The organism is Streptomyces sp. enrichment culture, from assembly GCF_964273255.1.
Classification (GTDB): Bacteria; Actinomycetota; Actinomycetes; order Streptomycetales; family Streptomycetaceae; genus Streptomyces.
In genome coordinates this window covers 1,313,571-1,370,837 of record NZ_OZ186835.1, presented here as the reverse complement: position 1 = coordinate 1,370,837, position 57,267 = coordinate 1,313,571, and the positions used below count along the sequence as shown (strand labels likewise).

General features: G+C 74.6%; 48 protein-coding genes and 2 pseudogenes (1 of these 50 cut by a window edge). 20 read left to right on the top strand and 30 right to left on the bottom strand.

Annotation, left to right across the window (positions count from 1 at the left end; all coding sequences use genetic code 11):
- The first annotated feature begins 23 nt into the window (after positions 1-23).
- Complete coding sequence (locus ACSU53_RS05950) at positions 24-980, top strand: ABC transporter substrate-binding protein (protein WP_437025286.1); 957 nt, start codon at positions 24-26, stop codon at positions 978-980.
- Between the two features lie 35 nt (positions 981-1,015).
- Here ACSU53_RS05950 and ACSU53_RS05945 read toward each other — a convergent pair whose 3' ends face one another.
- The 5 genes from ACSU53_RS05945 to ACSU53_RS05925 form a co-directional block, all read right to left on the bottom strand.
- The gene (locus ACSU53_RS05945; RefSeq protein ID WP_437025284.1) at positions 1,016-1,612 is read right to left on the bottom strand and encodes a GTP-binding protein; all 597 of its coding nucleotides are present in this window, start codon (positions 1,610-1,612) and stop codon (positions 1,016-1,018) included.
- Positions 1,599-1,958 (bottom strand): DUF742 domain-containing protein, encoded by a 360-nt coding sequence (locus tag ACSU53_RS05940; RefSeq protein WP_164338728.1) that lies wholly within the window; start codon positions 1,956-1,958, stop codon positions 1,599-1,601. The genes ACSU53_RS05945 and ACSU53_RS05940 overlap by 14 nt, the downstream gene beginning before the upstream one ends.
- 1 nt (position 1,959) lies before the next feature.
- On the bottom strand, positions 1,960-2,391 hold the full coding sequence (locus tag ACSU53_RS05935) for a roadblock/LC7 domain-containing protein (RefSeq protein WP_403640653.1): 432 nt from the start codon (positions 2,389-2,391) through the stop codon (positions 1,960-1,962).
- Positions 2,392-2,430: 39 nt separating this feature from the next.
- Entirely contained in the window at positions 2,431-5,172 is a 2,742-nt protein-coding gene (locus ACSU53_RS05930) for a nitrate- and nitrite sensing domain-containing protein (RefSeq protein WP_437025281.1), read from the bottom strand.
- Between the two features lie 121 nt (positions 5,173-5,293).
- Positions 5,294-6,304, bottom strand: coding sequence for a substrate-binding domain-containing protein (locus ACSU53_RS05925; RefSeq protein ID WP_437025279.1), 1,011 nt, complete (start codon positions 6,302-6,304; stop codon positions 5,294-5,296).
- Between the two features lie 780 nt (positions 6,305-7,084).
- Here ACSU53_RS05925 and ACSU53_RS05920 point away from each other — a divergent pair.
- The 6 genes from ACSU53_RS05920 (at position 7,085) to ACSU53_RS05895 (ending at position 14,333) form a co-directional block, all read left to right on the top strand.
- A complete protein-coding gene (locus ACSU53_RS05920) occupies positions 7,085-7,732 on the top strand; it encodes a ScbR family autoregulator-binding transcription factor (RefSeq protein WP_362097533.1) in 648 nt (215 codons plus the stop codon).
- Between the two features lie 47 nt (positions 7,733-7,779).
- Complete coding sequence (locus tag ACSU53_RS05915; RefSeq protein WP_437025277.1) at positions 7,780-8,961, top strand: damage-control phosphatase ARMT1 family protein; 1,182 nt, start codon at positions 7,780-7,782, stop codon at positions 8,959-8,961.
- Between the two features lie 105 nt (positions 8,962-9,066).
- Positions 9,067-11,346, top strand: coding sequence for a germacradienol/geosmin synthase Cyc2 (gene cyc2 / locus ACSU53_RS05910; protein ID WP_437025275.1), 2,280 nt, complete (start codon positions 9,067-9,069; stop codon positions 11,344-11,346).
- A gap of 75 nt (positions 11,347-11,421) precedes the next feature.
- Positions 11,422-12,093 (top strand): PDZ domain-containing protein, encoded by a 672-nt coding sequence (locus ACSU53_RS05905; RefSeq protein ID WP_437025273.1) that lies wholly within the window; start codon positions 11,422-11,424, stop codon positions 12,091-12,093.
- 112 nt (positions 12,094-12,205) lie between these two features.
- Positions 12,206-13,333: an aminopeptidase P family protein gene (locus tag ACSU53_RS05900; RefSeq protein ID WP_437025271.1), complete on the top strand. Its 1,128-nt coding sequence runs from the start codon at positions 12,206-12,208 to the stop codon at positions 13,331-13,333.
- A 49-nt stretch (positions 13,334-13,382) separates the two neighbouring features.
- Positions 13,383-14,333 (top strand): aminoglycoside phosphotransferase family protein, encoded by a 951-nt coding sequence (locus ACSU53_RS05895; protein ID WP_437025269.1) that lies wholly within the window; start codon positions 13,383-13,385, stop codon positions 14,331-14,333.
- 53 nt (positions 14,334-14,386) lie between these two features.
- On the opposite strand, the gene treZ is transcribed toward ACSU53_RS05895, so the two are convergent.
- Positions 14,387-16,132: a malto-oligosyltrehalose trehalohydrolase gene (gene treZ, locus ACSU53_RS05890; RefSeq protein WP_437025267.1), complete on the bottom strand. Its 1,746-nt coding sequence runs from the start codon at positions 16,130-16,132 to the stop codon at positions 14,387-14,389.
- 178 nt (positions 16,133-16,310) lie between these two features.
- On the opposite strand from treZ, the gene ACSU53_RS05885 reads away from it, so the two are divergent.
- Together ACSU53_RS05885 and ACSU53_RS05880 are read left to right on the top strand one after the other, a co-directional pair.
- On the top strand, positions 16,311-16,862 hold the full coding sequence (locus ACSU53_RS05885; RefSeq protein WP_437025266.1) for an FHA domain-containing protein: 552 nt from the start codon (positions 16,311-16,313) through the stop codon (positions 16,860-16,862).
- Positions 16,863-16,982: 120 nt separating this feature from the next.
- Complete coding sequence (locus tag ACSU53_RS05880) at positions 16,983-17,510, top strand: SSI family serine proteinase inhibitor (RefSeq protein WP_437025264.1); 528 nt, start codon at positions 16,983-16,985, stop codon at positions 17,508-17,510.
- A 49-nt stretch (positions 17,511-17,559) separates the two neighbouring features.
- Here ACSU53_RS05880 and ACSU53_RS05875 read toward each other — a convergent pair whose 3' ends face one another.
- The 3 genes from ACSU53_RS05875 to glgX all read right to left on the bottom strand — a co-directional run bounded on the left by ACSU53_RS05875 (position 17,560) and on the right by glgX (position 23,741).
- The gene (locus tag ACSU53_RS05875) at positions 17,560-18,810 is read right to left on the bottom strand and encodes a M14 family zinc carboxypeptidase (protein WP_437033043.1); all 1,251 of its coding nucleotides are present in this window, start codon (positions 18,808-18,810) and stop codon (positions 17,560-17,562) included.
- 134 nt (positions 18,811-18,944) lie between these two features.
- Positions 18,945-21,335 (bottom strand): malto-oligosyltrehalose synthase, encoded by a 2,391-nt coding sequence (treY, locus tag ACSU53_RS05870; RefSeq protein WP_437025262.1) that lies wholly within the window; start codon positions 21,333-21,335, stop codon positions 18,945-18,947.
- 90 nt (positions 21,336-21,425) lie between these two features.
- The gene (gene glgX, locus ACSU53_RS05865) at positions 21,426-23,741 is read right to left on the bottom strand and encodes a glycogen debranching protein GlgX (RefSeq protein ID WP_437025260.1); all 2,316 of its coding nucleotides are present in this window, start codon (positions 23,739-23,741) and stop codon (positions 21,426-21,428) included.
- 402 nt (positions 23,742-24,143) lie between these two features.
- On the opposite strand from glgX, the gene ACSU53_RS05860 reads away from it, so the two are divergent.
- Both ACSU53_RS05860 and ACSU53_RS05855 read left to right on the top strand, forming a co-directional pair.
- Entirely contained in the window at positions 24,144-25,382 is a 1,239-nt protein-coding gene (locus ACSU53_RS05860) for an SAV2148 family HEPN domain-containing protein (protein WP_437025258.1), read from the top strand.
- A gap of 233 nt (positions 25,383-25,615) precedes the next feature.
- Positions 25,616-26,347, top strand: coding sequence for a 3'-5' exonuclease (locus tag ACSU53_RS05855; RefSeq protein ID WP_437025256.1), 732 nt, complete (start codon positions 25,616-25,618; stop codon positions 26,345-26,347).
- Between the two features lie 52 nt (positions 26,348-26,399).
- Here ACSU53_RS05855 and ACSU53_RS05850 read toward each other — a convergent pair whose 3' ends face one another.
- Positions 26,400-27,263: a phosphotransferase enzyme family protein gene (locus tag ACSU53_RS05850; RefSeq protein ID WP_437033041.1), complete on the bottom strand. Its 864-nt coding sequence runs from the start codon at positions 27,261-27,263 to the stop codon at positions 26,400-26,402.
- Positions 27,264-27,400: 137 nt separating this feature from the next.
- Here ACSU53_RS05850 and mgt point away from each other — a divergent pair, with 137 nt between their 5' ends.
- The 3 genes from mgt to ACSU53_RS05835 all read left to right on the top strand — a co-directional run bounded on the left by mgt (position 27,401) and on the right by ACSU53_RS05835 (position 30,107).
- Positions 27,401-28,600, top strand: a complete 1,200-nt coding sequence (mgt, locus tag ACSU53_RS05845) for a macrolide-inactivating glycosyltransferase (RefSeq protein ID WP_437025254.1) — start codon at positions 27,401-27,403, stop codon at positions 28,598-28,600.
- A gap of 591 nt (positions 28,601-29,191) precedes the next feature.
- A complete protein-coding gene (locus ACSU53_RS05840; protein WP_437025252.1) occupies positions 29,192-29,740 on the top strand; it encodes a DUF1697 domain-containing protein in 549 nt (182 codons plus the stop codon).
- A complete protein-coding gene (locus ACSU53_RS05835) occupies positions 29,733-30,107 on the top strand; it encodes a DUF4440 domain-containing protein (protein ID WP_437025250.1) in 375 nt (124 codons plus the stop codon). Before ACSU53_RS05840 ends, ACSU53_RS05835 begins: the two co-directional genes overlap by 8 nt.
- A gap of 352 nt (positions 30,108-30,459) precedes the next feature.
- On the opposite strand, the gene ACSU53_RS05830 is transcribed toward ACSU53_RS05835, so the two are convergent.
- From ACSU53_RS05830 to ACSU53_RS05755, 16 genes are all read right to left on the bottom strand, one after another.
- The gene (locus ACSU53_RS05830) at positions 30,460-31,203 is read right to left on the bottom strand and encodes a sirohydrochlorin chelatase (RefSeq protein ID WP_437025248.1); all 744 of its coding nucleotides are present in this window, start codon (positions 31,201-31,203) and stop codon (positions 30,460-30,462) included.
- 8 nt (positions 31,204-31,211) lie between these two features.
- Positions 31,212-32,102 carry an ABC transporter permease gene (locus ACSU53_RS05825; protein WP_437025246.1) on the bottom strand — a complete coding sequence of 297 codons (891 nt, stop codon included), beginning with the start codon at positions 32,100-32,102 and terminating at the stop codon, positions 31,212-31,214.
- Positions 32,089-32,901, bottom strand: a complete 813-nt coding sequence (locus tag ACSU53_RS05820; RefSeq protein WP_437025244.1) for an ABC transporter ATP-binding protein — start codon at positions 32,899-32,901, stop codon at positions 32,089-32,091. The genes ACSU53_RS05825 and ACSU53_RS05820 overlap by 14 nt, the downstream gene beginning before the upstream one ends.
- Positions 32,902-32,935: 34 nt before the next feature.
- Positions 32,936-34,039, bottom strand: coding sequence for an aliphatic sulfonate ABC transporter substrate-binding protein (locus ACSU53_RS05815; protein WP_437025242.1), 1,104 nt, complete (start codon positions 34,037-34,039; stop codon positions 32,936-32,938).
- Positions 34,040-34,291: 252 nt separating this feature from the next.
- Positions 34,292-35,626: a sulfate adenylyltransferase subunit 1 gene (locus tag ACSU53_RS05810; RefSeq protein WP_437025240.1), complete on the bottom strand. Its 1,335-nt coding sequence runs from the start codon at positions 35,624-35,626 to the stop codon at positions 34,292-34,294.
- Positions 35,627-35,628: 2 nt separating this feature from the next.
- Positions 35,629-36,591, bottom strand: a complete 963-nt coding sequence (gene cysD, locus ACSU53_RS05805; protein WP_437025238.1) for a sulfate adenylyltransferase subunit CysD — start codon at positions 36,589-36,591, stop codon at positions 35,629-35,631.
- A complete protein-coding gene (gene cysC / locus ACSU53_RS05800) occupies positions 36,588-37,124 on the bottom strand; it encodes an adenylyl-sulfate kinase (protein ID WP_437033039.1) in 537 nt (178 codons plus the stop codon). Before cysC ends, cysD begins: the two co-directional genes overlap by 4 nt.
- A gap of 26 nt (positions 37,125-37,150) precedes the next feature.
- The gene (locus tag ACSU53_RS05795; protein WP_437025236.1) at positions 37,151-37,861 is read right to left on the bottom strand and encodes a phosphoadenylyl-sulfate reductase; all 711 of its coding nucleotides are present in this window, start codon (positions 37,859-37,861) and stop codon (positions 37,151-37,153) included.
- Complete coding sequence (locus ACSU53_RS05790; protein WP_437025234.1) at positions 37,858-38,037, bottom strand: hypothetical protein; 180 nt, start codon at positions 38,035-38,037, stop codon at positions 37,858-37,860. Before ACSU53_RS05790 ends, ACSU53_RS05795 begins: the two co-directional genes overlap by 4 nt.
- Positions 38,034-39,731, bottom strand: coding sequence for a nitrite/sulfite reductase (locus tag ACSU53_RS05785; RefSeq protein ID WP_437025231.1), 1,698 nt, complete (start codon positions 39,729-39,731; stop codon positions 38,034-38,036). Before ACSU53_RS05785 ends, ACSU53_RS05790 begins: the two co-directional genes overlap by 4 nt.
- A 212-nt stretch (positions 39,732-39,943) precedes the next feature.
- On the bottom strand, positions 39,944-40,027 hold the full coding sequence (locus ACSU53_RS05780; RefSeq protein ID WP_360594463.1) for a putative leader peptide: 84 nt from the start codon (positions 40,025-40,027) through the stop codon (positions 39,944-39,946).
- Between the two features lie 127 nt (positions 40,028-40,154).
- On the bottom strand, positions 40,155-40,727 hold the full coding sequence (locus tag ACSU53_RS05775) for a GNAT family N-acetyltransferase (RefSeq protein ID WP_437025230.1): 573 nt from the start codon (positions 40,725-40,727) through the stop codon (positions 40,155-40,157).
- 108 nt (positions 40,728-40,835) lie between these two features.
- Entirely contained in the window at positions 40,836-42,182 is a 1,347-nt protein-coding gene (locus ACSU53_RS05770) for a hypothetical protein (RefSeq protein ID WP_437025228.1), read from the bottom strand.
- A 202-nt stretch (positions 42,183-42,384) separates the two neighbouring features.
- Positions 42,385-43,647, bottom strand: coding sequence for a calcium:proton antiporter (locus tag ACSU53_RS05765; protein ID WP_437025226.1), 1,263 nt, complete (start codon positions 43,645-43,647; stop codon positions 42,385-42,387).
- A 391-nt stretch (positions 43,648-44,038) separates the two neighbouring features.
- Positions 44,039-45,460: a GAF domain-containing protein gene (locus ACSU53_RS05760; protein ID WP_437025224.1), complete on the bottom strand. Its 1,422-nt coding sequence runs from the start codon at positions 45,458-45,460 to the stop codon at positions 44,039-44,041.
- Positions 45,461-45,959: 499 nt separating this feature from the next.
- Entirely contained in the window at positions 45,960-47,594 is a 1,635-nt protein-coding gene (locus ACSU53_RS05755) for an acyl-CoA dehydrogenase family protein (RefSeq protein ID WP_437025222.1), read from the bottom strand.
- Between the two features lie 147 nt (positions 47,595-47,741).
- On the opposite strand from ACSU53_RS05755, the gene ACSU53_RS05750 reads away from it, so the two are divergent.
- From ACSU53_RS05750 to ACSU53_RS05740, 3 genes are all read left to right on the top strand, one after another.
- Positions 47,742-48,905: a YihY/virulence factor BrkB family protein gene (locus ACSU53_RS05750; protein ID WP_437025220.1), complete on the top strand. Its 1,164-nt coding sequence runs from the start codon at positions 47,742-47,744 to the stop codon at positions 48,903-48,905.
- Positions 48,906-49,040: 135 nt separating this feature from the next.
- On the top strand, positions 49,041-50,018 hold the full coding sequence (locus tag ACSU53_RS05745; protein ID WP_437025218.1) for an AraC family transcriptional regulator: 978 nt from the start codon (positions 49,041-49,043) through the stop codon (positions 50,016-50,018).
- Between the two features lie 339 nt (positions 50,019-50,357).
- A complete protein-coding gene (locus tag ACSU53_RS05740) occupies positions 50,358-51,086 on the top strand; it encodes a helix-turn-helix domain-containing protein (protein ID WP_437025216.1) in 729 nt (242 codons plus the stop codon).
- 143 nt (positions 51,087-51,229) lie between these two features.
- Here ACSU53_RS05740 and ACSU53_RS05735 read toward each other — a convergent pair whose 3' ends face one another.
- The gene (locus ACSU53_RS05735) at positions 51,230-52,216 is read right to left on the bottom strand and encodes an oxidoreductase (RefSeq protein ID WP_437025214.1); all 987 of its coding nucleotides are present in this window, start codon (positions 52,214-52,216) and stop codon (positions 51,230-51,232) included.
- Positions 52,217-52,350: 134 nt separating this feature from the next.
- Complete coding sequence (locus ACSU53_RS05730) at positions 52,351-52,761, bottom strand: VOC family protein (RefSeq protein ID WP_437025212.1); 411 nt, start codon at positions 52,759-52,761, stop codon at positions 52,351-52,353.
- 89 nt (positions 52,762-52,850) lie between these two features.
- On the opposite strand from ACSU53_RS05730, the pseudogene ACSU53_RS05725 reads away from it, so the two are divergent.
- A pseudogene (locus ACSU53_RS05725) lies at positions 52,851-53,207 on the top strand (alpha/beta fold hydrolase); the annotation flags it as partial.
- Positions 53,208-53,413: 206 nt separating this feature from the next.
- A complete protein-coding gene (locus tag ACSU53_RS05720) occupies positions 53,414-54,964 on the top strand; it encodes a carboxylesterase/lipase family protein (RefSeq protein ID WP_437025210.1) in 1,551 nt (516 codons plus the stop codon).
- 49 nt (positions 54,965-55,013) lie between these two features.
- Here the strand turns inward: ACSU53_RS05720 and ACSU53_RS05715 are convergent.
- Positions 55,014-55,585, bottom strand: a pseudogene (locus ACSU53_RS05715) (dihydrofolate reductase family protein).
- 358 nt (positions 55,586-55,943) lie between these two features.
- Here ACSU53_RS05715 and ACSU53_RS05710 point away from each other — a divergent pair.
- Positions 55,944-56,762 carry a hypothetical protein gene (locus tag ACSU53_RS05710; protein ID WP_437025208.1) on the top strand — a complete coding sequence of 273 codons (819 nt, stop codon included), beginning with the start codon at positions 55,944-55,946 and terminating at the stop codon, positions 56,760-56,762.
- Between the two features lie 31 nt (positions 56,763-56,793).
- Here ACSU53_RS05710 and mmuM read toward each other — a convergent pair whose 3' ends face one another.
- A protein-coding gene (gene mmuM, locus ACSU53_RS05705; protein WP_437025206.1) for a homocysteine S-methyltransferase crosses the window boundary here: on the bottom strand, positions 56,794-57,267 show its 3' portion. The gene runs 444 nt beyond the window's last position; 474 of the gene's 918 nt are visible here — the last part of the coding sequence; the start codon falls outside the window, past its right edge — the gene reads right to left on this strand; the stop codon is at positions 56,794-56,796.

Here is a 57,267-nt window from a genome sequence, read left to right as displayed (position 1 = left end):
AAGCGGCTGGATTGGATCGGTGAATGACTTCTACCGCGCGAGGCAGTTGGACGAGGACGAGCCACACCGGCGTGACGGCCGTCGCGCTCGCCGCCGCGGCGGCGCTGCTCGCGGGCTGCTCCTCCGGCGACACCGGCGACAACCCCCTGGCGGGGGAGAAGGCGGAGGCCGGGACCGTCGTCGTCGGCTCGAACAACTTCGCCGAGAGCACCCTGCTCGCCGACATCTACGGCGAGGCCCTGCGGGCCGAGGGCATCAAGGTCACCTACAAGCACAACATCGGCAGCCGTGAGACCACCTACGGCCTGATGAAGAACGGTTCCATCACCGTCCTGCCGGAGTACAACGGCTCGCTGCTGGCCTACCTCGACCCCGAGGAGGAGCAGAAGTCCGCGCAGGACGTCAACACCGCCGTCAAGGCGAAGCTGGACAAGAGCCTGACGCTGCTGGAGTCCTCGCCCGCCGAGGACAAGGACTCGGTCGCCCTCAACGCGCGGACGGCGAAGAAGTACGGCCTCACCGAGTCGTCGACCCTCGCCGACCTCAAGGAGGCGGCACCGGAGCTGGTGATCGGCGGTTCGCCCGAGTTCCAGACCCGCAAACAGGGGCTGAAGGGCCTCAAGGAGGTCTACGGACTGGAGTTCAAGTCCTTCAAGGCGCTCGACGCGGGCGGTCCGCTGACCCAGGAGGCGCTGACCCGCGACACCGTGCAGGCGGCGGACATCTTCACCACCGACCCGACCATCGTCAAGGAGAAGTTCGTCGTCCTGAAGGACCCGGAGAACCTCTTCGGATTCGCCAACGTGACCCCGCTGGTCAACAAGCAGGGCCTGTCCCAGAAGGGCGTCGACGCCCTCAACGCGGTCTCGGCCGCGCTGGACACCGAGACGCTGCTCGACCTGGACGCCCAGGTGCAGCTGGAGAAGAAGGACCCGCTGGACGTGGCCAGGGCCTGGCTGAAGTCGGCCGGCCTGGACTGACCGGAGCACGCCCGCGCGGGTCCGTGACGCGGGCTTCAGGGTGCCGGGGCGGCCGCCGCGATCAGCCGGTCGATCAGGGCGATCAGCACGTCCCGGCACGACTGGCGCTCCCGCGCGTCGCACAGCAGCACCGGCACGTCCGACGGCAGGGCCAGCGCCTCCCGGATGTCCTCCACGGGGTAGGGGTGCTCACCGTGGAAGCCGTTCACGGCGACGACGAAGGGGATGCCCCGGCGCTCGAAGAAGTCGATCGCCGCGAAACTCGACCGCGGCCGGCGCACGTCCACCACGACCACCGCCCCCAGCGCGCCGATGGCCAGGTCGTTCCACATGAACCAGAACCGCTGCTGGCCCGGCGTGCCGAAGAGGTACAGCACGAGGTCGTCCGAGACGGTGATCCGGCCGAAGTCCAGGGCGACCGTGGTGGCACGTTTCTCCTCGATGCCGTCCAGGTCGTCGACGTCCAGCCCGGCCAGGGTCAGCGGCTCCTCGGTGCGCAGCGGCACGATCTCGCTGACCGAGCCGACCAGGGTGGTCTTGCCCACGCCGAAGCCCCCGGCGATCAGGATCTTGACCGTGTCGGGTGCCGGGCGCCCGCCGGGCGCCTGAGCGGTGGCGTCAGAGGCGGCCAAGTCCGTCCCTCACTTTCTGCAGCAGGTCCAGGTCCGGGGTGGTGCGGGTGACCGGGTGCGGCGGCCGGGCGGTGATCCGGCCCGCCTCCAGCAGGTCGCACAGCAGGATCACCACCACGCTCACCGGCAGGTCCAGCCGGGCGGCGAGCTCCGCCACCGCCACCGGCTCGGCGCACATCCGCAGGATCCGCGTGTGCTCCGGCTGCGGCCGGGTGCCCGTCACGGGCTGCGGATCGACCGCCGTGACCGTGGTGATCAGCGTGAAGTCGGCCCGGCTGGGCCGGGTCCGGCCGCCCGTCAGCGTGAACGGACGTACCAGCCGGCCCGCCGGATCGCCTCCCCCCACCTCACACGCCGGGGTCGACGACGGGCCCGGCGGTGCCCCGGGGCGCCGCGCTGAGGTGCTCACCGATCTTCTTCACGAGCATGTTCATCTGGTACGCCACCACCCCGACGTCCGCGCCCGGACCGGTCAGCACCACCAGGTGCGCACCGGGGCCGGCCGCGGTGAGGATCAGGTAGCTGTTGGCCATCTCGATCAGCGCCTGGCGCACCGGCCCGCCCCGGAAGTCCATGCTGACGCCCTTGCTCAGGCTCATCAGGCCGGAGGCGGTCGCCGCGAGGCGTTCGGCGTCGTCCCGGAGGAAGCCGGTGGACTTGCTCACCACCAGCCCGTCCTCGGAGAGCACCACGGCCTGGTTGACGTCGGCGACCCGCTCCACGAGTCCGGTCAGCAGCTGGTCGAGCTGGGTGTGCGTGGCGGGGATGGGGCGTGTCATGGCGGTGTTCCTTCGTGAGCGGTGGTCGGCGATCGTCGGTCAGCGATCGGCGGGAGGGGTCGAGAACTCGGGGGTGGCGGCGGGCGGATGCTCCGCCGCCGGGCCGGCGTCGCCGGGCAGCGTGCCGTCGGCGCCGTCGTCTGTGCCGTCGACGGTGCCGCTGCGCAAGGACCGGGCGTCGCGGCCGTTCGGGCGGGCCCGGTCGGCCCCGGCCCGGCGGGTCCCGGCCTGGTCGGTCCCGGCCTGGTCGGTCCCGGCCCGGTCGGTCCGGCGGGTCCGGTGGGCCTGGCTGTTCCGGTCGTTCGTGGTGGCCCGGTCGTTCGTGGCGTCCCGGTCGCCGTGGTCGGTCAGGTCGTTGGTCCCGTCGGTCAGGTCGGTCCCGTCGTCCGTCTCGTCGGTCCGGTCGTCCGTCTCGTCGGTGCGGTCGTTCGTGTCGGCCCCGTCGTCCCGCGCGCGGGACGTGCCGCGCTGGAACCCGCCCAGGGAGGACGCGGCGCGCTCCGCCGTGAAGTCCTGGTGGGAGGACTCCCCGCCGGGCTCGGGGACGCTCTCCTCGCGCAGTTCGGCCGCCAGGCTGGTCTGCGGCACGCGGCGGGGGAGCGGGACGAGCCCGCCCCGGCGGCCGGCGGCCCCGGCCGTGGTGGCGCCGCGCGCGGGAGCCGGGGCGGCGGCACGGCGGGACGGGCCGCCGCCGTGCGCGGGGCCGGGCTCCCCGGGGGCGGCGGGGCCGTCCGGGGCCGTTCCGTCCGGCGCGTCCGGTCCGTCCGCTCCGTCCGGGGCCCCGGACGCCCCGGGGGCCGGTACGGTCGTCCCCGGACCCGGGGCGGCGGGGGAGCCGGGGTCGTCCTCCGGGGCTTCCCGGACCACGATGTCGTGCGGGACCAGCACGATCGCCGTGGTCCCGCCGTAGGGCGAGGAGCGCAGGGTGACGGCGATGCCGTGCCGGTGCGCGAGCTGGGAGACCACGAACATGCCGAGCCGCAGGTCGTCCGCGAGCGCCACCACGTCGAACTGCGGCGGGGTCGCCAACTGGGCGTTGAAGGAGGCGTAGTCCTCCTCCGACAGCCCGAGCCCCCGGTCCTCGACCTCGACCGCGAGGCCCCTGGCCACCATGGCCGCCCGCACCACGACCGGGCTCGGCGCCGGGGAGTAGGCCGTCGCGTTGTCGATCAGCTCGGCCAGCAGGTGGATGACGTCGGCCACCGCGGGCGGGGCGATGGCGATCTCCTCCTCCTCGGTCTGCACCTCCACCCGCTGGTACTCGGCGACCTCGCCGACGGCGCTGCGCAGGATGTCGATCAGGGCGACCGGCCGGCTCCAGGTGCGGCCCGGCCGTTCCCCGCTGACGATGACCAGGTTCTCCTCGTAGCGGCGCAACTGGCTGGCCGTGGAGTCCAGTTCGTACAGGCCCTTGAGGACCTCCGGGTCGGTGTGCCGGCGTTCCAGCGCGTCCAGCTTGCTCAGCTGGAGGTTCACCAGGTTCTGGCTCTGCCGGGCGATGCCCAGGATGATCTTCTGGAAGCCCCGCCGGGCGTCGGCGAGTTCGACCGCCGTGTGCACGGCCGTGCGCTGCGCGGTGTTGAACGCCTGCGCCACCTGGCCCAGTTCGTCATCGCCGTAGTCCAACGGCGTCGTCGCGGACTCCGGGTCGACCTTCTCGCCGCGCTCCAGCCGGGCCACCACGTCCGGCAGCCGCTCCTCGGCCAGGCTCAGCGTGGCCAGCCGCAGACCGCGCAGCCGCCGGGACAGCGACCGGGTGATCCGCCAGGACATGCCCACGCAGACCAGCAGGGCCGCCAGTCCGCCCGCGCTCAGCGCGGCGGCCGTCAGCAGCAGACCGCGGGCCTCGTCGGCGCTGCGGGTGAGCAGTCCGTCGGTCTCCGTCCGGATCACCGCCGTGTACTGCGCCGACACCTCGCCCCAGGCCGCGTCCCACCGGCGCTGCGCGTCCGGCAGGGCGACGCGGCCGTCCTCGCCGGAGGGACGCGCCGCGAGCACCTGGTCCTCGATCTTCTCCAGGGTCCGCCACTCGGGGCTCGCCAGGATCTTCTCCGTCCGGGTCCGGGCGTGGTCCCGCAGCGACGGCAGGATCTGGTCCCGCACCAGCCAGCGGCGCGTGCTCACCAGCGTCGCGAAGTCCGCCCGTTCCCCGCTGTCCAGGTGCCCGGACGGCCAGGCCAGGGTGAGCAGCGTGTCGCCGCGGGACATCAGTTCCGCCGCCTGCTCCATCGACACCAGCGGTCCGGCCTGCGAGGTGAGGTCGCCGTCGTCGACCTGGGACAGCTCCCGGAAGGCGTGGATCTGCTCGTCGATGATCGACGTGTAGTGGTCGAGCGCCTGCTCGGGCGTGATGTCACCGGGATCGTCGATCTGGTCCCGGTAGTACTCCAGGCTGCCCGCCGAACCGAGGACCGAGTACATCCGGTCCGACACCCGCGCCGGTGCCGCGGCGATCGCCTCCGCCTGGCCGACGAGCCGGGCCACCGCCCGGTCGGTCCGTTCCCGCTGGGCGTCCAGTGCGCCGCGGGAGGTCCGGGGCGAGGAGAGCCAGGCGGCGGTCAGGCCGCGTTCGCGCTGCAGGGCGAGCGCCGCCTCGGTGCCCATCGCGCCCGTCGACCGGCTCAGCTCCGTCTGCGCCCGCAGCCGCAGGCCCTCCGAGAACATCTGCGTCGTCGTCACGCCCCACATCGCGGCGAGGGTGACGCCCGGCACCAGTGCCAGGAGCACCAGCGAGATACGTATGGAGCCGAGTCGGCGCCGGGCACCTGTCCGTGGAGACATCGTCGTCCTAGAGCGGTCGGGTCGAAGGGGGCGGAGGCGGTGCGCAGGATGCTATCCGCACGGGTGAGCGCGCGTCCCGGGCGGGACCGAAATCTTTCGACACGTCCCGGGCGGGCCGGTGTCAACGGGTGCCGTCGGCCGCGAACTTCGCGACCGAGGCGACGTTGTCCCTGGTGACGAACGCCGGGCCGGTGAGCACGGGGGCCACCCCGCCCCCGCTGACGTTGCCGTTCGTCCGGTACAGCCACAGCGCGTCGACGGCGAGGTAGCCCTGCAGGTAGGGCTGCTGGTCCACGGCGAACCGGACGTCGCCGCGGCGCACCGCGGCCACCAGGTCCTCGTTGATGTCGAACGTGGCGACGCCGGCCCTGCTGCCCGCCTCCTCGACCGCGTCGACCGCGGTGAGGGCGTACTGGGCCCCCAGGGTGACGACCTCGTCGATGGACGGGTCCTGGCGCAGCCGGGCGGCGACGATGCCGGAGACGGCACGCATGTCGGTGCCGTCCACGTAGAGGTTGTCCGTCCTCCCGGCGAACGCCTTCCGCACGCCGGCGCAGCGCGCCTCCAGGGCGACGTTGCCGCGTTCGTGGACGACGCACAGGGTGTGCCGCGCCTTCAGGCCGTTGAGCCTCTCGCCCACCGCCCGGCCGGCCACGCTCTCGTCCTGCCCGAAGTACCCGAGCAGTCCGGCCGGCTTCCAGGCGTCGATACCGGAGTTGAGCCCCACGACGGGGATGCCGGCGGCCCGCGCCTCGCCGACGGGGCCCTGCATCGCCTGCGGTTTGGCCAGGGTGACGGCGATGCCGTCGACCCCGTCCTCGACGGCGTCGCGCATCAGTTCCGCCTGACCGGCCGGGTCGTCGTCGCTCACGTACGTCAGCTCGATGCCGTCCTTGGCCGCCGCGGCCTCGGCGCCCTTGCGCACCAGGTCCCAGAAGGCGTCGCCCTCGCCGCCGTGCGCGATCAGGGCGACCTTCATCCTCCCGGCACCGCCCGATCCCCCGGCGCCCTCGGAGTCCTCCCCGCCGAACGCCGAGCAGCCCGCCGCCAGCAGGACGACGGCGACGGCGAGAACGGCGAGGCGGGCGGGGCGTCTTCCCGGGGTGCGGTGGAACCGGGAGGGAGTGTTCATGGGAACGCGGACCTCGCTGTACGGCAGAGCAAGAGCAGGGGGAGAGTGCGGTCGGAGCAGCACGGACGCACCGCCGGGTGACTCTCGCTGGCCCGGAGCCAACCCTGTCCCTCCACCGGTCGTCAAGTGGCCGGCCACGGGAAGTGAGCTGCCGCTGCCGCATTGTGATGAACCGTGACACCCGAGGTGGGAGGGGGTACGGCGTCCCGAGGGAAGGAACCGCGCGGACGGTACGGTCCGGGCCGCGGCGCCCCCGGGCGGGGTCCGGCGGTACGGCTCCGGTCGCCGCGGTGACGTGCCGGGGCTGCCCGTCCGGGGTGACGGGCCCGGTGGCGCCCGTTCCGCCGCGGCGGGCCCGCGCGGCACCGAGGGTGCCCGGGAGGCGGAACGAGGGTTTCCCCCGTATCCCCCCGGCCGCCGGGCTGCCTATCGTTCGAGCGCGGCCGAACCGGCGGGTAACCCCCGCGCGGTTCCCGGCACCCCGTGAGCGGGGTCCCGGTCGGCGTGGCCGCCACCGGTCCGGCGGGCCGGCCGGGTGCGGATGGGGCCCCGGCCGGCCCGCCGTTCACCTGCGGCTGGACGCGTGAACGGGCCCGTTGAAGACCGGACGTGCTGTTTCCTCTCAGCCTCCTCCCGTCGTTTCCCTCCCGGTTCGCCGGATGTGTGCCAGGTCGGGGCCGACCGGGGTGACTCCCGCCGCCGGACGGTGAGTTATCGTGTACACCGGGTGAGAAACAAACGGCATGACCCGTTCCTTTTTCCGGCTCAGGAGTTCAGTCGATGGCCAGGCAGGTACGCGCCGAACAGACCCGTTCGACGATCATCACGGCGGCCGCCGAACTGTTCGACCGGCAGGGCTACGAATCGACGAGTCTCAGCGACATCGTCGAGCACGCCCATGTCACCAAGGGGGCCCTGTACTTCCACTTCGCGGCCAAGGAGGACCTGGCGCACGCGATCCTGGAACTGCAGTCCCGCACCTGCCGCACCCTGGCCCGGGAGACCGAGGCGCGAGGGCACACCTCGCTGGAGGCGCTGATGCGTCTCACCTTCTGCATAGCCAGGCTGTCCGCCGACGACCCCGTCCTGCGCGCCGGACTCCGGCTCGCCACCGGCGGCACCCGGCCCCGCCCTCCGCTCACCCACCCCTTCACCGAGTGGCTGGACATCGTCACGGCCCGCCTGCTCGGCGCGGTCAAGGAGGCCGACGTCCACCCCGACGTCGACATCGACGTCGTCGCCCACTCCCTGGTCTGCTTCTTCATCGGCACCCGCGTGGTGGGCCGCTCCCGCGAACCCGTCGCCCGGCAGCCCCGCCGCACCGCCGAGATGTGGCAGATCCTCATCCGCGGTCTGGTGCCGGTGACCCGGCGCGCGCGGTACCTCAGCCTGGCCGCCCGGCTGGAGCGGGAGATCGCCCCGGTCTGACACCGGCCACCGGGCCCCGTGCCCCCTCGCGCGCTACGGTGAGGCCCATGTCCCACACCCCCGCCGCCGACGTGCTCCTCGGCAACGAACCCGGCTCGTTCCCCCGCAGCGTGCTGGCCGACCGGCACCCGGCGATCATCCGGCAGGTGCGTGACTCCTTCCCGTACGAGCCCGCGCAGCACCGCGCCCTCGACGCCCTGCTGGCCCAGTGCACCGAGGGCGTGATCGAGCCCCTCCCCGCCGACGCGCACGACCGCCACCACTGGCTCGCCTGGGGGATGGAGACGTACGCCGGGCAGTCCTGGTTCGACGTGCCCTGGCTGTGGTCGGAGAGCTGGTTCTACCGGCAACTGCTGGACGCCGTCGGCTACTTCGGTCCCGGGCCCTGGCAGGGCATCGACCCCTTCCGGCCGTCGAAGCTGGCCGAGCTCGACTCACCCGCGACGGCCGAGGAACTGGCCGCCCTCGACGACCTCGCCGGCCTGGCCCCGGACGAACGCGACCGGGCCCTGCTGCACGGCTCGTTGTGGGGCAACCGCGCCGACCTCGGCTTCCGGATGTCGGCCGGGGGCGCCGAACCGGCCGACGCCGCGCCGGGCCTGGTCGCCGACGACAGCGAACGCCTGTGGGCGCTGGTCGACACCGCCTCCGGCCCCGTCACCCTCGCCCTGATCGCCGACAACGCGGGCCGCGAACTCGTGCCCGACCTGCTGCTGTTGGCCCACCTCCTCGCCCACGGCCGCATCGGACGGGCGGTGCTGCACGTCAAGCCGTACCCGTACTACGTCTCCGACGCCACCACCGCCGACGTCGTCGACGCCGTCCGCCGGCTGCGCGACGCCCAGGGAGCGGCGGCGGAGTACGGCCACCTGCTGTGGGACGCCCTCGCCGACGGCCGCCTCCGGATCGGCGCGCACGCCTTCTTCTGCTCGCCCCTGCCGTACGAGGACATGCCCGGCGACCTCCGTGCCGACCTCGCCGCCGCCGGCCTCACCGTGGTCAAGGGTGACCTCAACTACCGCCGCCTGGTGGGAGACCGGCGGTGGCCGCCCACCACGCCGTTCGCCGACGTCACCGCTCACTTCCCCGGGCCGGTGGCCGCCCTGCGCACGCTGAAGTCCGACGTGATCACCGGACTGGACCCGGACACCGAGGCCGCCCTGGTCGCGGCGGAGGAGCAGCGGTGGCGGACCAGCGGCACCCACGCCCTCATCCAGGTACGGGAGTAGGGCACGAAGGCGCCCCGGACCTCCCCATCACCCCCGGTTCACGCGATGGTGTGATCATGTCCGGGCCGGCGGATGCCGCCGGGGAGCCACGGGTAGGGCCCGGCCATGACGCAGCCGTTCGAACTCCCGCACTTCTACCTGCCGCACCCCGCGCGGCTCAACCCGCACGTCGACGAGGCCCGGGCCCACTCGACGGCGTGGGCGCGCGAGATGGGCATGCTGGAAGGATCCGGAGTCTGGGAGCAGGCCGACCTCGACGCACACGACTACGGCCTGCTCTGCGCCTACACCCATCCCGACTGCGACGGACCCGCGCTGTCCCTCATCACCGACTGGTACGTGTGGGTCTTCTTCTTCGACGACCACTTCCTGGAGAAGTACAAGCGCACCCAGGACCGCCCCGCCGGCAAGGCCCACCTCGACCGGCTCCCGCTGTTCATGCCCGCCGACCCCACGGCCCCGGTCCCGGAGCCGGAGAACCCGGTAGAGGCCGGCCTCGCCGACCTGTGGGCGCGCACCGTGCCCGCCATGTCCGCCGACTGGCGCCGCAGGTTCGCCGTCGCCACCGAGCACCTGCTCAACGAGTCGCTGTGGGAACTGTCCAACATCAACGAGGGCCGGATCGCCAACCCCGTCGAGTACATCGAGATGCGCCGCAAGGTGGGCGGCGCCCCGTGGTCCGCGGGACTCGTCGAGTACGCCACCGCCGAAGTGCCCGCCGCCGTCGCCGGCACCCGGCCGCTGCGCGTGCTCATGGAGACCTTCTCCGACGCCGTCCACCTGCGCAACGACCTGTTCTCCTACCAGCGGGAGGTCGAGGACGAGGGGGAGAACAGCAACGGCGTCCTCGTCGTCGAGACCTTCTTCGACTGCACCACCCAGGAGGCCGCCGACATCGTCAACGACGTCCTCACCTCCCGGCTCCACCAGTTCGAGCACACCGCGTTCACCGAGGTGCCCGCGATCGCGCTGGAGAAGGGGCTCGCGCCGCACGAGGTGGCGGCCGTCGCGGCGTACGCCAAAGGGCTCCAGGACTGGCAGTCCGGCGGCCACGAATGGCACCTGCGCTCCAGCCGCTACATGAACGAGGGCGCGCGGACCACCGCCCCGTGGGGCGTCCCCGCCGGGCCCGGCACCTCCGCCGCCGACGTGCGCGCGCTGCTCACCGCCGCGGGCGCCGAGCGGCTGCGCCCCCACACCCACGTGCCGTACCAAAAGGTCGGCCCCTCCGTCATCCCCGACATCCGCATGCCGTTCCCGCTGGCGCTCAGCCCCCACCTCGACGCCTCCCGCGCCCACCTCGCCGACTGGTGCCGGCGCATGGGCATCCTCGCCGAGGGCGTCTGGGACGAGGACAAGCTGGACGCCTACGACCTCGCGCTGTGCTCCGCCGGCATCGACCCGGACGCCACCCCCGAGGCGCTCGACCTCAGCGCCCAGTGGCTCGCCTTCGGCACCTACGGCGACGACTACTACCCGCTGGTCTACGGCCACCGCCGCGACCTGGCCACGGCCCGGGTGACCACCGCCCGCCTGTCGGACTGCATGCCCCTCGACGGCGAACCGGTGCCGCCCCCCGCCAACGCGATGGAGCGCTCCCTGGCCGACCTGTGGGCACGCACCACGGCCGCCATGACCCCCGAACAGCGGGTCCCGCTGAGGAACGCCGTGAACGTCATGACCGAGAGCTGGCTGTGGGAGCTGGCCAACCAGATCCACCACCGCGTGCCCGACCCGGTGGACTACCTGGAGATGCGCCGCCAGACCTTCGGCTCGGACCTGACGCTGAGCCTGTGCCGGACCGGCCACGGCCCGGCCGTCCCGCCCGAGGTCTACCACAGCGGTCCGGTGCGCTCCCTGGAGAACGCGGCGGTCGACTTCGCCTGCCTGCTCAACGACGTCTTCTCCTACCAGAAGGAGATCGAGTACGAGGGCGAGATCCACAACGCGATCCTCGTCGTGCAGAACTTCTTCGGCTGCGACTACCCGTCCGGCCTACGGGTCGTCCATGACCTGATGAGCCGCCGCCTGACCCAGTTCGAGCACGTCGCGGAACACGAACTGCCGGTGGTGTACGACGACTTCGAGCTGTCCGGAGAAGCCCGGGACATCATGCGGGACTACGTGGAGGACCTGCGCAACTGGATGGCGGGCATCCTGCACTGGCACCGCAGCGTCGACCGCTACAAGCACGAGTGGCTCGCCGGGCGGGCCCACGGCTTCCTGCCCGACCGCCCACCCGTCCTGACCGTCCCGTCGGTCCCGGGGGTCCCGGTGGCCCCTTCGGCCCCGGTGGCCCTCTCGGTCCCGTCCGTCCCGTCGGTCCCGTGGACGGGGGCACCGCCGCGGAGCGCGGCGGCCGGCCGGATCGCCTCCCACACCTGACCGCCGTCCAGTCTCACTCGTTCGTGGCTCGTCGGCCGGCCGCCCGCCGGGTAGCTCTCCGGACGGAGGCGATCGATGGAACAGACAGCGTTGCGGCCCCGGCCGATGCCCGGCCGGGAGCCGGACGGCGAACGGGCGGGCGGGACCGGCGGCCGGCCGGATCCCGGCCGCGGACGGCGGACCACGGAAGGGGGACGGGAGGACGGGCCCGGTCCCGTCCCCGGGCGGACCCGGCCGCACGCCGCCCGCCGGCGCGGCCGCCGGCCGGCGGCCGCCCTGTTCACCGCGCTCGTCGGCACGGTGCTGGTCCTCGCCGGGGTCGGGCTCGGGGCGACGGGCGCCGCCGTCATCGGGGCGGACGGCATCGCCGAGCTGCGGCGGCAGGCGGGCCTGCCGGTCACCGGGCCGTCCGCGGCCTCCGGCCCCGCACCGCAGGCCGCCCCGGCTCCCGCCCCGCCCGCCGCGCGGGCCCCCGCCCCCGCCGTCGCCGGGCTCGGCCTGGAGGTGGCGGACGACCGGAGGCCGGGCGCCCTGGTCGTCGGCGTGCACGTCCCCGGCCCGGGGTACGCGGCCGGGCTCGTCCGGGGCGACGTCCTGCTCGCCCTCGACGCCACCCGCATCGACACCGCCGCGGACCTCGCCCGCGCCGTCGCCCGGGCCCGTCCGGGACGGGAGGTCACCCTGACCGTGCGCCACCGCAGCGGCGCCCACCAGCAGCTGACGGCCGTGCCGGGCATCGTCACATGACGGGCGCCCGGCCCGGCCGCCCGCCCCGCGAACCCCGCGAACCGGCTCGCGCCGCCGCTCCCGGACGGGCAGGATGCTGCCGTAGCCCTCACGCCCACCCCGGGAGGCCCGGATGAACGGCACCGCGCCCGCGCCCTTCACCGCCGACGACCACCGGGCCCGCATGGAGCGTGCGGTGCGCCAGGCCGCCGACGCGGGGCTGGCCGGCCTGCTGGTCGCCCCCGGCCCGGACCTGGCGTGGCTCACCGGCTACACCCCGCCCGCCGACACCGAACGGCTCACCCTGCTGGTCCTGACACCGGACCGCGACCCCGTCCTGGTGGTCCCCGCCCTGGAGGCCCCCGACGCCGAGCGGGCCCCCGGCGCCCCGGCCCTGACCCTGCGCGACTGGACCGACGGCACGGACCCCCACGCCGCGACCGCCGCCCTGCTGGACCCCGCCGGCCGCTACGGCATCAGCGACAACGCCTGGGCGCTGCACCTGCTGGCCCTCCAGCGGGCGCTGCCCGGCACCGCCTACGTCTCCCTCACCGACGCCCTGCCGATGCTCCGTGCCGTCAAGGACCCGGCCGAACTGGAGCTGCTGGCGGCCGCCGGAGCCGCCGCGGACGCCGCGTTCGAGGAGATCCGGACCGTGACGTTCGCCGGGCGCCGGGAGCGGGACGTGGCCGCCGACCTCGCCGCCCTCCTGCTGCGCTTCGGACACCAGCGGGTCGACTTCACCATCGTCGCCTCCGGCCCCAACGGCGCCCACCCGCACCATGAGGCCGGCGACCGCGTCATCGGGCACGGCGACATGGTCGTCCTCGACTTCGGCGGGCTGAAGGACGGCTACGGCTCCGACACCTCCCGCACCGTCCACGTCGGCGAGCCCACCGACGAGGAACGCCGGGTGCACGACCTCGTGCGCGCGGCCCAGGAGGCCGGGTTCCGCGCCGTGCGCCCCGGCGCCGCCTGCCAGGACGTCGACCGGGCCGCCCGCGCCGTCATCGCCGACGCCGGACACGGGGAGCACTTCGTCCACCGCACCGGGCACGGCATCGGCGTCACCACCCACGAGCCGCCCTACATGGTCGAGGGCGAGGAGCAGCCGCTCGTGCCCGGGATGTGCTTCTCCGTCGAACCCGGCGTCTACCTGCCCGGCCGGTTCGGCGTCCGCATCGAGGACATCGTCGCCGTCACCGCCGACGGCGGACGGCGGCTGAACGACACCGTCCGGGAGCTGGTGACAGTGGACTGAGGTCTCACCGATGCCCCCGCCCCGCCCTCCGAACGACAACGGCGCGACCATGACCCAGGCACCGACACCCACCGCGGACAGCGTCCGCGCACTGCTGCGCACCCTGCTGAAGGACGACGGCGGCGGACGCGACCACCCCCTGGCACCCGACCGGGTCCGGTCCGTCGCCGAGGGCGGCCGGCCCGGCACCTGGTGGGTCGGCGACCGCCACGTGCTGCGGCTCGCCCCCGACCGCGAGGCGAGCATCCGTCAGCGCCGCGAGCTCAGGGTGCGCGACCTGGTCCGCCCGCACGTCCCGGTCGCCGTCCCGGTCAGCGTGGCGCAGGGCGAGTGGGCGCCCGGCCTGAGCTGCACCCTCGACACCCGCGTGCCCGGCGGGTCCGCCGAGGAGCACCGGGTGTCCGCCGTCGGCGAGACGGACCTCGCCGGACTGCTGACCGGGCTGCGCGACGTGCCCGCCCGGCAGGCGGAGACGTTCGGCGTGCCGCGCGTCGCCCCGCGTTCCCTGGAGTCGCTGCGCGGGGCCGCCCGCACCGCCGCCGAACAGCTCGCGCCGGCCGACGAGTTCGACCCGGTCCGGCTGGGGCAGCTCACCCAGCCCGCCGCGGTCCAGCTCGCCGCCCAGCCCGGCTCGGCCGTCCTCACCCACCACGCCCTCACCGGCGACCGCCTCGTGGTCGGCGCGGACGGCCGGGTGCGCGGCGTCCTCGGCTGGGGCGGCACGGTGGTCGGCGACCCGGCCGAGGACATCGCGGGCCTCGCCGTCGCCGTGGGCGCCCCGGCCGCCGTCCGGGCCGCCACCCTCGCCGGGTACGGCGCCCGACCCTGCCTGCGCGGCCTGTGGCTGGCCCGCTGCGACGCCGTCCTGCACCTCGCCGGGGCGCTCGCCGGCCGCCCTGCCGCGCCGCTGCCGCTGCTGCGCGTCCGGCTGCGCCGCGCGTGGGAGGCGATCCTCCTGGAGCGCGTCACCGACCTGCGGGGCCCGGACGACGCCGTCTGACCCGGCCCCGGCCCACCCGGCCCCCCGGCACGCCACGAACCCCGCCGCCGTCCTCAGTCCTGGAGCAGCACGACCGCCGACTCGGCGGGCACGTGCAGCACACCGTCCGGTCCCGGGGCGTCGACCGGCTCCCACGCGGCCAGCACCCGCGCGTGCGGCGCGCCCAGGGCGATCGCGGCGGGCCCGTCGGCGAGGTTCACGGCGACCAGGACGTCACCGCGCCGGAACGCCAGCCAGCGGCGCTCCTCGTCGAAGGCCACCTTGGTGTCGGCGAGGTCGGGGTCGGTGAGGTCCGGCTGCTCCCCGCGCACGGCGATCAGCCGCCGGTACCAGTCCAGCACCCGCGCGTGCGGCTCGCGCTCCGGCTCCGACCAGTTCAGGCACGAGCGGTCCCGGGTCGCCGGGTCCTGCGGGTCCGGCACCTCCCGCGCCGTCCAGCCGTGCGCCGCGAACTCCCGCCGCCTGCCCTCGCTCACCGCCTTGGCGAGCGCGGCGTCGGTGTGGTCGGTGAAGAACTGCCAGGGCGTGCCCGCCGCCCACTCCTCGCCCATGAACAGCATGGGCGTGAAGGGCGCCGTCAGCGTGAGCGCCGCCGCGACGGCCAGCCGCCCCGGGGACACCAGCGCGGCCAGCCGGTCCCCCTGGGCGCGGTTGCCGACCTGGTCGTGGGTCTGGCTGTAGCCGAGCAGGCGGTGCCCGGCGACCCGGGTGCGGTCCAGCGGCCGGCCGTGGTGGCGGCCCCGGAAGCTGGAGTAGGTGCCGTCGTGGAAGAAGCCCCCGGTCAGGGTCTTGGCGAGGGCCGCGAACGGGGCCCGCGCGAAGTCGGCGTAGTAGCCCTGCGACTCGCCGGTCAGCGCGGCGTGCAGCGCGTGGTGGAAGTCGTCGTTCCACTGTGCGTGCACCCCGAGGCCGCCGTCCCGGCGGGGCGTGATCACCCGCGGGTCGTTCAGGTCCGACTCGGCGACCAGGAACAGCGGACGGCCCGTCTCCGCGGCCAGGGTGTCCATGGCGTCGGACAGCTCCTCCAGGAAGTGGTACGCCCGGGTGTCCACCAGGGCGTGCACCGCGTCCAGGCGCAGTCCGTCGATCCGGTAGTCCCGCAGCCACGCCAGCGCGCTGTCGGTCAGATACGTGCGCACCTCGTCCGAGCCGGGGGCGTCCAGGTTCACCGCCGAGCCCCACGGGGTGTGGTGCGTGTCCGTGAAGTACGGTCCGAACTCGGGCAGGTAGTTGCCCGACGGCCCGAGGTGGTTGTGCACCACGTCCAGGACCACCCCCAGGCCCAGCGCGTGCGCCCGGTCGACGAAGCGTTTCAGTCCCTCCGGCCCGCCGTACGGCTCGTGCACGGCCCACAGCGACACGCCCTCGTACCCCCAGCCGTGCCGTCCGGGGAAGGGGCACACGGGCATCAGCTCGACGTGCGTGACCCCCAGCTCCGCGAGGTGGCCGAGCCGGTCCGCGGCCGCGTCGAACGTGCCCTCGCGGGTGTACGTGCCCACGTGCAGCTCGTAGAGCACGGCCCCCGGCAGCGGGCGTCCGTCCCACCGCGTGCGCCAGTCGTACCGGTCGTGGTCGACGACCGCGCTGAGCCCGTCCGGGCCGTCCGGCTGCCGGCGCGAGCGCGGATCGGGCCGGACCGGCCCGCCGTCCAGCGAGAAGCCGTACCGCGAGCCGTCCCGCGCGTCGGCCTCCCCCCGCCACCACCCCTCCCGCCGCGCGTCACGCTCCAGCGCGTGGGTGACGCCGTCGCACTCGAGCGTCACACGGCCGGCCTGTGGTGCCCACACCTCGAACTGCACGGACGGTTCCCCTTCGTCTGCTCACCGTGACGTAGCCCGTCCATCGTGCGGTATCCGCGATCGATCCGCCGGTGAATCCGCCCTTTCGCGGCGGGTGTCGCCGTACGCCGGGGCCCGGCCGGGCGGCGGTCGCCCGCTTTCTGGACAGGCGGGCCCGCACTGACCGACAATCACGTGCGTGACGTCGTCCTTCGAGTTCAACACGTACCCCGCGCGGTTGTCCGACGCGGAGCGCGACAAGGCGCTGAAGGTGCTCCGGGACGGCGCCGCCACCGGCCGGCTGTCCCACGACACCTTCGTCCGGCGCATGGAACTCGCCCTCGCCGCCCGCCGTCCCGAGGAACTCGCCGCGCTCACCGCCGACCTGCGGGCCGAGGGCCGCCTCTCCCGGCTGGTCTTCGGCTCCGTGGAGGCGGTCTCCGGGTTCGGCGTGCGGCTGCGCCGGGCCTGGCAGGCGGAGCGGCTGCCCAAGCTGCTGCTGCCGCACCCGCAGACGGGCCACCCGCTGCGGATCGGCCGCGACCCCGCCAACGGGCTGCGGCTCAACCACGAGACGGTCTCCCGCGTCCACGCCGAACTGCACCACCAGGGCGGCCTGTGGGTGCTGCGGGACCTGGGGTCGACCAACGGCACCACGGTCAACGGCCGGCGGGTCGTCGGCGCGGCCGTCGTGCGGGAGGGCGACCAGGTCGGCTTCGGACGGATGACGTACCGGCTCTCCGCGGACTGACCCGGCGCCCTCCGCCCTCCACCCTCTCACCGGACGCCGGCCGGCGCCGCGGCACCCGGCACCCTCCCGTTCGGGTGAGCCGGGGTGCGGTGGGCGGCCCGCCGTGCCGATGCATCGGGCATGACGCACACCACGACCCACGCGCGACGCGCCACGGGAGCCGGAGACGACACGGGACCGGTACGGGACACCGGGGCGGTCCGCGGTCCGCGGACCGTCAGGGGCGCGCGAGCGCTGCGGGGCACCCTGCTCGCGGCGGCCGTCCTCCTCGCCTGCGCCGCCCCCGTCCAGGCGGACCCCGACCCCACCGCCCCGGAGCCCGCCCCCACCGCCCCGGACCGCTGGCTCCACCTCACCGTCGGACCGGGCGAGGCCCCCTCGGCCGCGGACCCGGGCACCCTGCTGCTCTGCGACCCGCCCCGGGGCCACCGGCGGGCCGCCGACGCCTGCGCCGAACTGGAGGCCGCGGACGGCCGCATCGCCGGCATCCCGCCCAAGGAGGTGATGTGCACGATGGTCCACGCGCCGGTGACCGTCCAGGCGCGCGGCATGTGGCGGGGCCGCCCGGTCGCGTACACCGAGACCTTCCCCAACGCCTGTGTGATGGCCGCCCGGACGGGTTCGGTCTTCACCGCGGACGGGCCGTAGGGGAGACGCGGGTGCGGGGAGGGGCGGGTGCGAAGAGGGGCGGGCGTTCTCAGAGCGCCCGCTCGCGCGCCTGGAGCGCCGCCGCCACCACGGCGCGCGACTGGTGCTCCACCTGGTGCTCCACGGGGACCCAGCGGGCCCGGAACCGCACCGCGAAGGCATCGCTCCACAACGCCACCAGGTGCTCCAGCCGGGCCGCCGCCCGTTCGTCGCTGTCGCGCAGCTCCCGCAGCAGCATGGCCGCCGCCCGCAGCGGAACCCGCCGTGCGAACGCGTCCACGCTGCCGACGTACGCCCGCGTGCCGTCGACGGGCGGGGTGCGCGCCAGGTCGGCGGCCAGCCCCGGTACCAGTTCCAGACCCCACGTGGCCGCCCGCAGCAGCGGGCCGCCGCCGGACTCCGGGCGCGGCCGCGCCTGCTCCAGGACCCGCCGCACCGCGTCCGCGTCCCGCAGCAGCCGGTGCGACAGGTGCCGCATCGCCGCCGCCGGGGCGGGGTGCGGCGCCGGGTCGTCCACCAGGTCGCTCGCCCACATCGGCACCTCCACCACGGCCGTCAGGCCGCCGTACCGGTGGGCGTGGTACCAGGTGCTGTGCCGGGCGTCGTCCGGCAGGCTCGGGTAGGCCGGACCGGCCTCCGCCGCCGGCATCACATGCACCCCCGGCCCGGACGCGGGCCACCCCGCGGCGTCCGAGGCGCCGGTCTCCACCGGAATGTGCAGCTGGGCCGCGGACTTGGCGAACGGCTCCGACAACCCCGGCAGGTCCCGGGTCAACTGCACCCAGCTGCCGCCGAGTTCGGTGCCGTGCAGGGAAACCTGGAGGTAGGGCCGCAGCTCGTCGATGACGCCGGTCAGCGCGCGGGTCTCGGGCGGCAGCCGGTCCGGCGGCAGCAGCGAGGGCGCCCACTCCGGCTGTTCGGGCCCCGCCGGGCGGAAGAAGCCGAGATGGTAGTCGTACAGGCTGCGCGGCGGCGCGGTCACATGGAGGCTCGCCCCGTCCGGGTCGGCGCACAGCAGGAAGTGCCAGGACGTGCCGTCCCGCAGCTCCGCCTCGGCCAGGACCCGCCGGGCCAGGGCGAGCAGGGTGCCGCCCCCGGCCGGTTCGTTGGCGTGGGCGCCGGCCACCACCAGGACGGCGGGCTCGGCACGGCCCACGGACAGCAGGTACAGCGGGCGACCCCCGCGGGAGACCCCCACCTGCCGCAGGGCGCACAGACCGGGCCGTCGGCCGGCCAGCACGCGGGCGGCCGACTCCAGTTCGGCCACCGTCGGGTAGCGCAGCTCCGGCAGCAGACCCACCCCCCGTCGCATCCGCCCGACCTCGCAGTCCGCAGTACCCCACGGTCACGGACCGCTGTCAAGGGTGTGCCGGGGGAGTGCTCCGGGGGCGCCCGGAGCACTCCGCGGACCCGTCGCGCGGCCACGCGCCGACGTCACGCCCCGCCGCCGTCCCGTCCGTCCGCCGTGTCGTCGACCCGCTCCAGCAGCGCGACCGGCCACGGCCCGAACAGGTCGGCCGCGCGCACCTCACCCGTGAGTTCCCGCCCCGGCGCGAGCACGTCCGCCCACCGGCCCGGCGGCAGCGGCAGCCGCGTCTGCCGCCAGCCGCCCGCCTCCGCCAGCCGCAGCGACAGCCGGGTCACGGCGGTGAGCGCCCGCCCGGAGCGCACGAACGCCACGCAGTGCGCGGCGGCCGGCCCGTCCGCGGCCAGCGGCTCGTACGACGCCCGGTCGCCGAACACCTCCGGCCGCCGCGCCCGCAGCCCCAGCGCCGCCCGCGTCACCGTCTCCTTCGCCCCGTCCGGGGGCACCGGACCGGCGGGGAAGTCCACGGTGCGGCGGTTGTCGGGGTCGACCAGCGCCCGGTACTCGGCCTCCGTCCCCTGATAGACGTCCGGCACGCCCGGCATCGTCAGGTGCACCAGGACGGTGCCCAGCACATTGGCCCGGATGTGCGGTTCCAGCGCCTCGCGGAAGGCCGCCACGCGCTCGCCGGGCACCCCGCAGGGCCCCTCCGTGACGAACCGTCGCACCGCCTCCTCGTAGGGCGGCTCCTGCTCGGTCCAGCTGGTGTACATCCCGGCCTCGCGGACGTGCTTCAGCAGGGCCCCCCGCACCCGGTCCGGGTCCGCCGGGCCCAGCCCGAAGACCGTCTGCCAGGCGGCCCAGGCCAGTTGCGCGTCCGGTACGCCGGATCCCGTGCGGGTCACCTCCGCCAGGACGTCGGCCCAGCGCTCGGGGCACTCGGTCAGCACGTGCAGCGCGGCCCGCACGTCGGCGCTGCGCTTGGTGTCGTGCGTGGAGACGACGGTGCCGGTGGCGGGCCAGTCGCGCTGCATCCGCGCGCAGTACGCGTGGAACTCCTCCGGGGACACCGCCGGACGCCCCGGTTCGCCGCCCACCTCGGTCGCCGACAGCAGCGGTACGTAGCGGTAGAACGCCGTGTCCTCCACGGACTTGGCCCGCAGCGCCGACGCGGTCTGCGCGAACCGCGTACGGAACTCCACGTGCGCGGGCCCGTCCCCGTACCGTCCGAGCACCAGGTCCCGTACGACGTCCACCGCCCCGGCCTCCTCCGGGACCGCGAAGGCGAGCCGGGCCTCGGCCGCCGCCTCCTCGGTGACCACCCGGGCCGCGTCCACGGAGCCGTAGGGCCGGTACACCTCCAGCCGGACCAGCAGCTCCCGCAGCGCGGTGCGCAGCGCCCAGGGGGCGCGGTCGCGCAGGGCGGGCTCCGGGGACGTCCCGCACAGCCGGACGGCCACCCGGGTGAGCCGGTCGACCTCGGCGGCCAGCTCGTGGGTGAGCACCTTGTACGCGGCGCGGCGCACCGTCGCGGCCCAGTCGCCGCCCCGGTCGGTCTGGGGGGCCGCGAACCGCCGGTAGCGGCCGAGCAGTTCGCCGGCTCCGGCCGGGTCGGTGAACAGCCCGTCGACCTGGCGCAGGGCGTCGTAGCCGGTGGTGCCGGCGACCGGCCAGGAGGCGGGCAGCGGTTCGCCGTCGGCGAGGATCTTCTCCACCACCGTCCACCGCCCGCCGGACGCCTCGTGCAGCCGCCGCAGGTACCCGTCCGGGTCGGCGAGCCCGTCGGGGTGGTCCACCCGGAGCCCGTCGACCACCCCTTCGTGCAGCAGTGCGAGGATCTTCGCGTGGGTGGCCTCGAACACCTCCGGGTCCTCCACCCGCACCCCGATCAGCTCGGAGATGCTGAAGAACCGCCGGTAGTTCAGCTCCGTGCGGGCCAGCCGCCACCAGGCGAGCCGGTACCACTGGGCGTCGAGCAGCTCCGGCAGCGGCAGGTCCCCGGTGCCCTCGCGCAGCGGGAAGGCGTGGTCGTGGTAGCGCAGCACGTCGCCGTCGGCCGTGAGGCTGCCGAGCTCCTCGCCGAGCGGGCCGCCCAGCACCGGCAGCAGCACCCGGCCGTCCTGGGCCTGCCAGTCGATGTCGAACCACCGGGCGTACCGGGAGGTGGGGCCCTCGCGCAGCACCTCCCACAGGGCCTGGTTGTGGCGCGGCGCCATCGCCATGTGGTTCGGGACGATGTCCACCACCAGGCCGAGGCCGTGCTCCCGCGCGGTGCGGGACAGGGCCCGCAGCCCCTCCTCGCCGCCCAGTTCCCCGCGCACCCGCGCGTGGTCCACGACGTCGTAGCCGTGCGCCGAGCCCGGCACGGCCTCCAGGACGGGGGACAGGTGCAGGTGGGACACGCCGAGCGAGGCCACGTACGGCACGGCGGCCGCCGCGGCCCGGAAGGGGAAGTCCGGCTGCAGCTGCAGCCGGTAGGTCGCCGTGGGCAGCACCGGATCAGGTCGCTCAGGGGTCATGCAGAGCTACGTACCCGGCCCGGCGGCTTTCCTGTCATCCCCGCCGCCGCTCGGGCCACCCGTCGCCCCGTACGGGTGGCCCGGGGGCGGCTACGCGGGCCGTTGCAGCACGGTCAGGCTCCGCTCGGGCAGGGTCAGCCGGTCGCCCGCGTCGGCCTTCGCCCCGGTGCCCGGGGGGACGCCGTCCGCGCGGGCGGTGTCGACCACGACCTGCCACTGCCGTCCGTGGTCGACCGGCACCACGAAGTCCAGCGGCTTGGGGGAGGCGTTGAACATCAGCAGGAACGAGTCGTCCGTGATGCGCTCCCCCCGCTGGCCGGGCTCGGAGATCGCGTTGCCGTTGAGGAACACCGTCAGGGCCGACGCCCGCGCCGAGTCCCAGTCCCGCTGGGTCATCTCCGCGCCCTCCGGGGTGAACCAGGCGATGTCGGACAGGTCGTCGTGGGTGCCCTCCACGGGGCGTCCGTGGAAGAAGCGGCGCCGCCGGAAGACCGGGTGGTCCTTGCGCAGCCACACCATGGCCCGGGTGAACTCCAGCATCTGCCGCCGCAGGTCGTCCGTGGCGTCCGTGGCCTCCGCGGTGCCGGTGGTGTCCCCGGCCTCCCCGCTCCCCTCGCCGTCCCGGGCGCCACGGGTGCCCCCCGGGTCCCGCCGGTCTCCTGCCGCCCCGCGGCCGCCCCGGTCCCGGTCGGCCCCGGCGTCCGGGGCGGCCCCGGCGTCCGGGGCGGCCCCTGTGTCCCCGGAGCCGCCGGTGTCCGGTCCCGGCCAGTCCAGCCAGGCGATCTCGTTGTCCTGGCAGTAGGCGTTGTTGTTGCCGCGCTGGGTGCGCGCCATCTCGTCGCCGTGACTGAGCATCGGCACGCCCTGGGACAGCATCAGCGTGGCGATGAAGTTGCGCATCTGCCGGGCCCGCAGCGTCAGCACGTCCGGGTCGTCGGTCTCACCCTCGGCACCGCAGTTCCAGGACCGGTTGTGGCTCTCGCCGTCCCGGTTGTCCTCGCCGTTGGCCTCGTTGTGCTTGTCGTTGTACGACACCAGGTCGTGCAGCGTGAAGCCGTCGTGGCAGGTCACGAAGTTGATCGAGGCCAGCGGCCGGCGCCCGTCGTCCTGGTAGAGGTCCGAGGAGCCGGTGAGCCGGGAGGCGAACTCCGCGAGCGCCCGCGGCTCGCCCCGCCACAGGTCCCGGACCGTGTCGCGGTACTTGCCGTTCCACTCGGTCCACAGCGGCGGGAAGTTGCCCACCTGGTAGCCGCCCTCGCCCAGGTCCCACGGCTCGGCGATCAGCTTCACCTGGGAGACCACCGGGTCCTGCTGCACCAGGTCGAAGAACGACGACAGCCGGTCCACCTCGTGGAACTGGCGGGCCAGTGTCGCCGCCAGGTCGAACCGGAAGCCGTCGACGTGCATCTCGGTGACCCAGTACCGCAGCGAGTCCATGATCAGCTGGAGCACGTGCGGGGACCGCATGAGCAGCGAGTTCCCGGTCCCCGTGGTGTCCATGTAGTAGCGGGGGTCGTCGGTCAGCCGGTAGTAGCGGGGGTTGTCGATGCCCTTGAAGGACAGGGTCGGGCCCAGGTGGTTGCCCTCCGCCGTGTGGTTGTAGACCACGTCGAGGATGACCTCGATCCCGGCCTCGTGCAGCGCCTTGACCGCCGACTTGAACTCCAGCACCTGCTGGCCCCGGTCGCCCCAGGACGCGTAGGCGTTGTGCGGGGCGAAGAAGCCGATGGTGTTGTAGCCCCAGTAATTGTTCAGACCCATGTCGACCAGCCGGTGGTCGTTGACGAACTGGTGCACCGGCATCAGCTCCAGCGCCGTCACCCCCAGCTCGGTCAGGTGCTCGATCACCGCCGGGTGCGCCAGCGCCGCGTAGGTGCCGCGCAGCTCCTCCGGCAGCCCCGGGTGGCGCATGGTGAGGCCCTTGACGTGGGCCTCGTAGATCACCGTGTGGTGGTACTCCGTCCGGGGGCGCCGGTCGTCGCCCCAGTCGAAGTACGGGTTGACGACGACCGACGTCATCGTGTGCGGCGCGGAGTCGAGATCGTTGCGCCGGCCGGGGTCGTCGAAGTGGTAGCCGTAGACCTCCTCACCCCACTGGACCGAACCGCTGATCGCACGCGCGTACGGGTCGAGCAGCAGCTTCGCCGAGTTGCAGCGCAGCCCGCGCTCGGGTGCGTACGGCCCGTGCACCCGGAAGCCGTAGCGCTGCCCGGGCATGATCCCGGGCAGGTACGCGTGCCGCACGAACGCGTCGCTCTCCCGCAGCTCGATCGCCGTCTCGGAGCCGTCGTCGTGCAGCAGACACAGCTCTACTCGGTCCGCGGCCTCCGTGAAGACCGCGAAATTGGTGCCGGCGCCGTCGTAGGTGGCACCGAGTGGATACGCTTCGCCAGGCCAGACCTGCATGGATACGACTCTTTCAGGTGTACGGCGCCGAGGGCGGCGCCTGGCTCCGAGTCTCCCCGAGTCTCCTTCGAAAACGAGGGAACCTCCGGACCTGTCGGACAGGCCCCCAGACATATGCCCACTCCGGGCCCGCCCGTGCACCCTCCGATCGGCGCGTCCGGGACGGGCCCCGCACACGCGTACGCCCGGGGCCGGAGTGACGCCGGGGACCACCGGGGTACGGGCCCGCGTGCCACTATGAGCCGGATCACTCGCCGTCGGTCCGCCGGTCCGGAACGATCGTGCGGAGTGCGGAAGTTGGGAAACGACCCGGCCCATCGGGCTGCACCGCGCGCCGCTTGCGGAGTAGTCTCCTTGATCGTCGGGACGGGGAGTCCCGGGGGAGCGGAAGGCGGTGCACGGGTGGGCTCGGGAGGGCTGGAGCTGCCCCCTGGTGACGAGGGTCACGAGGGGACCTCCACGGACGCCCCGCCGGGCGCGGTGTCCCTGGCACGGCCGATGGACGCGGGGTCGATCGGGCCGGAGCTGGACTGGGACGGGGACGCCTGGCGCGAGGTGCGCACCCGCGCCCAGCGGGCGGGCCGCGCCTACATCTGGCTGAACCTCGTCGAGCAGCGGCTCCGCGCGGTGGTGGCCGCCGTCCTGCGGCCCGTCTACGAACCGGTGCACGGCGACGAGTGGGTGGTCGCCGCCGCCGGACCGGCCGGCCAGGAGTGGGTGCAGCGCGCGGTGGCGGTGCGCGAGGTCAGCCGCCGCAAGGGCTACCTGCTCGACCCGGCGGACGACAACGTGCTCTCCTTCCTCACGCTGCCGCAGCTGCGCGAGCTGATGGTGCAGCACTGGCCGTGCTTCGAGCCGTACGTCGACGACCGGCGCGACGTCGAGCTGGCCCTCGACGAGCTGGAGGTCACCCGCAACGTCGTCTCCCGCAACCGCGCCCTGTCCGAGGCCGTGCTGAACCAGGCCGAACGCGCCTCCGCCCGGCTGCTGGAGATGCTCGGCACCGGCGGCGACGTGCCCTCGGCGCGCCGGCTGCCCGTCGACGCCGTCGAGGACCTGGTCGGCGACCGGTACGCCGACGTGGTCGCCGTGCACCCCGACCGGGTGCGGCTGCTGCGGCAGTTCCCCGCCGAGGACATCTTCGGCGGCGCCCGCCGCCTGGACGCCCTCGGCATCGGGCTCAACCTGCTGGTGCAGAACTTCTCCGGCCGCCGCCTGGTGCGGCTGGCCGAGTCCGGCTGCCGGGTGCGCCTGCTGTTCCTCAACCCCGCCTCCAGCGCGGTCAAGCGCCGGGAACGCGAACTCGGCCTCAAACGCGGGGAACTGGGCCGCTCGGTCGAGATGAACATCCTGCACATGCGCCGGGTGCGCTCCCGGCTGCGGGACCCGGGCGCCTTCGAGATCCAGGTCTACGACGAGACCCCGCGCTGCACCGCGTACCTGGTGGACGCCGACGGCGCCGACGGCATCGCCGTGGTGCAGAACTACCTGCGCCGGGCCCGCGGGATGGAGGCGCCGGTGGTCGTCCTGCGCAACGGCACCCGGGTGGTCAAGCCGGGCGAGGTGGACGAGGGCGGCCTCTTCCCCACCTACCGCGAGGAGTTCGAGCAGATGTGGGCGGATTCGCGGCCCGTGTCCTGAGCCCCGTGCGCCCTGTGCCGACCGGGGACGCCCTGGGCCGTCCGGGGCCGCCGGCCGGAAGGTCCGTGGCAGGGACCTCCGTGCGGGGCGTCGCCCGGGGCAGGTCCCGCCCGGCCGCCCGGCCGCCGGCGGTGGGAGGCGGGCCGGGGCGGAGGGCGGACCTCCGGTTGTCAGTGGCGCGTGCGAAGGTGATGACCACTGGGGGAACGCACCACACGGAAGGGGGGCAGCCCATGGGCTGGCACCGGGAGCTGCTGATCGGCTTCGACCTGGAGACGACGGGGACCGACCCGCGCGAGGCACGCATCGTCACGGCCGCCGTCATCGAGGTCAGGAACGGGGAGCCGATGGGCCGCCGCGAGTGGCTGGCGGACCCGGGCGTCCCCATCCCGCCGGACGCGGTCGCGGTGCACGGCATCAGCGGCGCCCGCGCGGCCGCCGAGGGCCGCCCCGCCGACCGGGTCGCCGACGCCGTCGCGGACGTCCTCACGGGCTACTGGGAGACGGGCGTGCCGGTGGTGGCGTACAACGCGGCCTTCGACCTCAGCCTGCTCTCCGCCGAACTGCGCCGGTACGGCCTGCCGTCGCTGCGCGACCGGCTCGGCGGCAGGGACCCGGCGCCGGTCATCGACCCGTACACCATCGACCGCACCGTCGACCGCTACCGCCGGGGCAAGCGCAACCTCGAGGCCGTCTGCGCGGAGTACGGCATAGCCCTCGACGCGGCCCACGACGCCACCGCCGACGCCCTCGCCGCGGCCCGGCTGGCCGGCGCGATAGCCGCCCGCCACCCCAAGGTGGCGGCGCTCGGTCCGGCGGAACTGCACCGCCGTCAGATCCGGTGGTACGCCGAGTGGGCCGCGGACTTCCAGGACTTCCTGCGCCGCAAGGGCGACGCGACCGCGACCGTGGACGGGACCTGGCCGCTGCGCGAACCGGCCGGGGAGCCGGTGCCGGGCGTCTGAGGCGCCGTGCGGCCGTCGGCCGTGCCGGGGAGCGCGGTCGGGCCGGGGCGGGTCAGAAGGGGTACCAGCGGACCGTCGGATCCCCGTCGCGCAGGGAGGCCACCCGGCGCCGGAACTCGGCCAGGGCCTTCGGGTTCTGCGGCGCGTGCTGGGCGACCCAGGCGCAGCTCGCCGTCTCCCGCGCGCCCCGCAGCACCGTGCACCCCTCCCACTCCCGCACGTCCCAGCCGTAGGTGCCGGTGAAGGACCGGTACGCCTCCTCCGGCAGCGCGTACCGGTCGTGGGAGAGGGCCATGACGACCAGGTCGTGCTCGCGCAGGTCGTACGAGAAGGTCTCCAGGTCGACCAGCACCGGGCCGTCGGCCGAGACGTGCACGTTGCGCGGCAGCGCGTCCCCGTGGATCGGGCCGCGCGGCAGACGGGGCGTCAGGCTCGCGGCGGCCGAGGCGAAGCCGTCCCGCCGCTCGCGCAGATAGGCTGCGTCCGCCGGGTCGATCGCGTCGCCCGCCAGCCGGAGCCAGCGCTCCACGCCGCCCAGCAGGTCCCGCGGCGGCAGCGCGAAGGGCGGTGCGGGCAGGGCGTGCACGAGCCGCAGCAGTTCCGCCACGTCGCGCGGTGCGGCCGGCCGCACCGGCTCGGGCAGCCGGTGCCATACCGTCACGGGGTGGCCCGCCACCAGCCGGGCCCGGGGCTCGGCCGGACGCACCGCCGGAACGCCCTGCTCGGCCAGCCACAGCGCGATGTCCAGTCCGCGGCGCGCCCGCTCCAGGAGTTCCGCGTCGCGGCCCACCTTGACGACCAGGTCACCGGCGCCGAAGACCGCGTTCTCGCCGAGGGCCAGCAGTGCCGCGTCCCGTTCCCCGGCGGGGAGCGCCCCCGATGCGGCCAGCACCTCCCGCGCCCGTGCCTCGTCCACCATCCGCCTCCGTGTCCGTCCTCGTGCGGCCGTCCGCACGGCGGCCAGTGTCGCATTCGCACAGGTCGCGCCGTGGACGCGGTGCCCGCTCCGACCATAGGTGGACGAGACGTCTCGTCTCGTGTAGCGTCGCCGCCATGACGTCACCCGCACACATCGCCATGTTCTCCATCGCCGCCCACGGGCACGTGAACCCGAGCCTCGAGGTGATCCGCGAGCTCGTGGCACGGGGCCACCGGGTGACCTACGCGATCCCGCCGCTCTTCGCGGAGAAGGTCGCCGAGGCCGGCGCCGAGCCCAAGCCGTGGAACAGCACCCTGCCGGGGCCCGACGCCGACCCCGAGGCGTGGGGCACCACCCTGCTCGACAACGTGGAGCCCTTCCTCGACGACGCCGTCCAGGCTCTCCCGCAGCTGACCGCCGCCTACGAGGGGGACACCCCCGACCTCGTGCTGCACGACATCGCCGCCTACCCGGCCCGTGTCCTCGCCCGCCGCTGGGGCGTCCCCGCGGTCTCCCTCTCCCCGGCCATGGTCGCCTGGGAGGGATACGAACAGGAGGTCGCCGAGCCGATGTGGGCGGAACCGAGGAAGACCGAGCGGGGCCGCGCCTACTACGCCCGCTTCCACGCCTGGCTGGAGGAGAACGGCATCACCGAACACCCCGACTCCTTCGTCGGCCGCCCCGAGCGCTCCCTCGTCCTCATCCCCCGGGCCCTCCAGCCGAACGCCGACCGCGTCGACGAGAAGGTGTACTCCTTCGTCGGGGCCTGCCAGGGTGACCGCAGCGGGGAGGGGGAGTGGCAGCGGCCCGCGGGCGCCGAGAAGGTCGTCCTGGTCTCCCTGGGGTCGGCCTACACCAAGCAGCCCGGCTTCTACCGGAGTTGCGTCGAGGCGTTCGGCGGCCTGCCCGGCTGGCACCTGGTGCTGCAGATCGGCCGCCACGTCGATCCCGCCGAACTGGGGGAGCTGCCCGACGGCGTCGAGGTGCACCCCTGGGTGCCGCAGCTCGCGGTGCTGAAGGAGGCCGACCTGTTCGTCACGCACGCGGGCGCGGGCGGCAGCCAGGAGGGGCTGGCCACCGCCACCCCGATGATCGCCGTCCCGCAGGCCGTGGACCAGTTCGCCAACGCCGGCCTGCTCCAGGAACTCGGCGTCGCCCGGCACCTTCCCACCCAGGAGGCCACCGCCTCCCGTCTGCGGGCGGCGGCCCTGGAGCTGACCGGTGACCCTGAGGTCGCCCGGCGGCTGGAGCGCATCCGCGCCGAGATGGCCGAGGAGGGCGGCACCCGCCGGGCCGCCGACCTGATCGAGGCCGAACTCCCCGCCCGCCGGTAGCCGCCCCACGGGCCGGTAGGCACCCCACGGGCCGGCGGGCGGCGCGCCGGAGCGGCCACCGGCACGGGCGCGGGCCGGGACGCCCACCCGTGCACCGGCCCGCGCACCGGCCCGTGCACGGACACGGGCGGGGCGCGGCGGGCCCGGGCCGCCAGGCCCCGTACCCGCACGTCGTCGCTCCCCATGACGGGCTCGCTCCCTCGTGTGCGGCGGCGGCTCCCTGCCGCCACCTGCCACGTCCGACGGTAGGAGCCGGACGGGCCCGGATCGTCGTGCCGACCGGTGAGAGCCGGGCGCGGGGACTCCTCCCCCGGACCGGGTGTCCTCCGCACCGCGGAGGAGAGCGGCCCCCTACACCTACCGGGGTCGTCCGGAGGCCGGCCTCGGGGTTCCGGCCGCCGACCGGGCCCGCGGGGCCAGCGGCAGGGCGGGTGGCGCCGCCCTTCCGCAAGGTTGTTGAATAAGTCACAGGCGCGTGTACCGGTTGAACACGGCAGCCGCGTTCCGTCAGGCTTTCGCGCATCCGCCGCGCGCGGACGCGGCCGTCGTGCCCACCCCCACGGGGCACGACGGCCGCCTTATCGTGGGGGCATGGTGACGACGTACGCGGCACTCCTGCGCGGGATCAACGTGGGCGGCAGCCGCAAGGTGCCCATGGCGGAGCTGCGCACCCTCCTGGAGGGCCTCGGCCACACGGGCGTCCGCACGTACCTCCAGAGCGGTCAGGCGGTCTTCACCGCCGCCCGCGGCGACGAGGAGTCCCTGGCCGCCGAGCTGACGGGGGCCGTCGAGGACCGCTTCGGCTTCCACGTCGACGTCATCGTGCGCGACCACGCCTACCTGCGCGCCGTGGTCGACGCCTGCCCGTTCCCCGCCGACAGGCTGGAGGGCCGGCAGCTCCACGCCACCTACTTCTCCGCACCCGTCGACCCGGAACGCCTCGCCGGCATCGACGCCGAGGCCCATCGTCCGGAGGAGTTCCGCCTGGGCGACCGCGTACTGTACCTGTACGTGCCCGACGGGCTGGGGCGGTCGAAGCTGGCCGAGCAACTGGCCCGGCCGCGCGTCACCCGGGACCTGATCGCCACCACGCGGAACTGGAACACCGTCGTCAAACTCGTGGAGCTCACCCGTGCCTGAGCAGGACACCGCCGTGGACGCCGCCATCGAGGGCGAACTGAAGCTGCTGGACCCCGAGGTGCGCAGCTCGCCCGAACGGGTCGACGCGCTGCTGCACCCGGAGTTCTTCGAGTTCGGGGCGTCCGGGCGGGTCTGGGACCGCGCCGCGATCATCGACGCGCTCACCGAGGAGGGCGACGCGGGGGCACCGGCCGCCACGGTGTCCGCCATGAAGGCCGTCGAGATCGCCCCCGGCACGGTCCACCTCACCTTCGACACGGACCACAACGGCCGCCGTGCCCACCGCAGTTCGCTGTGGCGCCGCACGGACCGGGGCTGGCGCCTCTACTTCCACCAGGGGACGCTGTTCCCGCCCGACGGGGACTGACGGCCCGCCCTCGGCCGGGAGCGCACACCGGGGCGCCGGGGGGAGACCGGGAACGGCTCGAACCACGGCCCGCCCCGCGGGACGGACCGGCGACGGCCCGCCACGTGGGCCGGAAGGCGCCGGAAAGGCGCGGGAGAGACGCCGGAAGGCCGCCCTGCGAGGTGCCCGGCAGCGGCCCGCCGCAGGCGGCGCCACGCGGTCCACGGCGTCGACGGCATGGCGCACGCGACGCCCCTCGCGACGGGGGACACCTGCCGGCGCGCCCGGCCCGCCGCACCGCCCGCCGGTCCCGGGGCCCCGGGGGCCGCGCTCGATGCGCCCGGGGCGCCGGTCGCACACGCCGGTGCCGGGCTCAGGCCCCCAGCGCCGACCGCAGCGGCACCCGCGCCGCGTCGTAGCGCTCCAGCAGCACCCGCGCCACCTCCGGGGCCGGGCCCAGCACGTCCGCCAGGACGTCCGCCCCGGCCGCGTCCGCGCCCCGCGCGATGCGGTCCGGCAGGAAGCCGGGGGCCAGCACGTAGGGGGCGACGGCGACCCGCGCGCAGCCGAGCTCGCGCAGTTCCCGCACCGCGTCCTCGGTGCGGGGAAGGGAAGCGGAGGCGAACGCAGGCCGCACGGCGCACCAACCGGTGTGCCGCCACTCCCGCGCGATGTCTGCGATCACTGCGATCGCCTCCGGGTCGGAGGACCCCGCTGAGGCCAGGACGACCCCGGTCGAGGACCGGTCGGCGGGCCGGACGCCCGCCTCGTGCAGCCGCCGCTCCAGGGCCCGCAGCAGCAGCGGGGACGGGCCGAGCACGTCGGCCCGGTGGACGCGCAGCCGGGACGGCGCCTGCGCCAGGGCCGCCGGGATGTCCGTCTTGGCATGGAAGGCCCGGGTCAGCAGCAGCGGCAGGGCGACGACGTCCCGCACGCCCTCCGCGTCCAGCGACGCCAGGGCGCCCGGGACCGAGGGGACGTTGAACTCCAGGAACGCGGTCTCCACCCGCAGCCCGGGCCGCAGCGACCGCACCCGGCGCACCAGGGCGTGCACCGTCGCGGCGTGCCGCGGGTCGCGGCTGCCGTGCGCGATGACGAGCAGAACGGGTCGGTGCATGACGTGCCTCAGCCCTTCACCAGCAGACCGCGGCTGCGCAGCACCCACCGCTCCAGCGGACTGAAGATCAGCAGGTCGATGGCGATGCCCACGGTCAGGATCAGCAGGATGGCCTCGAACACCATGGCCATGTCGCTGGCGTTGCGGCCGTTCTCCAGCAACTGGCCCAGGCCCACGCCCAGGTCGGGGAAAGAGGCGATGATCTCCGCGGCCATCAGCGAACGCCAGGAGAACGCCCAGCCCTGCTTCAGGCCCGCCACGTAACCGGGCAGCGCCGCCGGCAGGACGATGTGCCAGGTGCCCTTCAGCCCGGTCGCGCCCAGGGTGCGCCCGGCCCGCAGGAACAGCGGGGACACCTGGTCCACGCCGGAGACCAGGCCGTTGGCGATCGAGGGGACCGCGCCGAGCAGGATCACCGCGTACATCATCTGGTTGTTCAGGCCCAGCCAAATCACCGCCGGCGGCACCCACGCCACCGACGGCAGCGACTGCAGCCCGGACAGGATGGGGCCGATGGCCGCGCGCACGAACCTCACCCGCGCCACCAGCAGCCCCAGCGGGGTGCCGATGAGCAGCGCGAAGAAGAAGCCGAGCAGCCCGCGCGAGACGCTGGTCCAAATGTAGCCGAGGAGTTCGCCCTCCAGCCACGCCCGCTCCAGCACCTGCCACACCGCACCCGGCGAGGGCAGCTTGGCCGGGTCGTCGACGATCCGGAAGGACACCAGCGCCTGCCACACCGCCAGCACCAGGGCCACGGCGATCACGGGCGGGAGGATCTTCTGCGTGACGGTCTGCCGGAACGGGGTGCGGCCGGTCTGCACCGTCTCCAGCGCGTCGAGCCCGGCCTCCAGGCCGGCGAGGTCGCTCCCGTCCTTGGCGGTCGTGTCAGTGCTGGCCATGACGGCGGATCTCCCCACGGAGTTCTTCGGTGATCTCGACGGACAGCTCCGCGACGGCGGTGTCCTCGATGCGGCGCGGGTGGGGTATGTCCACCGTCCACTGGCGGGCGATCCGCCCCGGCCGGGAGGACAGCAGGACGACCCGCTGGGCGAGTCGCACCGCCTCCCGCACGTTGTGCGTGACGAACAGGACGGCCAGCCGACCCGAGGCCGAGCCGTCGGCGTTGGCCGTCCGCCAGATGCGGGTCAGCTCGTCGTGCAGCACGTCCCGGGTGATGGCGTCCAGCGCGGCGAACGGCTCGTCCATCAGCAGCAGCCGGCTCTCCTGGGCGAGTGCCCGCGCCATCGCCACCCGCTGGCGCATGCCGCCGGACAGTTCGTGCACCCGCTTGCCGTGCGCGCCCTTCAGCCGGACCAGTTCGAGCAGGTGCTCCGCCCGTTCGCGGCGCTCGGACTTCGGCACGCCCCGCAGCCTCAGGGCGAGTTCGATGTTCTTGCCCGCGGTCAGCCAGGGGAACAGGGCGTGTTCCTGGAACATCAGCGCGGGGCGGCCGTCGGTGGTGATGCTGCCCGCGCTGGGCCGGTCGAGGCCGGCGACCAGGTTGAGCAGGGTGGACTTGCCGCAGCCCGAGGCACCCAGCAGGGTGACGAACTCGCCCGGCGCGACATCGAGGCTGATGTCGTCCAGCACGAGCTGCTGCCCTGCCGGGTGCGCGAACGACTTCGAGACGTGCGCGATCCGGGCGGAGTGCGTCGCCGTCTCGGTGCCGTCGGCGGCCCTGGCGAGAGTCGTGGCCATGGTCGTCACCTCCTGGGAGTGGTCGGGTTCGGGGTCACGGGGCGCCGAGGCCGGCGTCGTCGACGGCGGGGGCGCCCGCGGCGGCCAGGACCTTGTTGAGGGGCGCGAGGTCGTAGATGCCGTCCAGGCGGGCCGATTCCAGCAGGCCCGCGTCGACGGCGTGCCGAGCCTGGGTGGAGAGGGTGGCGGCGAGCGGGTCGTCGGTGAAGCGGATCGACGACCACGCCGGGTCGACGACCTCGGCCGGCAGGGCCTTGCCGGAGTCGAGGGCCAGCTGCTCGTTGGCGGCCTTCTTCGCCTCCTGCGGGTGGGCGTTGATCCACCGGTTGGCCGCGACGGACGCCCGCAGGACCGCCTCGACGGCCTTCGGGTGCTTCTCGAGGAACTCCTGCCGCACGACGATGTTCGTGATGACGAACTTCTCGTCCGGCCACAGCGACGCCTCGTCGAGCAGGACCTCGCCGCCGTCGGCGACCAGCTTCGACGCGGTCGGCTCCGGCACCCAGGCACCGTCGACGCTGCCGGCCCGGAAGGCGTCGGGGGTGACCTTGTTGTCGCTGCGGACGACGGTCACGTCGCCCTTCCCGCTCAGCGGGTCGACCTTCCAGCCGCGCCCGGCCGCCCAGTCGAGGAAGGCGACGTCCTGCGTGTTGCCGAGCTGCGGGGTCGCGATCCGCTTGCCCTCGACGTCCTCCAGGGAGCGGATCCGGTCCGGGTTGACCACCAGTTTCACCCCGCCGGACGCCGAACCGCCGATGATCCGCAGGTTCCTGCCGCCGGCCTTGACGTACCCGTTGATCGCGGGGGAGGGGCCGATCCAGCCGATGTCGATCGAGCCGGAGTTGAGCGCCTCGATCTGGGAGGGGCCCGCGTTGAACACCGCGTACCGGGCCAGGGTCGCGCCGAGTTCCTTCTGGAAGAAGCCCTTGCGCTTGCCGACCAGCGCGGTCCCGTGCGTGAGGTTCCCGAAGTAGCCGATCCGGACGGAGTCGAGTCCGTCGGTCTTCTTCGCCCCGGCCGCGATCTCGGCGGTGCCGTGGTCCTTGGCCTGCGAGCCGTAGCCGCAGGCGGCCAGGGCGAGCAGGGGGAGCACGGCCAGCACGGTCAGCGCGCGGCGCGGGACGGATGTGGCAGGCACGGGAGGGGTTCCTCTCCTAGGGCCCGGCGGTCGCGCGACGTTCAGGTCGCGGCCGGGTGGTCGGCAGGTTTTCGCCGGTGACGGCGGGGGCGGCGGGCGCGCGGGCGGCGCGCGTACGTCATCGCGCACATCGCGCGACCCCGCCCTGTCCTCCCCCGAACTCCGTTCGGCGGGACCGCCGGCCCGGGGCCCCGCTGCCGGCCCGTCCGACTTCCCCGGCGGACGTGGCGTGGGGATCCGTGGACTCCATCGTCAGAAGTCCCACCCGTCGTCCTCGGCCGGGTTCTTGACCGGCTCGGGTGCGGCGAAGGACTCGCCGACCATGCCCGCGGTCAGCGTGGTGCCGTCGGCCGGGTCGATGAGGATGAAGGAGCCGGTGCGCCGCGAGTCCGAGTAGGAGTCGGCCGGCAGCGGCTCGGCGGTACGGATCTTCACCCGGCCGATGTCGTTGGCGGCCAGCGTCCCGGGGTGCGGGTGCAGGGACAGGTCGTCGAGGGTGAGCCGCGACGGGATGTCCTTGACGATCGCCTTGACGGTGCGGGTGCCGTGCTTGAGCAGCACCCGGTGGCCGACGGTGAGCGGCTGGTCGGCGACGTGGCACACGGTGGCGTCGAGGTCCTGCGTGGTGGCGGGGGCGTCCTGGGTGGGCACCAGGAGGTCGCCGCGCGAGATGTCGATGTCGTCGGCCAGCAGCAGCGTCACCGACTGCGGCGTCCAGGCCGCCCGCACGGGCTCGCCCAGGAGGTCGATGCCGGTGATCGTGGTCGTCCGCCCGGACGGCAGCACGGTCACGGCGTCGCCCACCCGGAACGTGCCGGCGGCGATCTGCCCGGCGTAACCCCGGTAGTCGGGGTGCTCGGCGCTCTGCGGCCGGATCACGTACTGCACGGGCAGCCGGGCGTGGCAGTGCGTCAGGTCGTGGCTGACCGGCACCGTCTCCAGGTGCTCCAGGACGGTGGGGCCGCCGTACCAGTCCATGTGCGAGGACGGCTCCACCACGTTGTCGCCCACCAGCGCCGAGATCGGCACCGCGGTCACCTCGGGCACGCCCAGCTCGGTCGCGTACGCCGTGAACTCCTCGGCGATGGCGGCGAACACGGACTCCTGGTAGCCGACCAGGTCCATCTTGTTGACGGCGAGCACCACGTGCGGCACCCGCAGCAGGGCGGCGATCGCCGCGTGCCGCCGGGTCTGCTCGACCACGCCGTTGCGGGCGTCGACGAGGATCACCGTCAGCTCGGCGGTGGAGGCGCCGGTGACCATGTTCCGCGTGTACTGCACGTGGCCCGGGGTGTCGGCGAGGATGAACCGGCGGCGGGGCGTGGCGAAGTAGCGGTAGGCCACGTCGATGGTGATGCCCTGCTCCCGCTCGGCCCGCAGACCGTCGGTGAGCAGCGCCAGGTCGGGCGCCTCCTGCCCGCGGCTGGCGGACGCCCGCTCCACGGCCTCCAGCTGGTCGGCGAGGACCGACTTGGAGTCGTGCAGCAGCCGGCCCACCAGGGTGGACTTGCCGTCGTCGACGGAACCGGCGGTGGCGAACCGCAGCAGGGTGGTCTCCGCGAGCGCCTCGGTCGTGATCGTGCTCATCTCTAGAAGTACCCTTCGCGCTTGCGGTCTTCCATCGCGGCCTCGGAGAGCTTGTCGTCGGCGCGGGTGGCGCCGCGCTCGGTGAGCCGGGAGGCGGCGATCTCGGTGATCACCTTCTCGATGGTGTCGGCGTCGGAGTCGACGGCGCCGGTGCAGGACATGTCGCCCACGGTCCGGTACCGCACGGTCCGCCTCTCCACCGGCTCGTCGTCGCCCGGGCCGCCCCACTCGCCGGCCGTCAGCCACATCCCGGCCCGCCGGAACACCTCGCGCTCGTGCGCGAAGTAGATGCCGGGCAGCTCGATGCCCTCCCGGGCGATGTACTGCCACACGTCCAGTTCGGTCCAGTTGGACAGCGGGAACACCCGCACGTGCTCGCCGGGGGCGTGCCGGCCGTTGTACAGGTTCCACAGCTCGGGGCGCTGGCGGCGCGGGTCCCACTGGGAGAACTCGTCGCGGAGACTGAACACCCGCTCCTTGGCGCGGGCCTTCTCCTCGTCGCGGCGCCCCCCGCCGAACACGGCGTCGAACCGCTCGGCGGCGATCTTCTCGGTGAGCGGCAGGGTCTGGAGCGGGTTGCGGGTGCCGTCGGGGCGCTCCTTGAGCACCCCGCGGTCGATGTAGTCCTGCACGGACGCGACGTGCAGCCGCAGCCCGTGCCGGGCGACGGTGCGGTCGCGGTACTCCAGGACCTCGGGGAAGTTGTGCCCGGTGTCGACGTGCAGCAGGGCGAAGGGCACCGGCGCGGGCGCGAACGCCTTGAGCGCCAGGTGCAGCATGAGGATGGAGTCCTTGCCGCCGGAGAACAGGATCACCGGGTTCTCGAACTCCCCGGCCACCTCGCGGAAGATGTGCACCGCCTCCGACTCCAGCGCGTCGAGGTGGGAGAGCGCGTACGGGCCGGAGGCACCCTCCGTGCCGTCCGCGCCACCGGTGTTCTCCGTGACCGTTGCGACGGTCGTCATGCCAGTCCCCTTTCGCTGAGCAGGGTGTGCACCGCCACGGCGGACTCCCGGACGGTCTGGTGCTGCGACTCGATGCGCAGGTCGGGCGCCGTAGGCTCCTCGTACGGGTCGTCCACGCCGGTGAGCCCGGTGAGTTCGCCCGCGGCCTGCTTGGCGTACAGGCCCTTCACGTCCCGTACGGAGCACACCTCCACCGGGGTCGCCACGTGGACCTCGACGTACGGCGTGCCGTTCGCGGCGTGGCGTTTGCGCACCGCTTCCCGGCTGTCGGCGTAGGGCGCGATGACGGGGACGAGGGCGGTGACGCCGTTGCGGGCGAGCAGTTCGGCGACGAAGCCGATGCGCTGCACGTTGGTGTGCCGGTCCTCGCGGCTGAAGCCGAGGCCCGCGGAGAGGAACTCGCGGATCTCGTCGCCGTCGAGCACCTCCACGGGCCGGCCCGACGCGCGCAGCAGGCCGGCGAGTTCGTGGGCGATGGTGGTCTTGCCGGCGCTCGGCAGACCCGTGAGCCAGACGGTGGCTCCGGTCGTCACGGTGGTCTCCTGGGGATTCGTCATGGTCAGCCGTGCAGCCCGCACTCGGTCTTGGCGCGGCCCGCCCAGCGGCCGGCGCGGGCGTCCTCGCCCTCCAGCACGCGGCGGGTGCAGGGCGCGCAGCCGACGGAGGCGTAGCCGTCGGTCAGCAGCGGGTTGGTCAGCACGCCGTGCTCGGCGACGTAGGCGTCCACGTCGTCCTGGGTCCAGCGGGCGATCGGCGAGATCTTGACCTTCTGCCGCTTCTCGTCCCAGCCGACCACCGGGGTGTGGGCCCGGGTCGGGGACTCCTCGCGGCGCAGCCCCGTCGCCCACGCCTGATAGCCCGTCAGGCCCTCTTCCAGCGGCAGCACTTTGCGCAGCCGGCAGCACAGGTCGGGGTCGCGGTCGTGCAGCTTCGGGCCGTACTCGGCATCCTGCTCGGCCACCGTCTGCCGCGGGGTGAGCGTGATGACGTTGACGTCCATCACGGCGTCGACCGCGTCCCGGGTGCCGATGGTCTCCTCGAAGTGGTAGCCGGTGTCCAGGAACACCACGTCCACGCCGGGCATGGCCCGGGAGGCGAGGTGGGCGACCACCGCGTCCTCCATCGAGGAGGTCACGCAGAAGCGTCCGCCGAACGTCTGTGCCGCCCACCGCAGGATGTCCAGCGCGGAGGCGTCCTCCAGCTCCCGGCCGGCCCGCTCGGCGAGCTCTTTCAACTCCTCGGCCGTGTATGTGTCCTGACGTACCGTCATGCCGCATCCCCTCCCGTGTCCGTCGGCTGTGTCCCGCGGGCGAGCAGCCCGAGGAACTTCAGCCGGAAGGCCCGGTTGCAGGCGGCGCACTCCCACGCCCCGGGTCCGTCCTCACCGGGACGCAGGTCCTCGTCGCCGCAGTACGGGCAGTGGAACGGGGCCGCCCGCTCGCTCACGACAGGGCCTCCTCGGAGGCGCGCGCGGCCCAGGCCGCGAACCGCTCGCCGTCCTCGCGCTCCGCCTGGAAGCGCTTGAGGACCCGCTCGATGTAGTCGGGCAGTTCGTCCGAGGTCACCTTCAGGCCCCGCACCTTCCGGCCGAAGGACGGCTCCAGGCCCAGGGCGCCGCCCAGGTGCACCTGGTAGCCGCCGACCTGACGGCCCTCGGCGTCGGTGACCAGCTGGCCCTTGAGACCGATGTCCGCGGTCTGGATGCGGGCGCAGGCGTTGGGGCAGCCGTTGATGTTGATGGTGAGCGGTTCGTCGAAGTCCGGCAGCCGGCGCTCGAGTTCGTCGATGAGTTCGCTGCCGCGCTCCTTGGTCTCCACGATGGCCAGCTTGCAGAACTCGATGCCGGTGCAGGCCATCGTGCCGCGCCGGAACGGGGAGGGGCTGACCCGCAGGTCCAGCGCCTCCAGGCCGTCGACGAGGGAGGCGACCCGGTCCTGCGGCACGTCCAGGATGATCATCTTCTGCTCGACGGTGGTGGAGACCCGTCCGGAGCCGTGCTCCTCGGCCAGCGCGGCGACCTTGGTGAGCAGCGAGCCGTCCATGCGGCCCACGCGGGGGGCGAAGCCCACGTAGAAGCGGCCGTCCTTCTGCCGGTGCACGCCGATGTGGTCGCGCCACTGCTGGGCGGGCATCTCGGGCGCCGGGCCGTCGATCAGCTTGCGGCCCAGGTAGTCGTCCTCCAGGACCTGGCGGAACTTCTCCGCCCCCCAGTCGGCGACCAGGAACTTCAGCCGGGCGCGGTTGCGCAGCCGGCGGTAGCCGTGGTCGCGGAAGATCGTGGTGACCGCCTCCCACACGTCCGGCACGTCCTGCTCGGGCACCCACGCGCCCAGTCGCACACCGAACTTGGGGTTGGTGGACAGTCCGCCGCCGACCCACAGGTCGAAGCCGGGCCCGTGCTCGGGGTGGACCACGCCGACGAACGAGATGTCGTTGATCTCGTGCGCCACGTCCAGCAGCGGGGAACCGGAGACGGCCGTCTTGTACTTGCGCGGCAGGTTGGAGAAGCGCGGGTCGCCGATGTAGCGGCGGACGATCTCGTCCAGCGCGGCGGTGCCGTCGATGATCTCGTCCTCGGCCACACCGGCCACCGGGGAGCCGAGCATGCCGCGCGGGCAGTCGCCGCACGCCTCGGTGGTGGACAGGCCCACCGCCTCCAGCCGCTCCCAGATGGTGGGCACGTCCTCGATGCGCACCCAGTGGAACTGGACGTTCTGGCGGTCGGTGATGTCCGCGGTGCCCCGGGCGTAGGACTCGGAGAGCTCACCGATCACCCGCAGCTGCTCGGTGGTGAGCCGTCCGCCGGTGATGCGGACCCGCAGCATGAAGTACTCGTCCTCGAGCTCCTCCGGCTCCAGCACCCCGGTGCGGCCGCCGTCGATGCCGGGGCGGCGCTGGGTGTAGAGCCCCCACCATCGGAAGCGCCCCCGCAGGTCGTTGGGGTCGATGGAGTCGAAGCCGCGCTTGGAGTAGATCGTCTCAATACGTGTCCGTACGTTGAGACCGTCGTCATCCTTCTTGAGCTGCTCGTTGCCGTTCAGCGGGGTGTGGTGACCCGCGGCCCATTGACCCTCGCCGCGGTGACGGCTCACCTTGCGGCGGGCGGACGCGGCGGCAGACTTCGGCGGGGTGGCGGCCATGGAGGGTACGTCCTTCGGGACAGCGGTGGATGGTGTCGGCGCGCGGCGCCGACGGGTGCGTGGCGGATCGGGCGGCAGGCGTGCGGCCTTGACCAGCGCATTCGCGGCGTGCGCAGGCCCTGCGCGTCATTGCGCGGGCGCGAGCGCGGGAGAGCGGGGGGAGGGGAACCGGTGGTGCTGGAGCCCGTGGCCGAGGGGCCACTGAAGGGGCGTCAGCGCATCGGACAGATGGCGCTGGACATACGGCCGAGGTCGACGTGCCGCCGACTCACCAAGGCGATTCCAGTTCCAGGCATGGCGGAAGACTGGCACGGAGCTCCGGAGCCAGTCCACCGTTATCCAAAATGCGGACACCCTTGTCTCGTCGTGCGAGACAAGGGTGTCCTTGGTCACGTTTGGCGCGGGCGGTCTTGTCCTGGCCGGTCAGGCGGGGTAGGCCCCCGGCCACGGGCCGGGCGTCGCCACCTCCGGCTCCTGTTCGACCTTGGTGTCGAACAGCCGGAAACCGCGCCGCAGGTAGTTGTCCATGGCGTGCTCGCCGTCCTTGCTGCACGTGTGCAGCCACACCCGGCGGGTCGGCTTCAGGCCCGGCCACCGCTCCGCCAGGTCCCACGCCCGCGCCACGCCGTACGACAGGAGGTGGCCGCCGATGCGGCGCCCGCGGAAGGCGGCGATGAGCCCGAAGTAGACGATCTCCACCACGCCGTCGTCCTGCGCCTGGAGTTCCACGTACCCGGCGGGCGTCCCGCGGTCGTGGGCGACCCACGTCTCCACACCGGGCTGCTCCAGGTGTCGCGTCCACTGCGCGTACGTCCAGCCCAGCCGGTCGGTCCAGCGGATGTCACCGCCGACGGACGCGTACAGGAAGCGGCTGAACTCCGGCGAGGGCACCTCGGCGCGGACGATCCGCACGTCCCCTTCCGGCACGGCGGCCGGCCGGAGGTCGGCGGGCGCCGTCTGCTCCAGGGACCAGGTGGTCACGGTGATGGTCGTCATGTCCGAAAGGGAACCATCCCCGGCGGGCCCCTGTCGACGTCCGCCCACGTCCCGGAACGCCCCCGGACGTCCCCGGGGGGCTCGCCGACCTCGCGGAACGCCCCCGGATCAGTCCAGGGACCGGTCCACCGCGTCCAGCGGCAGCGCGAACAGCATCCGGCCGGACTGGGACCAGATCTCACCGGTCTGTTGCCAGTACGACAGCGATGACGCGTCGCCGCTCCAGCAGCGGTGCGTCTCGTCCGTCCCGCACCGGGTGGGGCGCGCCCCCTCCGTGTCCTGCCGCCACAGCGTCCCGCGCTCGTCGGGCGTCCCGGTCACCCGTCCCAGGTACCAGCCCGACCGGTGGGACAGCGCGCTGCGCACGTCGGTCAGCCGGGTCTCGTAGGCCGCGACCGCGTCGACGCGGGACGCGGGGTCCGTCGCCAGGAGGCCGGACCGCATCGGGTCCACGCTGAACGCGTACCGCCACAGCCGGGTCGGCCCGTCGTCGCCCTCGGACCGCGCCTCGTGCGCCACCAGGCTGTCCGGGGTGGTGCTGCGGTCCAGCGAGATGCCGCCGGGCTGCGGGGCGTCGGCGCCCGCGGTCCGGTACGCGCCCACCGCCGGGAGCACGTACCGCGCCCCGGCCGCCGACCAGCCGTCGGCCACCCGGCCCACCGACGGGCCCGACACCGACGCCCGCTGCAGCCGGTCGATGTCGTAGACGTACAGCGCACTGCCGTCCTGCCGGTCGGCGGTCACCAGCAGCTTGTCCTGGTACCAGACCATCCCGGACACCGACGAGGCCAGCGCCCGGTAGTCCCGGCCCTCCTGGACCGGCACGGCCAGCAGCACCCAGGTGTAGCTGGGCCCGCCGTCGGCGTCCCGGTCCACGAACGCGACCCGCGCCAGACCGTCCCCGCCGGTGCCGCCGCCGGCGTCCGCCGGTGAGCCGTCCGCCGAGGCGTCCCCCGGGCCGCCGGTCACGGGACCCGACCGGCTCCAGCCGGACAGGATCACCCGGTGCGGGCCCCAGCGGCCGTCGTCGTCGGCGTCGCCGGACGTGGTGACCGCGCCCGCCTCCCAGCCGCCGGTGTCGGCGTCGCCCCAGCAGTACGCACGGGTCGCCTCGGGCTCCACGGGCAGCGCCCGCCGGTCGTCCGCCGGACAGTCGTCCGCCTCCCGCAGCACCCCGTCCGCGTCGGCGAGCACGGCGTCCATCCCGACGGGCGGCCCCATCTCGTCGGACAGCCGGTCCAGCCAGGCACGGGGCACCGGACGCTCGGTCAGCCGCAGGGGCGCCGTCGCGCCGGGGGAGGTGAGCGACTCCAGCGCCCCGGGATCGTCGGCGACGGTGGCCTGTGAGGTGCTGATCATCGTGGCGGCGGCGGTCAGGGCCAGGGCCGTTCCCGCCAGCGCCGCCCGCAGCGCTCTGCCCCGCCGGCGGCGGCGGTGTCTGCCACGATGCTTCATACCGTCCTCCCGAGGCGAGCCAACTGCGTCCCGCGATCCTGGCGTTGACACGGGGCAGGGTGGGGTGGCCCGGAAGGCGATGCTACGACAGCCGCACCCGGCCGGGGGCGAGGACCCGGCAAATACGCGGAATCCGTGACCATCGCACTGTCCGACGGCCCACCGGGACGGGGAGCGGGCCGCCGGACGGGGCACCCGCGCGTCACGAGAAGACGGCGAGTCCGTAGAGGACGAACACCATCAGGTGCGCCGACCCGTGCAGGGCGGTGACCCGGCGTCCGGTGAAGGTGAGGGCCGTCAGCAGCAGGCTCACCCCGAGCAGCACCAGATGGGTGGCGCTCTCGGCGAGCACCACACGCTGTCCGGTGACCAGTCCGATCGTCAGCACGGCGGGGACGGTGAGCCCGACCGTGGACACCAGGGCGCCGTGGCACAGGTTGCTCACCCGCTGGATCTCCCCGCCGAGGGCGGCCCGCAGCGTGGTGATCGTCTCGGGCAGGAAGACGATCATCGCGATGACGACACCCGACAGCGCCACCGGGGCTCCCGCGCGGGCCAGGCCGTCGTCGAGGAGGGCCGCCATGTCGTGGGACAGCAGCACGATCGGCACCACCGTCGCCACCAGCAGCAGGGTCCGGGCGACGACCTCCGGACGGTGGCCGGCCGGCGGCCCGCCCGCCCCCGGACGCGACGCGACGTCCCGGCCCCGGTCCAGGTCCAGGTCCGGGCCCCGGTCCAGGCCCTGGTCCTGGTCACGCCTGGGGTCCTGTCCCGGCGTACGGCCCGTTCCCGGCCGTTCTGCGCCGACCGGGGCGGGGGCCGTGGCCGTGCCGGGCAGGGGGCCGACCTCCTGGAAGTCGGCGCGCTGGGCCCCCGTCTGCCGGACGAGGAAGAACCCGTACAGGACGACGGTGAGCGCGCCCAGGGCGACCGCCTGCCCCGGCCGGTAGGCGCCCCCGGCGCCGATGAGCCCGGGGAACGCGAACGCCACGGCCAGCAGCACCACCAGGAGCGCCAGGTAGGCCGAGACGCCGGTGCGGTTGGGCCGGAGGACGTCGTGCCGCAGCCCGCCGGCCAGCAGGGCCGCTCCGACGACCAGGTTCAGGATGATCATCGACACGGCCATCACGGAGTCGCGGGCGATGGTGGCGTGTTCGCCCGGGCCCAGCATCACGGCGGCGATCAGGACGACTTCGATCAGGACGATGGACAGGGTCAGCACCAGCGTGCCGTAGGGGTCGCCGAGCCGGCGGGCCAGGTGTTCGGCCTGGGCGACGACCCCGAAGGCGCAGACGACGATCACCGCGACGATCGCCGCGAGCACCGTCCACAGGACGGGGGCCGGCAGAGGGCCGGAGAGGAAGGGGCCGGCGGCCAGGGTGGCGAGGAAGGCGCCCCAGCCGAGGGCCAGCCGGGCGAGCGCGGAGGGGGTGAGAACCGTTCGCAGGAGGGAGGGCGTGGGCACGGATGTCTACACGTTCTGCCGGGTCGTCCCTGCTCGTACCGCACCTGCCGGGTCGTCCCGGCGGCGTCGTTCCGCCTCACTCTACCCGGCGCCCCGGGGCCGCCGACGTCCCGGCCGGGCCCCCGCGCCCCGGGAGCCACCGCCCGTGACGCCCGCCACCGGGCCCTTCGGGCGGCCGCCTCCCGGGGACGGGCCCCGGGGCGGCCCGGCCACCGGGCGTCTCCGTGCGGGGGGCGCGTCGGCAAGGCGTCCGGCCACCTGGCGCCTGCGTGCGGGGCGCGTCAGCCGGGACGGTCAGCCCGGTGCCGGTGCCGGTGTGGAGCCGTGCTGCGCACGGCCCGGGGCTCACCCGTCCGCTGCCGAGCCGGCGACCGTGCCGGCCGCCGTCGCCTCAAGGCTCCGAGGCCGAGGCCGGTCCGAAGCGGCGGGCGCCGGCCGGTCCGTCGGTGCGCGGCCCCGGCACCGGGGACGCCGCGTGCGGTCCCGCCGCAGCCGCCGCAGCGGCATCGGCCGCCGGTGCCGCGTGCGGTCCCGCCGCCGTCGGCGCCCGCCGCTCCGCCACCGCCGCCGCGGCCCCCGGGAAGAGGTCCCGCGGGTCGTCCGGCAGCAGCACCTCCACCTCGACGTCCTCCGCGAACCGGTACGGCCGGTGCTCCAGCAGCCCGCCGAGGTACCGGCGCACCCGGGACATCTCCGCCCGCACCGTCACCGTGCGGCCCGGATCGCCGAACATCTCCCCGGCCAGTTCCGCCGCGCTGCGGCCGGACCGGTGCACCGCCAGCACGTACAGCAACTCCGCGTGCCGGGGACTCAGTTCCCGCGACCAGGTGCCCGTGCTGCCGGTCACCACGACCGACCAGCGGCGCGGCTCCCGCAGGTCCAGCTCCACCCGCCGTCCCGGGCAGGGCATCGGCTCGTCCGCCGCCCGCACCAGCCAGCCCCCCGCCAGCGGCTCCAGCGTCGACCGTCCGAGCACGGGCAGCCACCGTTCCCCGGCCGCCGGCGACTTCGGCAGCGCCAGCCGCCGCACGTACGGCATCCCCGTCACCGCCGCCGTCCAGCCGTACCGGTCCACCACCACGGCACGCCCGTCGATGCGCGCCAGGACCGGCGCGGCCACCGCGCGCAGCCGCTCCAGGGACTGCTGGTGCATGTCCCGCAGCCGCGCCTCCGCCAGCTTCGCCACCGAGTCGACCCAGGCCAGCGTCGCCGGGTGCATCGTGTCCAGCGGCCCGCTCACGTCGACCACGCCGATCAGCCGGCCGTCCCTCGGGTCCGTCACCGGTGCGCCGGTGCACGTCCAGGTCGCGTGGGAGCGCACGAAGTGCTCGGAGGCGAACACCTGCACCGGCCGCCGGGTGACGGCCGGCGTGCCCACCCCGTTGGTGCCGACGACGCTCTCCCGCCAGTCCGCCCCCACCTCCAGGCCCAGCACGTCGGCCCGGCGCAGCACCGGCGCGCTGCCCTCCCGCCACAGCACCCGGCCGTCCGCGTCGGCGACCACCATGATGTGCCGGGCGACGTCCGCCACCGACAGCAGCCCGTCCCGCAGGACCGGCAGCACGTGCCGCAGCGGCGACGCCTCGCGGCGCCGCCACACCTCTTCCGCGGACAGCAGCCGCGCCCGCACGTCGTGTTCGGGGTCCACCCCGCTGCGCAGCATCCGCTCCCAGGACTCGCCGATCACCGGGCGGGGTGCCAGCGGAGCCCGCTGCCCGGCCAGGGTGGCCGAGCGGACCTCGTCGAGCACCCGCGCCGCGCGCGTCGCGTCGACGGCGGCCAGGTGCGTCAATTCCATCGGCGAGAGCGCCACTGGTCCTCCTGGGGGGAGAACTCGGGGAGTGGCCCGAGCGGCCGGTCGGCCGCGCCCCCGAGATCCGTTCTGACAGTCTGTCTCATGGTGCCGTCCCCGCCGGGCGGACGTACGCACTCCCGTCACACTCAGCAGCATGTTGCAACCCCCTGCAACCCTGGTGGACACCCGCCCCGCTGATTGAAACTTGAGCGACGCCGTCCCGAGCGGCGTCCACGGTTCCCCCGCGGGACCGTGCGGCCGGGGGTGGTGCCGTGTCGGCGCAGCACCACCCCCGCGCCGGAAAGCGCCGCGCACCGTCCGGCCCGCCGGACGGATCCGCACCTCCGTGCCTCCGCACCTCCGTGCCTCCGCACCTCCGTGCCTCTGTGCCTCCGCGCCGCCGCCGTGCTCAGACCGTCGGCGGGGTCGCGTCCACCGGTCGCGGTCAGAGTGTCGGCCGGGTCGTGTGTACAGCTCTCGCTCAGTCCGTCGGCCGCGTCGCGGGTACGGCTCTCGGTCAGACCGCCGGCCGCGCCCGTTCCACCAGCGACGCCAGGTCCAGGGTGTGCGGCAGCGTCCCGAACACCGCGCCCCCGTCGCCGCCCAGCCGCCCCGCGCAGAACGCGTCCGCCACCTCCGGCGGCGCGAACCGCACCAGGAGCGATCCCTGGAGCACCAGCGCCAGCCGCTCCACCAGGCGGCGCGCACGGCCCTCCACGCCGTCCAGATCGGCCAGTTCGGTCAGCAGACCCTTGATCGCCCCGTCCAGCCGGTGGTCCGCCCCGCGCGCCAGGCCCACCTCGCGCAGATACGCGTCCAGCGCCCCCGGCTCCCGGCGCAGCGCCCGCAGCACGTCCAGCGCCTGCACGTTGCCCGCGCCCTCCCAGACCGAGTTCAGCGGCGACTCCCGCACCAGCCGCGGCATCCCGGACTCCTCCACGTACCCGTTGCCGCCCAGGCACTCCGCCGCCTCCACCACCAGCGGCGCGCAGCGCTTGGTCACCCAGAACTTCGCAGCAGGCACCGCGATCCGCAGCAGCGCGCGCTCCTGTTCGCCGTCGTCGTCGTACGCCGCGGCCAGCCGCAGCGCCAGCGTCGTCGCCGCCTCCGACTCCAGCGCCAGGTCGGCCAGCACGTTGCGCATCAGCGGCTTGTCGATCAGCTTCCCGCCGAACGCCTCCCGGTACGCGCAGTGGTGCACCGCCTGCGCCACCGCCTGCCGCATCAGGCCCGCCGAGCCGAGGACACAGTCGAGCCGGGTCGCCGCCACCATCCCGATGATGGCGCGCACCCCCCGGCCCTCCTCGCCGACCCGGCGCGCCCACGTCCCGGCGAACTCGACCTCCGCCGAGGCGTTCGAGCGGTTGCCCAGCTTGTCCTTCAGCCGCTGGATCAGGAAGGTGTTGCGGGTGCCGTCCTCCAGGACCCGCGGCACCAGGAAGCAGGTGAGCCCGCCGGGCGCCTGCGCCAGCACCAGGAAGGCGTCCGACATCGGGGCCGAGCAGAACCACTTGTGCCCCGTCAGCGCGTAGGTGCCGTCCTCGGCGAGCGGGCGGGCCGTGGTCGCGTTCGCCCGGACGTCGCTGCCGCCCTGCTTCTCCGTCATCCCCATCCCGAACAGCGCACCGGCCTTCCGCCCGGCCGGCCGCAGCCCGCGGTCGTAGACCTCCGACGTCAGGCGCGGCTCCCACTCCGCGGCCAGCGCCGGATCGGTGCGCAGGGCCGGCACCGCCGCGTGCGTCATCGACAGCGGGCAGCAGTTCCCCGCCTCCACCTGCGTCCACACCACGAACGCCGCCGCCCGCCGCACGTGCCCGCCGGGCCGCCGCCAGGCCGACGTCAGGCCGGCCGACACGCCCTTGCCGAGCAGCCGGTGCCAGGACGGGTGGAACTCGACCTCGTCGATCCGGTGGCCGTAGCGGTCGTGGGTGTGCAGCCGCGGCGGATGCTCGTTCGCCAGCGCCCCCCACTCCTGCACCTGCGCCGACCCCGACGTGCGGCCCAGGCCCGCCAGCTCCGCCTCCGCCTCCTCGCGCACCTGCGGATCCAGATGCCGTCCGACCGCCTCCACCAGGGCCCGGTCGGCGCCGAACACGTCGTACTGCACGAGGGGCGGAGCCTGGTTCGTCACGGTGTGCGTGGTGCCTGCCATGTCAGCGAACCTACCCCCAACCCCCCGTCCCTCACCCGCAGCGCACGGGCGGCCGCCCGTCCGCGGGGGACGGCGGGCAGAGCGCCGGGTGCCGGACGAATCCGCCTGTGGGTGAGTGCGACCAGGCACGACGGATACCGTTAGCACGTGCAGCCAGCAAGAGACACCACCGACGAGCCGTCCGGTCGCCTCCACCGGGCCAGGGCCCTCTACCGGAACGTATCCAAACGCAGGACCGCCTGGCTGCTCCTGAAGGACACGGTCAACTCGTGCATGGAGTACCGCATCCTGGGCCTGGCCGCCGAGGCCGCGTTCTTCACGCTGCTGTCGGTGCCCCCGCTGCTGCTCAGCATGATCGGGCTGCTCGGTTACGTCGACACCTGGACCGGCGCCGAGACCATCGCGAGCCTGCGCAGCAACCTCCTCGACGCCTCCCGCACGGTGCTGTCCGACCGCGGTGTGCAGCAGATCGCCCAGCCCATCCTGGACGACGTGATGAAAGGAGGCCGCCCCGACGTCATCTCCATCGGCTTCCTGTTCGCCCTGTGGTCCGGCTCCCGCGCGGTGAACGTCTTCATCGACACCATCACCGTCATGTACGGCCTCGACGGCGTCCGGGGCATCGTCAAGACCCGCCTGCTGGCCTTCCTGCTGTTCCTCGTGGCCCTGCTGATCGGCTCCGTCGCCCTGCCCCTGATGGTGGCCGGGCCCGACGCCGTCGTGCGCATCGTGCCCTGGTCGACCACGGTCGTGCAGATCCTGTACTGGCCGGTCGTCATGCTGCTGTCGGTCGCCTTCCTCACCACGCTCTACCACGTGTCCGTGCCGGTGCGTTCGCCCTGGATCGAGGACGTGCCGGGCGCGCTCGTCGCCCTCGCCATGTGGGTCCTCGGCAGCTTCCTGCTGCGCCTCTACCTGAGCAACACCGTCGAGGGGCCCACCATCTACGGCTCCCTCGCGGCGCCCGTCGCCGTGCTGCTGTGGATCGGTGTGTCCGCGTTCGCGGTCCTGGTCGGGGCCGCCGTCAACGCCGCCATCGACCGGGTCTGGCCGGCCGCCGCCACGGCCGCCGCCCGTGAGGCCAACGAGCGGATGCGCCAGGCGCAGGTCGCCGAGTACGTCGCCCGCACCACGGCCTCCGCCGACGAGGGCGAGGCCGACCCCGACATGCCCTCCGAGTTCCCCGAACGCTGGTCCCGCTTCCTCCCCCCGGAGGACGTCACCGCCCGGCTGCGCACCCACGCCAAGTCCGGCCATCCCCCGAAGCACGGGAGCGACGCGCACGACGACGACACCCCGCCCGGCCGCTGAGCCGGCCCCGGCAGGGGAGGCCGCCGGGCGCCGGTCGTCGCGCTCCCGGTCCTGCGGCGGCCGTGGCGCTGCCCCGCCCGGAGGCGGTCGTCGGTGCGGGGCCGCCGGGCGGGCCGCGCGTTCTACGCTGACGGCATGGACGTCCTCACCGGCCTGCTGGAGGGCCCGCGCGCCCGCGGGGCCTTCCTGATCAGAGCCTGTTTCGACCCGCCCTGGGCGGTCCGGGTCGAGGACCGCGCCCCGCTCACCGTGATGCTCGTGGTGCGCGGTGACGCCTGGATCGTGCCGGACCGCGGCCCTCGGCTGCGGCTCGGCCCCGGCGGCCTCGCCATCGCCCGCGGTCCCGCTCCGTACACCTGCGGCGACGACCCGGGCACCGCGCCGCAGGCGCTGATCCTGCCCGGGGGCGAGTGCCACTACCCCGACGGGCGGCCCCTCAACGGCGTCATGGACCTCGGCGTCCGCACCTGGGGCGACCGGACCGACGGCGCCACGGTCATGCTCATCGGCACCTACGGGCGGCACGGCGAGATCGGCGGCCGCCTCCTCGACGCGCTCCCGCCACTGCTCTCCCTCGCCGCCGACGATTGGGACTGCCCGCTCACCCCTCTCCTCGCGCAGGAGATCGTCCGCGACCGGCCGGGCCAGGAGGTCGTCCTCGACCGGCTCCTCGACCTCCTGGTCATCGCCGCCCTGCGGGCCTGGTTCGACCGGCCCGGGGCGGAACCCCCGGCCTGGTACGCCGCCCTGGCGGATCCCGTCGTCGGGCCCGTGCTGCGCCTCCTGCAGAGCGAGCCCGCCCGGCCCTGGACGGTCGCCGACCTGGCCGCGAAGGCCGGGGTCTCCCGCGCCTCCCTCGCCCGCCGCTTCACCGCCCGGGTCGGCGAACCCCCGATGGCCTACCTCACCGGCTGGCGCCTGGCCCTCGCCGCGGACCGGCTCCGCGACACCGACGACACCCTCGGCGCCATCGCCCGCAGGGTCGGCTACGGCAGCGCGTTCGCGCTCTCGGCGGCCTTCAAACGCGCCTACGGCGTCAGCCCGCAGGACTGGCGCACGGCGCGCGGCGGGCCGGAGTCCGTCGGACACCCCATGCCCGCCGGGCTTCGGTGAGGGCTGCGCGGGGCGGTACGGCTCCGCGCGGGGCGGTGCAGCGGAGATCCGGGGCGGTGCAGTGGGCATCCGGGGCGGTGCAGCGGGGATCCGGGGCGGCGCCACGGGAGTGCCCGGGCGCGGGCGGGGCTGGAGGGCAGGGACCGGCCCGCGATGCTTCCGTTGGGCGGGCGCCCGCGCCGGCCGGTCCGGCGGGGCCCGGCGCCCTCCCCGGCCCGGGCGTGCCCGATGCGTGCCGGATGCGTGCCCGGGGCTGCCGGGGGCGCCCGGGCCACCGGAACCGGCAGGTCCGGCGCGTGCCCGGCGCGTAGGGTGAACGGCGAAGGGGAGGTGGCGCACGTGTACCGCGAACGGGCGTCGCGGCTGCCGGGGGCGGTCGTGTGGCGCAACACCCTCTCCGGTGACGCGGGCAGCGGCCGGGTCCTGCCGGACGGCTGCATGGACCTGCTCTGGCACGAGGGGCGCCTGCTGGTCGCCGGTCCCGACACCCGCGCCCACCTCACCGCCGGCGCACCCGGCACCTGGACCGGCATCCGCCTGCGGCCCGGCGCCGCCCCGGCCCTGCTGGGCGTCCCCGCCCACGAACTGCGCGACCGGCGCGTCGAGCTGGCCGACCTCCGAGGCTCCGCCGAGGTCCGCCGGCACACCGCCCGCCTGCGGGCCGCCCCCGACCCCGTGACCGGACTGGAGGACCTCGCCGAGCGCCTGGCCGCGGACACCGCCCCACCCGACCCGGCCCTGGACGCCCTGGCCGCGGCCCTCGGCGCGGGACGGCCGGTCGGCACGGTGGCCGACGAACTCGGCATCGGCGCCCGCCAGTTGCACCGCCGGTCGCTCGTGGCGTTCGGCTACGGGCCCAAGACCCTCGCCCGCATCCTCCGCCTGCACCGCGCCCTCGCCCTGGCCCGCTCCGGCACCCCGGCGGCCGAGACCGCCGCCCGCACCGGCTACGCCGACCAGGCCCATCTGTCGCGCGACGTACGGGCGTTGACGGGCGTGCCGCTGCGGGAACTGCTGGCCGGGGGCGGGGGACGGGCGGGCGGGGCGGACCCGGCGCCTGCCCGGTGACACCGCGGGAGCCCGTGGGCCGCCGCCCCTCGGGACGTACCCGGAAACGGTGAGCGGACCAGGAGCAGCGTCCCGCACACCGGGCGTCTGCACGTGCGCCTTCCGTCCCGCCTGCCCGGTCCCGGCCCGGCGCCGGTCAGCCCTCAGCCGAGGGCGTCGAGCAGCTCGCGCTCACGTGGGCCGCTGAGGCCGGCACGTCGTGCCCGGTCCAGACCCTGTTCGCGTTCCCAGCGCAGCGTGTCGGCCAGCATCTCCGCCGGCGGCCGGTGACGCAGCCCGGCGGCGCGCGCCGCGGAGCCGTCCCGGGCCGACCAGCCTTCCCAGCCCGGCTCGACCAGCCACATCGCCAGCGATTCGGACCCCATGTACTGGGCCACGCCGTGGGCGAGCAGCCACGCCGACGCGGCGGTGACCACCGGACCGGTGTGCCCGCCGACGGCGCGGGACAGCTCGATCCACTCGCCGAACGGAACGATCGGGCCGACGGCGTCGTAGGTGCCGGTGGTGCCCGTCTCCGCGGTGTCGAGCAGCCAGGAGGTGAGGTCCCGCACGTCGACCACCTGGGTGGGCATGGCCGGTGTGTCGGGGACCAGCATCGGCCCCTGCGGATCGCGTGCGGCGCGGGCGACCCAGTAACCGGAGCGCCCGCTGTGATCGCCCGGGCCGCCGATGAGACCGGCTCGTGCGATGAGGAGACGGTCGCCCACCGCGGCCGTCGACGCCTGTTCGCAGGCGACCTTCGCCTCGCCGTACTCCTCACGGCCGACCTCGCTCCGGTCGGTCGGGGCGAGCAGGGGAGCGGACTCGTCCGCGCCCGGCGTGGAGTGGGAGGCGTAGGCGTTGCCGGACGAGACGTACACCCAGTGCCCGGCTCTGCCGCCCAGCGCGTCGAGCGCTCCACGGACGAAGCCCGGCTGCCACGACACCTCGACGACCGCGTCCCACAGGCGGTCGAGCAGGGGCTCGTACGCCGACGGATCACGCCGGTCGGCGGCGACCAGTGTCGCTCCGTCCGCGACTTCTCCGCTGACGCCACGCGCGAGGCACGTCACCCGGTGACCGCGTTCGACCGCCTGCCTCGACAACTCCCGAGCCACCCATGCCGTTCCGCCCAGAACCAGGATCTCCATACCGGCACTCAAGCACCGGGATCACCGCGCGGCCAAGCGGATCGGCTGACAGCAGATTGCGGCCGCCGGATCGACCCCCCGCCCTCGGACGGAAGGAGCGATCCAGTGCGAGATGACCGACCGTAGCGCCGGCCCTACCCGGGCGTCCCGCCGCCCTCGGACGGTGCGAAGAGGTCGACTCCGTTGCCGTCCGGGTCCCGCACCACGGCGTACCGCTGGCCCCACACCGCGTCCCACGGCTTCAGCTCCCCGTGGTACCCGTCGGCGACCAGCTCCGCGTAGAGCGCGTCCACCTCGTCCGCGTCGTCGCACCGCAGGGCCAGCGAGGCCCGTCCGCCCCCGGCGGGTGCCTCGTACCCGGGGTGGAACGAGCGGACCACCTCCTCCGTGTCCAGCAACAGCCGCAGACCGCCCGGGAGTTCCGCCTCCGCGTGCCCCTGCTCCTCGGCCCCCTCGGGGAAGGCGAAGCCGAGCCGGCGGTAGAAGGCGACCGAGGCCGCCATGTCCGAGACGACCAGTCCGATGGCATCACAACGTGCAGTCATGCCTCCCACGGTAGGGACGGCGGTGGAGCCGGTCTTGAAGAAATCGGACACGGCCCGGCGCCGGCGGCCGGAGTTCCGGCCGCAGCCCCGTCGACCGGCCCGAACTGGTCGACCCGGAGACGTGGACCGCCGACCACCGGGACGTCAACGGTCCGGGCAACGACCTCGCGCAACTCGCCCTGTTCCGCAACTACGCCACCAACCGGTCGCTCTACCCCCGGGTGCACGCCTACTTCCGTGAGCGCCGCGTCCCGCTCCTCGCGGTCTGGGGGGAGGGCGACGAGATCTTCGGCCCCGCCGGGGCGCGCGCCTTCGCGCGGGACCTCCCGGACGCGGAGATCCACGTGGTCCCCGGCGGCGGGCACTTCCTGCTGGAGAGCCACCTGGAGACCGTGACCGGTCACCTGCGCCGCTTCCTGGCGACCACCGTCACGACACCGGCGTGACGACGTGACGGTGCGAAGGAACGACGCAGTGACCGGGTGACAGCGGAGGCAGCCGGGCGGGGCGCCGCGGGCGGGGACCGTGGGCCCCACCCACGCCCCCGCCCGCGGTGCCCCGCCGTGGAATACGGCGTGCGGTGGGGCCGCTCTTGTGTTACCGGTGGGTTCAGCGGCGCGTGAGCGCGGCGCGGCGAAGGGCTGGTGGGCAGATGACGGCAGGCCGGGCACACCCCGTGACCGACACGCCCCACGGTGCCGTACGCGGCCGGTGGGAGCGCGGTGTCGCCGTGTACCGGGGCATCCCGTACGCGGCGCCCCCCGTCGGCCCGCGCAGGTTCCGGCCCCCGGTGCCGCCCGAGCCGTGGGACGGGGTGCGCGATGCCGGGGCGTTCGGGCCGACGGCACCGAAGCCGCCCTACTCCGAGGCGTTCGCGCGGTACCTCTCCGATCCGTTCGTGGCGGGTGACGGCTGTCTCAACCTCAACGTGTGGACCCCGGACCCGTCCCCGGACGCCCGCCTGCCCGTCCTGGTGTGGCTGCACGGCGGGGCCCTCACCCGGGGCTCCTCCGCCGTCCCCGTGTACGACGGCCACGCCTTCGCCCGCGACGGCGTGGTGTGCGTGTCGGTCAACTACCGCCTGGGCGTGGAAGGTTACGGCCTCTTCCCGGACGCCCCCGCCAACCCGGGACTGCGCGACCAGCTCGCGGCCCTGCGGTGGGTGCACGCGGCGATCGGGGCGTTCGGCGGCGACCCGGGCCGCGTCACCCTGGCCGGACAGTCCGCCGGGGCGATCAGTGCGGGAGCCCTCCTCGCCGCGCCGCCGACCCAGGGGCTCGTCCGGCGGGCGATCCTGCAGAGCGGGCCGCCCGAGGCGTCCGACCGGGACAAGGTCCGGCGGATGGTGCGCCGCATGGCGGGCCGGCTGAAGGTGCCCGCCACGGCGGAGGCGTTCGCCGCGGTGGACCCGGCACGCCTGCTCCGCGCCCAGGCCGAGGCGGGCCGCCTCAGCAGCCCGGTGCTCGGCGGCCCCGCCTTCGGCGTCGTCGTCGACGGCGACCTCGTCCCGCACGACCCCCTCGACGCGCTCACCACCGGTGGCGCGGCCCCCGGCACGGACCTCCTCATGGGCTGGACACGTGACGAGTACCGCCTGTGGCTGGTCCCCGGCGGACTGCTGGAGCGCGTCGACCGTCTCGGCTCGGTCGCCGTCGCGGGCGCGATGGCCCGCTGCCGCTGCGGCAGCGAGGTGCCCCGGGGCTACCGCGAACTGCTCCCGGGCGCCGGTACCGCCGAGATCGTCGGCCAGATGGTCACCGACCACCTGCTGCGCCTGCCGCTGCACCGCCTCGCCGACGGCCGGACGGACCCCTCGTACGTCTACGAGTTCGCCTGGCCGTCCGGCCTGCCCGGCATGGGCGCCTGCCACGCCCTGGAACTGGGCTTCGTCTTCGGCACCGGCGACCGGCCCGAGGCGCGGAAGCTCGCCGGTGACGGCGCCCCCGCCGACCTCGCCGACGCGATGCACGGGGCGTGGGTCCGCTTCGTCACCGACGGCACCCCCGGCTGGCCGCGCTGGAACGCCCACCACCCCGTCCACGTCTTCGGCGACGGCCCCCCGCACACCGTGCACGGTCCCCGCGACCGGGAACTCGCCCTGTGGGCCTCCTCCGGCGAGGCGCCCCCCGTTCCCGCCGAGCAGCCCGAACTGCGCCGCGTCATCGGCCGGTTGCGGCGCAGGGGCGCGCTGCGGCGCACCTGACACCCGCCCGGCCGCGACGTCCCCGGCGGCGCGCCCGCCGCCGTCCCCGTCACCGCCCCTGACGCCTCGCGCGGTAGCGCAGGAACACGAACCTCGAGCCGAAGGTGCGGGTCTCGACCAGGTCGAGATCCACCCTGCGCTCGTCCCGGGCGAAGAACGGGAGGCCGCCGCCGACCAGCACCGATACAGCATGACCCGGTACTCGTCGATCAGACCCGCCGCGGCGGCCTCCGCGGCGAGTGTCGCGCCGCCGATCGCGATCTCCCCCTCGCCCGGTTCGGACCGCAGCCGTTCGATCTCCTCCGCGACGGTGCCGGTCGCCAGGCGCGCCTGGCCGCGCACATCGGACAGCGTGGTGGAGAACACCACCTTCGGGAGCGGGTTCCACAGGGAGGTCCACTCGCGCTGTGCGGCGTCGAGCGACGGATCCTCGGCGGCGGTCTCCCAGTACAGCATCGTCTCGTAGAGGCGCCGGCCCAGCAGGTGGACGCCGACGTTGCGGATGTCGTCGATCCAGAAGCGGAAGACCTCGTCGTCCGGCTCCGACCAGTCGAAGCCGCCGTCCGGTCCGGCGATGTAGCCGTCCAGGGAGACGTTCATGGAGTAGGTCACGTCGCGCATCGGGAATCCTCCTCGGTTCCGGGTCCGACCCTATGACCGCCGGGCGCCCCCGAACTCATCGCCACGCGCGCCACCCGCGGGGGACGGGCGCCCGGGCGGGCCGGCGGCCGGCGCCGGGAGACCGGCCGGCGGGTGGACCGCCCGGCGAACCGCGCAGGGCGCACCGGGACCGGGGGCCCACGTGATACCCGGGGGCTGGGCAGGTGCATGATGACGTGGACGACACGAGGGGGCGGGAATGCCGCAGTCGGCCATGCCGGTGCACAGCACGGCTCCGGGGGGAGCAGCGAACACGGCTTCGGGGGGAGCGGGACGCGTCGGCGGAGGGGGGTGGACCGCCGCGTGGCTGACGGGGGCCGTGGCGCTGGTGGCGGAGTGCGTGCTCGCCCTGGTCGTCTTCGTGATCGCGTTCCTCCGGGAGGAGGAGTTCTACTTCGCCGACATGGGGGCGCCCCTCGGATGGATCCTCGGGGCCCTGATCCTCGTGGGCGCTGCCGGGCTGGTCGGAGCCGTCGGCTCGGCGGTCGTCCTGCCGCTCGTGTGGCTCTCGCGCCGGTGGGCCCGGGGGGCGGGGCGGGACGACACGGCGATGCGGTGCCTGGCCGTCTGCGCCGCGTTCGCCGCCGTGACCGGGGTGGGCGCCGGGGCGGTGTGGGCGCTGGGCGGCGGCGACGGCACCGCCCTTGGGCTGGTCGCCCCGGTGGTGTTCCTCGTCGTGACGCCGCCCGCCCTGTGCGCGCGGGCCGCGACCGCCGTCCGCCGCACCGGCGCCCGGCTCGCGGTGGCCGTGGCGGTGGCCGTCGCGGGAGCGGCGCTGTCGGCGGCGGTCGCCGTCGGGGGAGTGGTGGCCTACGCGACGGGACTGCTGGAGCCGTACGAGCCGCCGCGGCTCACCGCGGAGCAGCTCGTCGGCACCTGGACCGACGAGCGGGGAGGCACGCTGACCCTGCGCGCGGACGGCACCGCGGTGGCCGACGACCTGGGGGCGGTGGAACGGTGCAGCGGCTCCGGCTCCTGGGAGCGGAGCGACGGACAGCCGGAACCCGAACTCCGGCTGTGGGGCAGCAGCTGCCTGGAGGAGACCTACGCGTTCAGCGGCACCGAGGAACAGCCCCGTCTGCACCACCTGTTCGGCGATGCGGAGGCGCCCGACCGGTACATCCTGCGGCGCTCCTGACCGGAACGGGGACCCCGGCGGGGGTGTCGCGTCAGCCGCGCCCCACCGCCGCCGCCACGGCCGCGATGGCCTCCGGACCCACCCGGCAGCAGCCCCCGATCAGGCGGGCGCCGGACTCCCGCCAGCCGGCGACCCGGCTCGCGGTGAACGTCGGGTGGCCGGTCCAGGCGCGGGCGGCGGCGTCCCAGGTCTCGCCGCTGTTGGGGTAGACGACGACGGGCTTGTCCGTGACGCGGGCGGCGAGGGCGACGGCGTGGTCGGCGTCCTCGGGGGTGCAGCAGTTGACGCCCACGGCGATCACCTCGTCGGCGTCCGCGGCCAGCGCGAAGGCGTCCTCCAGCGGCTGGCCGGCCCGGGTGCGGTCGCCGGCGGCGGAGTAGGACAGCCAGGCGGGCACGCCCAGATCGGGCAGGACCTCCAGGAGGGCCGCCGCCTCGTCGATGTCGGGGACGGTCTCCAGGGCGAGGACGTCCGGGCGGGACGCCGCCAGGATCTCCATCCGGGG

Excerpts from the sequence above, each read along its gene's own strand:
- ACSU53_RS05950 (WP_437025286.1), top strand. The coding sequence starts at position 24 with ATGACTTCTACCGCGCGAGGCAGTTGGACGAGGACGAGCCACACCGGC.
- ACSU53_RS05935 (WP_403640653.1), bottom strand. The coding sequence starts at position 2,391 with ATGACACGCCCCATCCCCGCCACGCACACCCAGCTCGACCAGCTGCTG.
- ACSU53_RS05930 (WP_437025281.1), bottom strand. The coding sequence starts at position 5,172 with ATGTCTCCACGGACAGGTGCCCGGCGCCGACTCGGCTCCATACGTATC.
- ACSU53_RS05925 (WP_437025279.1), bottom strand. The coding sequence starts at position 6,304 with ATGAACACTCCCTCCCGGTTCCACCGCACCCCGGGAAGACGCCCCGCC.
- ACSU53_RS05920 (WP_362097533.1), top strand. The coding sequence starts at position 7,085 with ATGGCCAGGCAGGTACGCGCCGAACAGACCCGTTCGACGATCATCACG.
- ACSU53_RS05915 (WP_437025277.1), top strand. The coding sequence starts at position 7,780 with ATGTCCCACACCCCCGCCGCCGACGTGCTCCTCGGCAACGAACCCGGC.
- cyc2 (WP_437025275.1), top strand. The coding sequence starts at position 9,067 with ATGACGCAGCCGTTCGAACTCCCGCACTTCTACCTGCCGCACCCCGCG.
- ACSU53_RS05905 (WP_437025273.1), top strand. The coding sequence starts at position 11,422 with ATGGAACAGACAGCGTTGCGGCCCCGGCCGATGCCCGGCCGGGAGCCG.
- ACSU53_RS05900 (WP_437025271.1), top strand. The coding sequence starts at position 12,206 with ATGAACGGCACCGCGCCCGCGCCCTTCACCGCCGACGACCACCGGGCC.
- ACSU53_RS05895 (WP_437025269.1), top strand. The coding sequence starts at position 13,383 with ATGACCCAGGCACCGACACCCACCGCGGACAGCGTCCGCGCACTGCTG.
- ACSU53_RS05880 (WP_437025264.1), top strand. The coding sequence starts at position 16,983 with ATGACGCACACCACGACCCACGCGCGACGCGCCACGGGAGCCGGAGAC.
- treY (WP_437025262.1), bottom strand. The coding sequence starts at position 21,335 with ATGACCCCTGAGCGACCTGATCCGGTGCTGCCCACGGCGACCTACCGG.
- glgX (WP_437025260.1), bottom strand. The coding sequence starts at position 23,741 with ATGCAGGTCTGGCCTGGCGAAGCGTATCCACTCGGTGCCACCTACGAC.
- ACSU53_RS05855 (WP_437025256.1), top strand. The coding sequence starts at position 25,616 with ATGGGCTGGCACCGGGAGCTGCTGATCGGCTTCGACCTGGAGACGACG.
- mgt (WP_437025254.1), top strand. The coding sequence starts at position 27,401 with ATGACGTCACCCGCACACATCGCCATGTTCTCCATCGCCGCCCACGGG.
- ACSU53_RS05840 (WP_437025252.1), top strand. The coding sequence starts at position 29,192 with ATGGTGACGACGTACGCGGCACTCCTGCGCGGGATCAACGTGGGCGGC.
- ACSU53_RS05830 (WP_437025248.1), bottom strand. The coding sequence starts at position 31,203 with ATGCACCGACCCGTTCTGCTCGTCATCGCGCACGGCAGCCGCGACCCG.
- ACSU53_RS05825 (WP_437025246.1), bottom strand. The coding sequence starts at position 32,102 with ATGGCCAGCACTGACACGACCGCCAAGGACGGGAGCGACCTCGCCGGC.
- ACSU53_RS05820 (WP_437025244.1), bottom strand. The coding sequence starts at position 32,901 with ATGGCCACGACTCTCGCCAGGGCCGCCGACGGCACCGAGACGGCGACG.
- ACSU53_RS05810 (WP_437025240.1), bottom strand. The coding sequence starts at position 35,626 with ATGAGCACGATCACGACCGAGGCGCTCGCGGAGACCACCCTGCTGCGG.
- cysD (WP_437025238.1), bottom strand. The coding sequence starts at position 36,591 with ATGACGACCGTCGCAACGGTCACGGAGAACACCGGTGGCGCGGACGGC.
- ACSU53_RS05795 (WP_437025236.1), bottom strand. The coding sequence starts at position 37,861 with ATGACGGTACGTCAGGACACATACACGGCCGAGGAGTTGAAAGAGCTC.
- ACSU53_RS05785 (WP_437025231.1), bottom strand. The coding sequence starts at position 39,731 with ATGGCCGCCACCCCGCCGAAGTCTGCCGCCGCGTCCGCCCGCCGCAAG.
- ACSU53_RS05780 (WP_360594463.1), bottom strand. The coding sequence starts at position 40,027 with ATGCCTGGAACTGGAATCGCCTTGGTGAGTCGGCGGCACGTCGACCTC.
- ACSU53_RS05775 (WP_437025230.1), bottom strand. The coding sequence starts at position 40,727 with ATGACGACCATCACCGTGACCACCTGGTCCCTGGAGCAGACGGCGCCC.
- ACSU53_RS05770 (WP_437025228.1), bottom strand. The coding sequence starts at position 42,182 with ATGAAGCATCGTGGCAGACACCGCCGCCGCCGGCGGGGCAGAGCGCTG.
- ACSU53_RS05755 (WP_437025222.1), bottom strand. The coding sequence starts at position 47,594 with ATGGCAGGCACCACGCACACCGTGACGAACCAGGCTCCGCCCCTCGTG.
- ACSU53_RS05745 (WP_437025218.1), top strand. The coding sequence starts at position 49,041 with ATGGACGTCCTCACCGGCCTGCTGGAGGGCCCGCGCGCCCGCGGGGCC.
- ACSU53_RS05735 (WP_437025214.1), bottom strand. The coding sequence starts at position 52,216 with ATGGAGATCCTGGTTCTGGGCGGAACGGCATGGGTGGCTCGGGAGTTG.
- ACSU53_RS05730 (WP_437025212.1), bottom strand. The coding sequence starts at position 52,761 with ATGACTGCACGTTGTGATGCCATCGGACTGGTCGTCTCGGACATGGCG.
- ACSU53_RS05720 (WP_437025210.1), top strand. The coding sequence starts at position 53,414 with ATGACGGCAGGCCGGGCACACCCCGTGACCGACACGCCCCACGGTGCC.